This is a genomic window from Streptomyces sp. NPDC007084 (genome assembly GCF_040703595.1).
Lineage (GTDB): Bacteria > Actinomycetota > Actinomycetes > Streptomycetales > Streptomycetaceae > Streptomyces.
Genome location: NZ_JBEYFY010000005.1, coordinates 1 through 57,671, shown reverse-complemented (window position 1 = coordinate 57,671; position 57,671 = coordinate 1). Strand labels below are relative to the sequence as shown.

General features: G+C 72.8%; 40 protein-coding genes (1 of these 40 running past the window's edge). 25 read left to right on the top strand and 15 right to left on the bottom strand.

The features are described from left to right. The 4 genes from AB0912_RS06680 to AB0912_RS06665 form a co-directional block, all read left to right on the top strand. Positions 1-14,977, top strand: the 3' portion of a protein-coding gene (locus AB0912_RS06680; protein ID WP_366697033.1) for a non-ribosomal peptide synthase/polyketide synthase. It extends 7,424 nt beyond the left edge of the window; the window shows 14,977 of its 22,401 coding nt (coding positions 7,425-22,401); its start codon lies off the left edge, out of view; it ends in the stop codon at positions 14,975-14,977. A gap of 163 nt (positions 14,978-15,140) precedes the next feature. Continuing rightward, positions 15,141-15,356, top strand: coding sequence for an MbtH family protein (locus tag AB0912_RS06675; protein ID WP_366696862.1), 216 nt, complete (start codon positions 15,141-15,143; stop codon positions 15,354-15,356). A 7-nt stretch (positions 15,357-15,363) separates the two neighbouring features. After that, a complete protein-coding gene (locus AB0912_RS06670) occupies positions 15,364-16,938 on the top strand; it encodes an amidohydrolase (protein ID WP_366696861.1) in 1,575 nt (524 codons plus the stop codon). Further along, entirely contained in the window at positions 16,935-17,162 is a 228-nt protein-coding gene (locus tag AB0912_RS06665) for a hypothetical protein (protein WP_366696860.1), read from the top strand. Before AB0912_RS06670 ends, AB0912_RS06665 begins: the two co-directional genes overlap by 4 nt. A gap of 154 nt (positions 17,163-17,316) precedes the next feature. On the opposite strand, the gene AB0912_RS06660 is transcribed toward AB0912_RS06665, so the two are convergent. Beyond that, positions 17,317-17,895 carry a hypothetical protein gene (locus AB0912_RS06660; RefSeq protein WP_366696859.1) on the bottom strand — a complete coding sequence of 193 codons (579 nt, stop codon included), beginning with the start codon at positions 17,893-17,895 and terminating at the stop codon, positions 17,317-17,319. 195 nt (positions 17,896-18,090) lie between these two features. On the opposite strand from AB0912_RS06660, the gene AB0912_RS06655 reads away from it, so the two are divergent. Further along, positions 18,091-18,594: an NUDIX domain-containing protein gene (locus AB0912_RS06655; RefSeq protein WP_366696858.1), complete on the top strand. Its 504-nt coding sequence runs from the start codon at positions 18,091-18,093 to the stop codon at positions 18,592-18,594. 200 nt (positions 18,595-18,794) lie between these two features. On the opposite strand, the gene AB0912_RS06650 is transcribed toward AB0912_RS06655, so the two are convergent. Then, complete coding sequence (locus tag AB0912_RS06650) at positions 18,795-19,676, bottom strand: alpha/beta hydrolase (RefSeq protein ID WP_366696857.1); 882 nt, start codon at positions 19,674-19,676, stop codon at positions 18,795-18,797. A 265-nt stretch (positions 19,677-19,941) separates the two neighbouring features. Here AB0912_RS06650 and AB0912_RS06645 point away from each other — a divergent pair, with 265 nt between their 5' ends. From AB0912_RS06645 to AB0912_RS06630, 4 genes are all read left to right on the top strand, one after another. After that, positions 19,942-21,993 carry a BTAD domain-containing putative transcriptional regulator gene (locus AB0912_RS06645; RefSeq protein ID WP_366696856.1) on the top strand — a complete coding sequence of 684 codons (2,052 nt, stop codon included), beginning with the start codon at positions 19,942-19,944 and terminating at the stop codon, positions 21,991-21,993. Between the two features lie 46 nt (positions 21,994-22,039). After that, positions 22,040-22,726 (top strand): M24 family metallopeptidase, encoded by a 687-nt coding sequence (locus AB0912_RS06640; protein WP_366696855.1) that lies wholly within the window; start codon positions 22,040-22,042, stop codon positions 22,724-22,726. 263 nt (positions 22,727-22,989) lie between these two features. Next, positions 22,990-23,193 (top strand): cold-shock protein, encoded by a 204-nt coding sequence (locus AB0912_RS06635; protein WP_037622929.1) that lies wholly within the window; start codon positions 22,990-22,992, stop codon positions 23,191-23,193. A 104-nt stretch (positions 23,194-23,297) separates the two neighbouring features. Continuing rightward, positions 23,298-23,810: a hypothetical protein gene (locus tag AB0912_RS06630; protein ID WP_366696854.1), complete on the top strand. Its 513-nt coding sequence runs from the start codon at positions 23,298-23,300 to the stop codon at positions 23,808-23,810. A gap of 182 nt (positions 23,811-23,992) precedes the next feature. On the opposite strand, the gene AB0912_RS06625 is transcribed toward AB0912_RS06630, so the two are convergent. The 5 genes from AB0912_RS06625 to AB0912_RS06605 all read right to left on the bottom strand — a co-directional run bounded on the left by AB0912_RS06625 (position 23,993) and on the right by AB0912_RS06605 (position 29,782). Then, complete coding sequence (locus AB0912_RS06625) at positions 23,993-25,015, bottom strand: ABC transporter permease (protein WP_366696853.1); 1,023 nt, start codon at positions 25,013-25,015, stop codon at positions 23,993-23,995. Continuing rightward, positions 25,012-25,974, bottom strand: coding sequence for an ABC transporter permease (locus AB0912_RS06620; RefSeq protein WP_366696852.1), 963 nt, complete (start codon positions 25,972-25,974; stop codon positions 25,012-25,014). The genes AB0912_RS06625 and AB0912_RS06620 overlap by 4 nt, the downstream gene beginning before the upstream one ends. Further along, positions 25,967-27,523, bottom strand: a complete 1,557-nt coding sequence (locus tag AB0912_RS06615; protein ID WP_366696851.1) for a sugar ABC transporter ATP-binding protein — start codon at positions 27,521-27,523, stop codon at positions 25,967-25,969. Before AB0912_RS06615 ends, AB0912_RS06620 begins: the two co-directional genes overlap by 8 nt. 1 nt (position 27,524) lies before the next feature. Next, the gene (locus AB0912_RS06610; RefSeq protein ID WP_366696850.1) at positions 27,525-28,625 is read right to left on the bottom strand and encodes an ABC transporter substrate-binding protein; all 1,101 of its coding nucleotides are present in this window, start codon (positions 28,623-28,625) and stop codon (positions 27,525-27,527) included. A 143-nt stretch (positions 28,626-28,768) separates the two neighbouring features. Then, positions 28,769-29,782 (bottom strand): LacI family DNA-binding transcriptional regulator, encoded by a 1,014-nt coding sequence (locus AB0912_RS06605; protein ID WP_366696849.1) that lies wholly within the window; start codon positions 29,780-29,782, stop codon positions 28,769-28,771. Positions 29,783-29,941: 159 nt separating this feature from the next. Between AB0912_RS06605 and AB0912_RS06600 the strand changes: the two genes are divergently transcribed. Both AB0912_RS06600 and AB0912_RS06595 read left to right on the top strand, forming a co-directional pair. Next, complete coding sequence (locus AB0912_RS06600; protein ID WP_366696848.1) at positions 29,942-32,545, top strand: PA14 domain-containing protein; 2,604 nt, start codon at positions 29,942-29,944, stop codon at positions 32,543-32,545. A gap of 195 nt (positions 32,546-32,740) precedes the next feature. After that, complete coding sequence (locus AB0912_RS06595) at positions 32,741-33,934, top strand: MFS transporter (RefSeq protein WP_366696847.1); 1,194 nt, start codon at positions 32,741-32,743, stop codon at positions 33,932-33,934. A 48-nt stretch (positions 33,935-33,982) separates the two neighbouring features. On the opposite strand, the gene AB0912_RS06590 is transcribed toward AB0912_RS06595, so the two are convergent. Next, positions 33,983-34,516, bottom strand: coding sequence for a GNAT family N-acetyltransferase (locus AB0912_RS06590; protein WP_366696846.1), 534 nt, complete (start codon positions 34,514-34,516; stop codon positions 33,983-33,985). Between the two features lie 70 nt (positions 34,517-34,586). Here AB0912_RS06590 and AB0912_RS06585 point away from each other — a divergent pair, with 70 nt between their 5' ends. Both AB0912_RS06585 and AB0912_RS06580 read left to right on the top strand, forming a co-directional pair. Next, positions 34,587-34,805, top strand: a complete 219-nt coding sequence (locus AB0912_RS06585; protein WP_366696845.1) for a hypothetical protein — start codon at positions 34,587-34,589, stop codon at positions 34,803-34,805. Between the two features lie 33 nt (positions 34,806-34,838). After that, positions 34,839-35,099, top strand: a complete 261-nt coding sequence (locus AB0912_RS06580) for a hypothetical protein (protein ID WP_366696844.1) — start codon at positions 34,839-34,841, stop codon at positions 35,097-35,099. A gap of 59 nt (positions 35,100-35,158) precedes the next feature. Here the strand turns inward: AB0912_RS06580 and AB0912_RS06575 are convergent, their stop codons facing one another. Next, positions 35,159-35,383: a hypothetical protein gene (locus AB0912_RS06575; RefSeq protein ID WP_366696843.1), complete on the bottom strand. Its 225-nt coding sequence runs from the start codon at positions 35,381-35,383 to the stop codon at positions 35,159-35,161. Continuing rightward, the gene (locus AB0912_RS06570; RefSeq protein ID WP_366696842.1) at positions 35,380-36,009 is read right to left on the bottom strand and encodes a ParA family protein; all 630 of its coding nucleotides are present in this window, start codon (positions 36,007-36,009) and stop codon (positions 35,380-35,382) included. Before AB0912_RS06570 ends, AB0912_RS06575 begins: the two co-directional genes overlap by 4 nt. Before the next feature lie 306 nt (positions 36,010-36,315). On the opposite strand from AB0912_RS06570, the gene AB0912_RS06565 reads away from it, so the two are divergent. Further along, positions 36,316-37,110, top strand: a complete 795-nt coding sequence (locus tag AB0912_RS06565) for an SDR family oxidoreductase (RefSeq protein WP_366696841.1) — start codon at positions 36,316-36,318, stop codon at positions 37,108-37,110. A gap of 46 nt (positions 37,111-37,156) precedes the next feature. Here the strand turns inward: AB0912_RS06565 and AB0912_RS06560 are convergent, their stop codons facing one another. Beyond that, positions 37,157-37,627 (bottom strand): SRPBCC family protein, encoded by a 471-nt coding sequence (locus AB0912_RS06560; RefSeq protein ID WP_366696840.1) that lies wholly within the window; start codon positions 37,625-37,627, stop codon positions 37,157-37,159. A gap of 86 nt (positions 37,628-37,713) precedes the next feature. Next, positions 37,714-38,481 carry an MBL fold metallo-hydrolase gene (locus AB0912_RS06555; RefSeq protein WP_366696839.1) on the bottom strand — a complete coding sequence of 256 codons (768 nt, stop codon included), beginning with the start codon at positions 38,479-38,481 and terminating at the stop codon, positions 37,714-37,716. Positions 38,482-38,556: 75 nt separating this feature from the next. Between AB0912_RS06555 and AB0912_RS06550 the strand changes: the two genes are divergently transcribed. Next, positions 38,557-39,219 carry a helix-turn-helix domain-containing protein gene (locus AB0912_RS06550; protein WP_366696838.1) on the top strand — a complete coding sequence of 221 codons (663 nt, stop codon included), beginning with the start codon at positions 38,557-38,559 and terminating at the stop codon, positions 39,217-39,219. Between the two features lie 152 nt (positions 39,220-39,371). On the opposite strand, the gene AB0912_RS06545 is transcribed toward AB0912_RS06550, so the two are convergent. After that, entirely contained in the window at positions 39,372-41,738 is a 2,367-nt protein-coding gene (locus tag AB0912_RS06545) for a discoidin domain-containing protein (RefSeq protein WP_366696837.1), read from the bottom strand. Positions 41,739-42,094: 356 nt separating this feature from the next. After that, entirely contained in the window at positions 42,095-43,510 is a 1,416-nt protein-coding gene (locus AB0912_RS06540; RefSeq protein WP_366696836.1) for a DEAD/DEAH box helicase, read from the bottom strand. Between the two features lie 449 nt (positions 43,511-43,959). Between AB0912_RS06540 and AB0912_RS06535 the strand changes: the two genes are divergently transcribed. The 9 genes from AB0912_RS06535 (at position 43,960) to AB0912_RS06495 (ending at position 55,836) form a co-directional block, all read left to right on the top strand. Then, complete coding sequence (locus AB0912_RS06535; protein ID WP_366696835.1) at positions 43,960-45,654, top strand: sigma-70 family RNA polymerase sigma factor; 1,695 nt, start codon at positions 43,960-43,962, stop codon at positions 45,652-45,654. Between the two features lie 363 nt (positions 45,655-46,017). After that, a complete protein-coding gene (locus AB0912_RS06530; protein ID WP_366696834.1) occupies positions 46,018-46,743 on the top strand; it encodes an ATP-binding protein in 726 nt (241 codons plus the stop codon). A gap of 337 nt (positions 46,744-47,080) precedes the next feature. Beyond that, positions 47,081-47,914, top strand: coding sequence for a formylglycine-generating enzyme family protein (locus tag AB0912_RS06525; RefSeq protein WP_366697032.1), 834 nt, complete (start codon positions 47,081-47,083; stop codon positions 47,912-47,914). 198 nt (positions 47,915-48,112) lie between these two features. Then, positions 48,113-49,333, top strand: a complete 1,221-nt coding sequence (locus tag AB0912_RS06520; protein WP_366696833.1) for an ROK family transcriptional regulator — start codon at positions 48,113-48,115, stop codon at positions 49,331-49,333. A 31-nt stretch (positions 49,334-49,364) separates the two neighbouring features. After that, positions 49,365-50,171: an ABC transporter permease gene (locus tag AB0912_RS06515; protein WP_366696832.1), complete on the top strand. Its 807-nt coding sequence runs from the start codon at positions 49,365-49,367 to the stop codon at positions 50,169-50,171. Then, entirely contained in the window at positions 50,168-50,959 is a 792-nt protein-coding gene (locus AB0912_RS06510) for an ABC transporter ATP-binding protein (RefSeq protein WP_366696831.1), read from the top strand. Before AB0912_RS06515 ends, AB0912_RS06510 begins: the two co-directional genes overlap by 4 nt. A 101-nt stretch (positions 50,960-51,060) precedes the next feature. After that, positions 51,061-52,044: an aliphatic sulfonate ABC transporter substrate-binding protein gene (locus AB0912_RS06505; protein WP_366696830.1), complete on the top strand. Its 984-nt coding sequence runs from the start codon at positions 51,061-51,063 to the stop codon at positions 52,042-52,044. Then, a complete protein-coding gene (locus AB0912_RS06500) occupies positions 52,041-53,492 on the top strand; it encodes a sulfatase-like hydrolase/transferase (RefSeq protein WP_366696829.1) in 1,452 nt (483 codons plus the stop codon). Before AB0912_RS06505 ends, AB0912_RS06500 begins: the two co-directional genes overlap by 4 nt. Positions 53,493-53,508: 16 nt before the next feature. After that, a complete protein-coding gene (locus tag AB0912_RS06495) occupies positions 53,509-55,836 on the top strand; it encodes a family 43 glycosylhydrolase (RefSeq protein WP_366696828.1) in 2,328 nt (775 codons plus the stop codon). 96 nt (positions 55,837-55,932) lie between these two features. On the opposite strand, the gene AB0912_RS06490 is transcribed toward AB0912_RS06495, so the two are convergent. Continuing rightward, on the bottom strand, positions 55,933-56,748 hold the full coding sequence (locus tag AB0912_RS06490; protein ID WP_366696827.1) for an alpha/beta fold hydrolase: 816 nt from the start codon (positions 56,746-56,748) through the stop codon (positions 55,933-55,935). A gap of 294 nt (positions 56,749-57,042) precedes the next feature. Here AB0912_RS06490 and msrA point away from each other — a divergent pair, with 294 nt between their 5' ends. After that, a complete protein-coding gene (msrA, locus tag AB0912_RS06485) occupies positions 57,043-57,555 on the top strand; it encodes a peptide-methionine (S)-S-oxide reductase MsrA (protein WP_366696826.1) in 513 nt (170 codons plus the stop codon). Positions 57,556-57,671 lie beyond the last annotated feature (116 nt).

The following is a 57,671-nucleotide window of genomic DNA, read 5'->3' as shown; positions in this document are numbered from 1 at the left end:
CTTCGAGCTGACCCGCCCGCTGCTCTTCCGCATGCTGATCGTCCGGCTCGGCACCGGCCGCGGCGACCGCCTGGTCGTCGGACGGCACCTGCTGCTCTGGGACGGCTGGTCGGCCTGGACCTTCCTCGACCAGCTCTTCGCCCTCTACGCGTCCGGCGGCGACGCGACCGAGCTGCCCGCGCCCGGCTCCTACCGCGACTACCTGACCTGGCTGGAGGCGCAGGACACCGAGGTCGCGACCGGCGCCTGGCGCACCGCGCTCGCCGGACTCGACGAGCCCACCCTCCTCGCCGCGGCCGACCAGGGCCTCGAACCGGACATCCCGGAGCGGCTCGACGCGGTCCTCGCGCCCGAACTCGGCGAACGGCTGCGGGACACCGCCCGCCGGCACGGCCTGACCCTCAACTCGGTGCTGACCGCCGCCTGGGGACTGACCCTCGCCTCCGCAACCGGCCGGACCGACGTCGTCTTCGGCACCACCGTCGCCGGCCGCCCGAGCGAGGTGCCCGACATCGAGCACGTCATCGGCATGTTCCTCAACACCGTCCCGGCCCGCATCGCCTACGACCCCGCCGAGCCGGTCCTCGCCCTGCTGCGCCGCGTCCAGGACGAACGCCTCGCCGTGATGCCCTACGAGTACCTCGGACTCGGCGTCCTCCAGGCCGAGACCGGCCACCGCCGGCTCTTCGACACCCTGTTCGTCCTGCGCAACAGCGACACCGAGGAACGGCTCGCCGAACTCGCCGACCGGCACGGTGCCACCGCCGTCGCCAACGTCGACGCCACGCACTACCCGGTGAACCTCGTCGTCACCCCCGGCCGGCGCATCCAGGTCATGCTGGCCCACCGGCCCGACGTCGTCGCCCGCCCTCGTGCCCAGGCGCTCCTGGACCGCTTCACGCTCCTGCTCGAACGCCTCGGCGAGAACCTGGACGCCCCCGTCGGCCGCCTCGACCCCCTGCTGCCCGCCGAACACGCGGCGCTCGTGCGGGAACGCGCCGCGAGCCGGGTCCCCGACCCCGAGGACACCATCGCCGACCTGCTCACCACCCAGGCCGCCGCCACCCCCGACGCCGTCGCCCTCGTCTCCGGCGACACCACCCTGACCTACGCCGAACTCGACACCCGCATCAACCGCATGGCCCGGCTGCTGCTGGCCCGCGGCGCCGGACCCGAGCAGGTCGTCGCCCTCGGCCTGCCCCGCTCACCGGACATGGTCGTCGCCCTGTTCGCCGTCCTGCGCACCGGCGCCGCGTACCTCCCGCTCGAACTCGACTACCCGGACGACCGGCTCGCGACGATGCTCGACGACGCCCGGCCCGCCCTGCTGCTGTCCACCGCCGCGGTCTCCGCCCGCCTCACCGGCGCCGCGCCCGGCACCCCCCGCGTCCTCCTGGACGACCCCGCCGTGACCGCCGAACTGGCCGCCTTCCCGGCCGACTTCACCCGCCGCGTCTTCAGCCTGGAACACCCGGCGTACGTCATCTACACCTCCGGCTCCACCGGCCGGCCCAAGGGCGTCGTCACGCCGTACCGCGGTCTGACGAACATGCAGCTCAACCACCAGAAGGAGATCTTCGCCCCCGCCATCGCCGCCGCCGGCGGCCGGCGCCTGCGGATCGCCCACACCGTCTCCTTCGCCTTCGACATGTCGTGGGAGGAACTGCTCTGGCTCGTCGAGGGCCACGAGGTGCACATCTGCGACGAGGAACTGCGGCGCGACGCCGAGGCGCTCGTCGCCTACTGCGAGACGCACCGCGTCGACGTCGTGAACGTGACCCCCACCTACGCCCATCTCCTCATGGAGGAAGGCCTGTTGGAGGGGCACCGGCCGCCGCTGGTGCTGCTCGGCGGCGAGGCCGTCTCGGAGACGGTGTGGAACCGGCTGCGCGACACCGACGGCACCTACGGCTACAACCTGTACGGCCCCACCGAGTACACGATCAACACGCTCGGCGGCGGCACCCTCGACAGCGCCACCCCGACGGTCGGCCGCCCCATCCGCGGCACCCGCGCGCACATTCTGGACGCCTGGCTGCGGCCGGTGCCCGAGGGCGTGCCCGGCGAGCTGTACATCGCCGGGATCGGCCTGGCCCGCGGCTACCTGGAGCGGCCCGGACTGACCGCGGAGCGCTTCGTCGCCGACCCGTTCGGCGCGCCCGGAGAGCGCATGTACCGCACCGGCGACCTGGTGCGCCGCAACCCCGACGGCAACCTGGACTTCCTCGGCCGCACCGACGACCAGGTCAAGATCCGCGGCTACCGGGTGGAACTCGGCGAGATCGAGACCGCCCTCGCCCAGCACCCCCGGATCGCCCAGGCCGCCGTCATCGCCCGCGACGACTCCACCGCCCCCGGCACCCAGCGTCTGATCGGCTACCTGGTGCCCGCCGAACGCTCCGGCGAGGAACAGCGGTCCGTCGCCGAGGAACACGTCGGCGAGTGGCAGGACGTCTACTCCGACGAGTACGAGCGCATCAGCACCGCCCTGTTCACCGAAAACTACGCCGGCTGGGACAGCAGCTACGACGGGCGGCCCATCCCCTTCGAGGAGATGAGCGACTGGCGTGAGCGGACCGTCGCCCGCATCCGCGAACTGCGTCCGCGCCGCGTCCTGGAGATCGGCGTCGGCTCCGGCCTGCTGCTGTCCCGGCTGGCCCCCGACGCCGAGGCCTACTGGGCCACCGACTTCGCCGCCCCCGTGATCCGCAAGCTCGGCGAGGACCTGCTGCGCGCCCCGGAACTCGCCGCCAAGGTCGAACTGCGCTGCCGGCCCGCCCACGACACCGAGGGCCTGCCCGAGGACTACTTCGACACCGTCGTCATCAACTCCGTCATCCAGTACTTCCCTGACATCGACTACCTCACCGGGGTGATCGAGGGCGCGATGCGGCTGCTGCGGCCCGGCGGCGCGCTGTTCGTCGGCGACGTGCGCAACCCGCGGCTCGCCCGCACCTTCCACACCGCCATCCAGCTCACCCGGGCGGCCCCCGGCACCGACCCCGAGGCGGTACGCAAGGCCGCCGAGCGCGGGCTGCGGCTGGAGAAGGAACTCCTCGTCGACCCCGACTACTTCACCACCCTCGGACACGGCGTCGACCTGCGCACCAAGCGCGGCCGGCACCACAACGAACTCACCCGGCACCGCTACGACGCCGTCCTCTACCGCGAGGGCGCCGACCCGCTCGACCTCGCGGAAGCACCCGCCGTCGCCTGGGCCTGCGGCGACATCGAGGCGAGGCTTCGGCAGGACAACCCCGAGCGGCTGCGCGTCACCGGCGTGCCGGACGCCCGTACGGCCGGCGAACTCGCCGCCCAACGCGCCCTGGAACAGGGGCGGACCGCCGGCCTCGCCGGTCTCGCGGACTCCGCCGGGGGAGTGGACCCCGAGGAGCTGCACGCCCTCGGAGCCTCGCTCGGCTACCGGGTGCTGACCACCTGGTCGCGCGAACTCGGCCACTACGAGGCCGTGTTCCTCCGCGAGGCGGCGGAGGACCGGACCGGCGGCGGCGCGCGGCCGGTCCGCGTGACCGCCGGGCTGTACCGGTCCGGCGGCGGCGAACCCCCGTACGCCAACTCCCCGACCGCCGCCCGTGACGCGGACGCCCTGATCCGGCGGGTGCGCGAGGACCTGAAGACGCGGCTGCCCGACTACATGGTCCCGGCCGCCTTCGTCACCCTCGACCGGCTGCCCATGAACGACAACGGCAAGCTGGACGTTCGGGCGCTGCCGGACGCGGAGCCCGCCGTCGCCCTCGGCACCGGACGCGGCCCGCGCACCCCGCGCGAAGAGGTGCTCTGCCGGCTCTTCGCCGAGGTGCTCGGGCTGCCCGAGGTAGGCGCCGAGGACGCCTTCTTCGACCTGGGCGGACACTCCCTGCTCGCCACCCGGCTCATCAGCCGGGCCCGCACCGAACTCGGCGCGGAACTCGCCATCCGCGACCTCTTCGAGGCGCCCACGCCCGAACTCCTCGCCGCCCGCGCCGACGGCGGCCGTCCCGCGCGGCCGGCCGTCACCCCGGTGGCCGACCGGCCCGAGCGCATCCCGCTGTCCGCCGCCCAGCGCCGCCTGTGGCTGGTGGAACGGATCACCGGCGGCGGCGTCGCCTACAACTTCCCGCTCGTCTTCCGGCCGCGCGGCACCCTCGACATCACCGCGCTGCGCCGGGCCCTGCACGACGTGGTGGCCCGCCACGAATCCCTGCGCACGGTCTTCGGGGAGTACGACGGTGAGCCCTGTCAGCGCGTCCTCGCCGTCGACGAGGCGCGGTTCCCCTTCACCGTGACCGACTACGCGGAGGCCGAACTGCCCGCGCTGATCGAGGCCGCCCAGCGCGCCCCCTTCGACCTGTCGGCCGAACTGCCCCTGCGGGCAACCGTGTTCCGCCTCTCGGAGGAGGGGAACGGCACCCTTGCCGAGGCCCCTCGGACCCCGCGCCCGGCCGATGACACGAACGGGCCCGACGACGGCTCGTACGACGACGGCTCGTACCACGACGGCTCGTACGACGACTGCGTGGTCGCGCTCGTGCTGCATCACATCGTCACCGACGAGTGGTCCGACCGGCCCTTCCTCGCCGACCTCGACGCCGCCTACGCGGCACGGGTGTCCGGCACCGAGCCGGGCCTGCCGCCACTTCCCGTGCAGTACGCCGACTACACGCTCTGGCAGGCCGACCTGCTCGCCCAGGTCGGCGAGGAGCAGCTCGCCCACTGGACCGAGGCCCTGCGCGGCCTGCCCGACGAGCTGAACCTGCCCCTGGACCGGCCGCGCCCCGCCGAACCCACCGGGCGCGGCGCCACACTGCGCCGCGAGGTGCCCGGCGAGGTCGCCGAGGGCCTGCGGGCCCTGTCCGCGGCGACCGGCACCAGCATGTTCATGCTGTTCCAGGCCGCCACGGCCGCCCTGCTGCACCGGCTGGGCGCGGGCGACGACATCCCGCTCGGCGCGCCCATCGCGGGCCGCACCGACAACGCGCTGGACGACCTCGTCGGCTTCTTCGTCAACACCCTCGTGCTGCGCACCGACCTGTCCGGCGCTGACCTGACGTTCCGTCAACTCCTGGCCCGGGTGAAAGAGTCCGACCTTGCCGCCTTCGAGCACCAGGACCTGCCCTTCGACCGGGTCGTGGAGGCCCTGAACCCGCCCCGCGTCGCCGGCCGCAACCCGCTCTTCCAGGTCATGCTGGGCTACCACCACCGCCCCGACGGCGACCCCGACCTGCTGGGCCTGCCCACCGAGTGGTCCGACATGGACACCGGCACCGCCAAGTTCGACCTCGACTTCACCTTCGTCGACGAGGGCGCCGGCGGCCGGATCACCCTGCTCCTGGAGTACGCCACCGACCTGGCGGACCCGGACACCGCCGGGCTGCTCGCGCAACGGCTCCTCCTGCTGCTCGCCCGCGCGGCCGACGCCCCCGACCTGCCGCTCGCGGCGCTCGACCTGCTGACCGAGGACGAGCGGACGGCCGCCACCGGCGCCTGGAACGACACCGCCCACCCGGTCGAGACACGGGCCGTGCCCGAACTGCTCGCCGCCACGGCCGCCGCGCACCCCGGCCGGACCGCCCTGGTCACCGGCGCCGGAACACTGACCTTCGCCGAACTCGCCGCACAGGCCGACGCCGTCGCCGCCCTGCTCCTCGCGCACGGCGCCGGCGACGGCGGCGTGGTCGCGCTCGCCCTGCCCCGGCACGCCATGGTGCCCGCGATCCTCGGCGTGCTCCGCGCGGGCGCCGCCTATCTGCCCCTGGACCCCGACCACCCGGCCGACCGGCTGGCGTACATGCTCGGCGACGCGGCACCCGTCTGCCTGCTCACCACCACCGCCCTCGCGGACCGCGTGCCCGAGCGGCCCGGCCTCGAACGCCTGCTCCTCGACGGCCCGTTGCCCCCCGCCGGCGCCCTCGCCCCCCGCTCCTACCACCCGCAGTCCGCCGCCTACACGATCTACACCTCGGGCTCCACCGGCACCCCCAAGGGCGTCGTCGGCACCCACCGGGGACTGGGCAACCTCTTCGCCTCCCATCTGCGCGACCTGATCACCCCCGCCGTCCAGGACACCGGCCGGGACGTCCTGCGCGCCGTCCACGCCGCCTCGTTCAGCTTCGACGGCTCCTGGGAACCCCTGCTCTGGCTGCTCGCCGGACACGAACTGCACATCGCCGACGAGGCCACCATGCTCGACCCGGCCGCACTGCTCGCGCTGCTGGACGAGCGGCGCGTCGACTTCGTCGACCTCACCCCGACCTATCTGCGCGAACTGCTCCACCACGGCTTCCTCGCCCCGGGCGGCCGGACCCCCGCCGTCCTCGCGGTCGGCGGCGAGGCCACCCCGGCCGCCCTGTGGCAGCGCCTCGCCGCCCTGCCCGGCACCGCCGCGCACGACCTGTACGGGCCCACCGAGTGCGCCGTCGACGCGTACGGCTGGCACGGCGGTTCGGCCGGCCGCCCCGCCTGGGCCGCGCCGCTCGACAACATCCGCGCCCACGTCCTCGACGGCCGGCTGCGCCCCACGCCCGTGGGCGTGCCCGGCGAGCTGTACCTCGCGGGCGAGGGCCTGGCCCGCGGCTATCTGGGCCGCCCCGCGCTGACGGCGGAGCGCTTCGTCTCCGACCCGTACGGCGCGCCCGGCACCCGTATGTACCGCACCGGCGACCTCGCCCGCCGGCGCGCCGACGGGACCCTGGAGTTCCTCGGCCGCGCCGACGAACAGGTCAAACTGCGCGGCTTCCGGATCGAACTCGGCGAGATCGAGTCCGCCCTCACCGCCCACCCGGCCGTCGCCGCCGCGGCCGTCGTCGTCCGCGAGGACACGCCCGCCACCCCCCGGCTCGTCGCCTACTTCGTCCCGTCCGCCTCCGCCCCCACCGACCCGGCGCCGCTGCGCGCCCATCTCGCGGCCCGGCTGCCCGAACACATGCTGCCCGGCGCCTTCGTCCCCCTCACCGCGCTGCCCCGCACGGTCAACGGCAAGCTGGACCGCGCCGCGCTGCCCGCACCCGACGTCACCGTCACGGCCGGCGGACGGCTGCCGCGCACGCCCCGCGAGGAGGTCCTGTGCGAACAGTTCGCCGCCGTCCTCGGCGTGGACCGCGTCGGCATCGACGACGACTTCTTCGCGCTCGGCGGCCACTCGCTGCTCGCCATGCGCCTGGTCAGCCGCGTCCGCGCCACCCTGGACACCGGCGTGTCGCTGCGGACCGTCTTCGACGCGCCGACCGTCGCCCGTCTCGCCGCCCGGCTGGACGAGACCCGGACGGCCGCCCGCCCGGCGCTCACCGCCGACCGGGTGCGCCCCGAGCGGCTGCCGCTGTCCTCCGCGCAGCGCCGGCTGTGGCTGCTCCACCAGGTCGACGGAGCCACCCCCGCCTACAACATCCCCACCGCCTGGCGGCTCACCGGCCCCCTCGACCGCACCGCCCTCGAAGCGGCGCTGAACGATCTCGTCGCCCGGCACGCCACCCTGCGCACGGTCTTCCCCGCCGACGCCGACGGCCTGCCCCACCAGCACATCCTGGAACCCGGGCAGGCCCGCGTGACCCTCGCCGCCGAGCCCGCCGACCGGCTCGCCGAGGTGGCGGCCCGCCCCTTCGACCTGGCCGGCGACGTGCCCCTGCGCGCCGCCCTCGCCGCGACCGGACCCGACGAGCACACCCTGCTGCTGGTGCTCCACCACATCGCCACCGACGAGTGGTCCGACCGCCCACTGCTCGCCGACCTCGGCACCGCCTACGCGGCCCGCACCGCCGGACACGCCCCCGACTGGGCGCCGCTCCCGGCCACCTACGCCGACTACACCCTCTGGCAGGAGGAACTTCTCGCGGCCGACGGCGACGGCCTGCTCGCCCACTGGACCGAGCGGCTGCGCGGCCTGCCCGAGGAAATTACCCTGCCCACCGACCGGCCGCGCCCCCGCGAGTCCGGCCACTCCGGCGGAACCGTCGGCTTCACCCTCTCCCCGGAACTGGAGCGGGCCCTGCGGGCGCTGGCCCGCGCCGAGGGCGCCAGCATGTTCATGGTCGCCCAGGCCGCCGTCGCCGCCCTGCTCCACCGGCACGGCGCCGGCGACGACATCCCGCTCGGCGCGCCGGTCTCCGGGCGCGCCGACGAGCGACTGGAGGGCCTGGTCGGGTTCTTCGTCAACTCGCTGGTGCTGCGCACCGACCTGTCCGGCGCGCCCGGCTTCACCGAACTGCTGCGCCGGGTACGGGAGACCGACCTCGCGGCCTACGACCACCAGGACCTGCCCTTCGAGAAGCTGGTCGAGGCCCTCAACCCGGAACGCTCGCTGGCCCGTCACCCGCTCTTCCAGGTGATGGTCGTCCACCTCGGCGAGCCGGGCGGCACCCCCCACCTGCCCGGCCTGACCGTCCGCCGCGAACCGCTCGGGCAGGAGAGCGCCAAGTTCGACCTCAGCTTCGACTTCGTCGAACAGGGGGAGGGCGCGGGCATCCAGGGCTGGATCGAGTACAGCGCCGACCTCTTCGACCACGGCACGGCCGAACAACTCGGCCGCAGGCTCGTCCGGTTGCTGGAGCAGGTCGCCGCCCACCCCGGCCGGCCGCTGCGGGACCTCGACATCCTGGACGAGCCCGAACGGCGGCTCGTCGTGGAGCGGTGGAACGACACCGCCCACGAGGTGGCGCCGACAACCCTCCCGGAGCTGTTCCGCGCCCAGGCCGCCCGGACCCCCGAGGCGACCGCCCTGGTCTTCGGCGAACAGCGCCTCAGCTACGCCGAGTTGGACGAGCGCGTCGAGCGCACCGCGCGGCTCCTCGCCGGTCTCGGCGCGGGCCCGGAGCGTACGGTGGCGGTCGCGCTGCCCCGCTCGGCCGAACTCGTCGTCGCCCTCCTCGCGGTGCACCGCACCGGCGCCGCCTATCTGCCCCTCGACGCCGACTACCCGCCCGAGCGCCTCGCGCTCATGGTCGAGGACGCCCGCCCGGTGTACGTCATCGAAGGCGCCCTGCCCGACGGGCCCGAGGGTGAACCGCCGGAGTCCTACGACCCGTTGAGCCCGGCCTACGTCATCTACACCTCAGGCTCCACCGGCCGCCCCAAGGGGGTCGTGGTGCCGCACGAGGGCATCGTCAACCGGCTCCTGTGGATGCAGGACACCTACGCCCTGACCGGCGGCGACCGCGTCCTGCAGAAGACCCCCTCCAGCTTCGACGTCTCGGTGTGGGAGTTCTTCTGGCCGCTCATCACCGGCGCCACCCTCGTCGTCGCCCGCCCCGAAGGACACCGGGACCCCGCCTACCTCGCCGAGCTGATCCGCGAACAGGGCGTCACCACCGCCCACTTCGTCCCCTCCATGCTCCGCGCCTTCCTCGGCGAACCCGCCGCCGCTCAGTGCACCGGCCTGCGCCGCGTCCTGTGCAGCGGCGAGGCTCTGCCCGCCGACCTCGCCGACCGCTTCCACGCCCTGCTCCCCGCCGGCCTGCACAACCTGTACGGGCCGACCGAGGCATCCGTCGACGTCACCGCCGCACCCGTGCTGCCCGGCGCGCGGACCGTCCCGATCGGACGCCCGGTGTGGAACACCCGCCTCTACGTCCTGGACGAGGCCCTGCGCCCCGTACCGCCTGGCGTGGCGGGGGAGTTGTACCTCGCCGGCGTCCAGCTCGCCCGCGGCTACCTGGACCGCCCCGCCCTGACCGCCGAACGCTTCCTCGCCGACCCGTACGGCGCGCCCGGCACCCGCATGTACCGCACCGGCGACCTCGCCCGGTGGAACGCGTCCGGTGAGGTCGAATACCTCGGCCGCACCGACGACCAGGTCAAGATCCGCGGCTTCCGCGTCGAACCCGGCGAGATCGAGACCGTCCTCGCCCGGCACGCGACGGTGGCCCACGCCTCGGTCGTCGTCCGCGGCCAACGGCTCGTCGCCTACGTCGTCCCCGCGCCCGGACGCACACCCGACCCGGCCGCACTGCGCGCCCACGCCGGCGCCGCCCTGCCCGAGCACATGGTCCCGGCCGCCGTCGTCCCGCTCGACGCGCTGCCGCTCACCCCGAACGGCAAGCTCGACCGCTCGGCCCTGCCCGCGCCCGACTTCGCCGCCGCCACCACCGACACCCTCCCGCGCACCCCGCGCGAGGACGCCCTGTGCGGACTGTTCGCCGAGGTCCTCGGCCTCGAACGGGTCGGCGTCGAGGACGACTTCTTCACCCTCGGCGGCGACAGCATCGTCGCCATGCAGCTCGTCGCCCGGGCCCGCGCCGCCGGCCTCGCCCTCAGCCCCCGCGACGTCTTCCGGCACAAGACGGCCGCCGGGCTCGCCGCCGTCGCCACCGACCTGGACGCCGCCGCGGACACCGCCTCCGGCGCCGAACTGCTCACGGACCTCACCGACGACGAGCGGGCCGAACTCTCCGCCCTCGGCGCCGCCGAGGTGCTGCCCCTGTCACCGCTCCAGGCGGGCCTGCTGTTCCACGCCTCCTTCGACTCGGGCGACGAAGGCCCCGACGTCTACACCGTGCAGGTCACCTACGACCTCGACGGCCCCCTCGACCCCGAGCGGCTGCGCCGCGCCGGACAGGCACTCCTCGACCGGCACGCCCACCTGCGCGCCGGGTTCCGCTACCTCTCCTCGGGCCGGCCCGTCGCCGCCGTACCGCGCACCGCCGTACTGCCCTGGCGCCACATCGACCTCTCGGAGCCGGACGACAGCACCCGCGACGAACGCTGGACACGCTGCCTGGCCCAGGAGCGGCGCCGCTTCGACCTCGCCGAGCCGCCGCTGCTGCGCCTCCTGCTGGCCAAGGTCGGACCCGACGCCCACCGCCTGGTCCTCTCCCACCAGCATCTGCTGCTCGACGGCTGGTCGGTGCCGCGGCTCACCGGCGAACTGTCCGAGCTGTACGCGGGCAGGGAACTTTTCGCCCCCGCGCCGTTCCGCGACTACCTGTCCTGGCTCGGCCGGCAGGACGCCGAGGCCTCCGCCGCCGCCTGGGCCCGCGCCCTCGACGGACTGGAGGAGCCCACCCACCTCGTGCCCGCCGACCCCAACCGGACACCGGCGGTCCCCGCGACCCGCACCACCCTGCTCACCCCGGAACTGACCGACGCCCTCACCGCCCTGGCCCGCTCGCGCGGTCTCACCGTCAACACCCTGGTCCAGGGCGCCTGGAGCATCCTGCTGTCCCGGCTCACCGGCCGCACCGACGTGGTCTTCGGCGCCACCGTCTCCGGACGGCCGCCCGAGCTGGCCCAGGTGGAGTCGATGATCGGCCTGTTCATCAACACCGTCCCGGTGCGTGTCCGGATCGACGACCGGGAACCCCTGGACGCCTTCCTCGACCGCCTCCAGGACGAGCAGTCGCAGCTCATCGCCCACCAGCACGTCGGACTCTCCGACATCCAACGCCGCGCGGGACTGGGCGAGTTGTTCGACAGCCTCGTCGTCTTCGAGTCCTACCCCGACGCCTCCGGACCCGGTCTCGGCGCCGACGACGGGCTGACCACCTCGGTGCGCGACCACCAGGACTCGACGCACTACCCGTTCACCTGGGCCGTCGAACCCGCCGAGCGGCTCACCCTCACCGCCGAGTACCGCACCGACCTGTTCACCCCGGCGCTGGTCGAGCGGATGTGCGCCGCCATGACCCGTCTCTTCGAGGCGATGACCGCCGACCCGGGACAGCCGCTCGGCGACGTCGACCTCCTCACCCCCCAGGACCGCCACACCGTCCTGGAGACCTGGAACGACACCGCCCTGCCCATCGCCCCCGGCGCGCCCACGACCGTCCCCGCCCTCTTCGAGGCACAGGCCGCCGAAGCGCCCGACGCGACCGCCGTCGTGGCCGGCTCCGTCACCTGGACCTTCGCGGAGCTGAACGAACGCGCCAACCGGGTCGCCCACCTGCTGGCCGAACACGGCGCGGGACCCGAGGAGACCGTCGCCCTGTCCCTGCCGCGCACGGCGGACTTCCTGCTCGCGATCCTCGCCGTGATGAAGGCCGGCGCCGCCTATCTCCCCGTCGACGCCGACCTGCCCGCCGAGCGCGTCCGCGCCATGCTCGACGACGCCGGGCCTCGCCTGGTCCTCACCACCGAGGCCCTGGCCGCCCACCTCCCGGACGGCGACCTCCCCGTGCTCGCACTGGACGCCCCGGACACCGTCGCCCGTACGGCCGCCCAGCCCTCCGGCAACCCGGCGCCGGGCTCCCACCCCGACCACCCCGCCTACGTCATCTACACCTCCGGCTCCACCGGCCGCCCCAAGGGGGTCGTCGTCTGCCACCGCAGCGTCGTCAACCTCTTCCACAGCCACCGGCGCACCCTGCACGACCTCGCCAAGGAGACCACCGGCCGGCGCCGGCTCCGCGTCGGCCACGCCTGGTCGTTCTCCTTCGACGCCTCCTGGCAGCCGCAGCTCTGGCTCCTCGACGGGCACGCCCTGCACATCCTCGACGACGAGACCCGCCGCGACCCCGAACTGACGGCCGCCGCGATCCGGGACCAGGAGCTGGACTTCATCGAGGTCACCCCCTCCTTCCTCGCCCAGATGGCCGACACCGGCCTCATCAAGGACGGCACCTGCCCGCTCGCCGTCGTCGGCGTCGGCGGCGAGGCCGTCCCGGACGCCCTCTGGAACGAACTGGCCGGCCTGGAGTCCACCACCGCCTTCAACCTCTACGGACCCACCGAGGCCACCGTCGACGCGCTCGCCGCCCGGATCGGCGACAGCGACCGCCCGCTGGTCGGCCGCCCCGTCGGCAACACCCGCGCCTACGTCCTGGACGCGTCGCTGCGGCCCGTACTGCCCGGCGTCACCGGCGAGTTGTACCTCGCCGGGCAGGGCCTCGCCCGCGGCTACCTCGGCCGCCCCGACCTGACCGCGGACCGGTTCGTCGCCGACCCCTACGGGCCGCCCGGCACCCGCATGTACCGCACCGGGGACCTCGCCCGCTGGAGCGAGGACGGCCGGCTCGACTACCTCGGACGCGCCGACGACCAGGTCAAGATCCGCGGCTTCCGTATCGAACTCGCCGAGATCGAGGCCGTCTTGGACCGCCACGAGCAGGTCGGACAGGCCGTGGTCGTGGCCCGCGAGGACCGGCCCAGGGTCCGGCAACTGGCCGCCTACGTCGTCCCCGCCGAGGGCGCCCCCGCCCCCGACCCGGCCGCCCTGCGCGCCCACGTGGCCGCCGCGCTGCCGGAGTACATGGTCCCGGCCGCCGTACTCGTGCTGGACGAACTGCCGCTGCTGTCCAACGGCAAACTCGACCGCAAGGCCCTCCCCGCCCCCGAGTTCACCCTGACCGCCGGCGGACGCGGACCGGAGAACGACGTGGAACGCACCCTGTGCGCCCACTTCGCCGACGTGCTCGGACTCCCCGAGATCGGCGCCGAGGACGACTTCTTCACCCTCGGCGGCGACAGCATCGTCGCCATGCAGCTCGTCAGCCGGGCACGCGCCGCCGGCCTGCGGGTCGCCCCCCGCCAGGTCTTCCAGCACCGCACGGTCGCGGCCCTGGCCGCCGTCGCGGTCGAGCTGGGCCCGGACGCCGGACGCCCGGCGCACGACGACGGCTCGGGCACCGTGCCCCTGACCCCGATCATGCACGCCCTGCGCGAACTGGGCGGCCCGATGGCCCGCTACCACCAGGCGGCGTTCGTCCAGACGCCCGCCGGCCTGGACCTCGGCACGCTGCACACCGTGCTCCGGGCGGTGACCGACCGGCACGACCTGCTGCGCGCCCGCCTCGAACGCACCCCACCCACCGGCGGTCGCGGCGGCGCCGAGGAGTGGTCGCTCCAGGTTCCCGCGCCGGGCAGCCTGGACCCGGCCTCCTGGCTGGTGCGCGCGGACATCGACGGCGCCGACGAGACCGCGCTGCGCGCCACGGTGGGCGAACACGCCCGCGCCGCGCAGGACCGGCTCGACCCGGACGCCGGGGTCATGGTGCGGGGCGTCTGGTTCGACGCCGGACCCGACGCCCCCGGACGGCTGCTCCTGCTCGTCCACCACCTGGTCGTCGACGGCGTGTCCTGGCGCATTTTGCTGCCCGACCTCGCCGCCGCCTGGCAGGACGCCGCCGCGGGCCGCACCCCGGTCCTCGCGCCGGTCGACCTGTCCTTCCGCCGCTGGTCCGAACTGCTCGCCGAACGCGCCACCGACCCGGCCCGCGAGGACGAACTCCCGCTGTGGACCTCGATCCTGGCCGACGCCCCGCCGCTGCCCACGACCCGGTCGCTCGACCCGCGCCTCGACGTCACCGCCACCGCGCGGGACCTCTCCCTCACCCTGCCCGCCGACATCACCGCCCCGCTGCTGAGCCGGGTGCCGAGCGTCCTCGGCGCGACCGTCAACGACGTCCTGCTGACCGCCCTCGCGGTGGCCATCACCGACTGGCGCGCCCGGCACGGCGAGGACGGCGACGGCACCGGCGGAGTCCTCGTGGACCTGGAGGGCCACGGCCGCGAGGAGGAACTGGCAGGCAACGCCGACCTCTCCCGGACCGTCGGCTGGTTCACCAGCGTCGTACCCGTACGGCTCGACCCGGGCCCCCTCGACCTGGCCGACGCCCTCGCGGGCGGACCCTCGCTCGACACGGCGCTGGCCCGCGTCCGAGACCACCTCGCCGCCCTGCCCGCCGCCGGAGTCGGACACGGCCTGCTCCGCCACCTCAACCCGGTCACCGGCCCCCGGCTCGCCCGACTCGGCTCCCCGCAGATCGAGTTCAACTACATGGGACGGTTCGGGGTCCCGGAGGCCACCGACTGGTCGTACGCCCCCGAGGACGACGCGGCCGACCTGGCCGGCGATCCGGACATGCCGCTGTCCCACGCCCTGACCGTCAACGCCCTCACCGAGGACCTGCCCACCGGCCCCGAACTGTCCGCCCACTGGACCTTCGCCCCCGGGGTGCTGCCCGAGGAGTCGGTCCAGGACCTCGCGGAGACCTGGTTCCGTGCGCTACGGGCCCTGGTGACCCGCGCCGGATCGGCGGCCGAGCCCCGCTGACCGGACCCGACCGACCCTCGACCCCCGCTGACCTGACCCGACCGACCCTCGACCCCCACGACCCGCCCCGAACCCCGACCCGGACCCCGACTTCAACCGACCCGACCCGAGCGACCCGAGATCCGCACCGGCACCCGACCCGAGAGACCGTGAGGAACACCTGATGACCAACCCGTTCGAGAACCCCGAGGGCCTCTACCGCGTGCTCGTCAACGACGAGGGCCAGTACAGCCTGTGGCCGGACTTCGTCGACGTCCCGGCCGGCTGGACGGTCGCGCACGGCCCCGGCCCGCGCCAGGAGTGCCTGGACCACATCGAGACCAACTGGACGGACATGCGCCCCAAGAGCCTCGTGGAGAGCATGCGGCGGACCGGCTGACCCGGCGATGCTCTGTACGCGACTGACGAACGCGCGGTTCGTCACCATGGACCCGGCCCGTCCGGTCGCCCACGATCTCGGCATCTGGCGGGGCCGGATCGTGGGCCTGGACGAGGAGGTGACCGCGCTGCCCGCACGCCGGGTGGTCGACCTCCAAGGGGCCACTGTGCTCCCCGGGTTCATCGACAGCCATGTCCATCTCGCCTGGACCGGACTCAAGTCGGGCACACCGAGCATCGCGTCGTGCGCCACCGTGGAGGAGGTGCTCACCACTGTCGCCGGAGCCGCCGCGCAGGTCCCCGACGACGGCTGGGTGCACCTCGCGGGATACGACCAACGGGTCCTCGGCCGCCATCTGACCGCCGTGGAACTGGACAAGGCCGGCGCGGGCCGCAAGGTGTTCCTGATGCACGACTCGGGACACGGCTGCGTGGTCAGCACCGCCGTCCTCGACCTGCTGCCCGCGGGCATCGCGCACGAGGACGGCTTCCTCGCCGAGGGGGCGATGGGCGCCGCCCGGGCGCTGCGGCTGCCCCACGCGCAGGAGGAACTCGCGGGCGCCATCGGACGGGCGGCCCGCCAGTGCCTCGCCGAGGGCGTGACCGCCGTCGCCGAGGCGGGCATCGCGGGTGCGCTGTTCGGACACAGCCCGGTCGAGCTGGGCGCCTATCAACTCGCCCGCGACAAGGGCGTTTTGCCGCTGCGGGTGCAGCTCATGGTGGCCGCCGACCGACTGCACGAAGTCGCCGCCCATCCCTTTGACGGCATCCCGCGCGCCCTCGACCTCGGCCTGCGCACCGGGTTCGGAGACGCGTGGCTGTCCGTGGGAGCGCTCAAGATCTACACCGACGGCGGCATGATGGCCCGCACCGCCGCCCTGAGCAGCCCCTACGAAGGCCTCGACCACGCGGGCCAGTTGCAGGACGATCCCGAACTGCTCGCCGCTGCCATCGTCGACGGGCACCTGGCGGGATGGCAGCTCGCCGTCCACGCCATCGGCGACCGGGCGGCCGACGTCGCTCTCGACGCGCTCGAACACGCCCAGCGTTCACGCCCGCGCCCGGACGCCCGGCACCGCATCGAACACGCGGGCCTCATCCGCCCCGACCAACTGGAGCGGTTCGCGCGGCTCGGGGTGATCGCCGTGGTGCAGCCGAACTTCCTGCGGTCCTTCGGCGACGACTACGCCGCGATCATGGGGGAGGAGCGGGCGCCCTGGCTCTACCGGGGGAGGGGCTTCCTGGAGCACGGCGTCACCCTGGTCGGCAGCTCGGACCGGCCCGTCACCGACGGATCGCCTTTGCGCGCCGTCCAGTTCATGGTCGAGCGGGCCTCCGGCTCGGGGCGCACGATCGGCCCGGACGAGGGCATCACCGTGGACGAGGCGCTGCGCGCGTACACCGTCGCCGGGGCCCACGCCTGCCACTGGGAGGACAGCCTCGGCAGCCTGACCCCGGGCAAGTGGGCCGACCTGGCCGTGCTCGCGGACGATCCGCGAGCGGTCGACGTCTCGCGCATCGGCGCCATCGACGTGGTCGCGACCTACGTCGCCGGCCTGGACACCGAGGAGGCGACACCATGACCGCACAGGCCCACGACACCGACCGGCAAGCGGAGCCGGGGAGGCCACCCGACCCGCTCAGGTGGGTGATCTGGCACACCGCGACGGAGACGATCCTCTTCGACCGGGACCTCAACGGCCCCCTGTGGATCGAGGACGAGGCCGAGCTGCCGGAAATCCTCGGCAGAATGCGGGCCGCGGGTGTGCCGGAGAGCTTCGACTATCCGGGGCGCCCCTGCTCGTGACGCGGGCGCGGCTTCGGGTCACCCCGCGAACACGCGCCCTTCGTAAGGGACTTCACACGGGTTGTGCGGGAAGGCGACGGGGGAGGGTTCCTGGCCGGCTGCTTGGGTGCGGGGCCGCCGTGGCGGTCATCCGGTCCGGGGGGCGTCGTGACGGTCACCCGGTCAGCGGGTCTCCGTCCACCTGGAGGAGACGGTACCCGTGCCCGTACGACGTCCCGTTCCGGCGGGCCGACTTCGGAGTCCGGGCGCGGCGGGCCGCGAGGACGAGCGCGTTCACCTCGGGACGCCGCCGGCGCGCCTCGTCGAGGCGACGGCGCGACACGCCGACGAGCGCCGCCGCGGCGCCGACCGCCGCGCCCGCACGGATGACGGTGAGCAGTGTGCGCAGTTCGACCGGGGTCAGCGGGAGCGGCTTCTCGTCGGCGTGTCCGTGCGACCGGTTCAGGGTGGTGGCCGCGGAGAGGGCGGCGGCGAACGAGGGCTCCAGGAACTGCCAGTTGTGCAGGAGGCGTTCGGTGATCCCGGCCGCCGCCGCGCAGCCGGCCGCGTCCATGCCGAGAGTGGCGGCGCGCACCGCTTCCGCCATCCGGGTCAACGTCTCCTCGCGGAGGTTCGGTTCGCGCCCGAGCGCCACGAGGAGTTCCTGGTCGAGCCGGGCCTGCGCGTCGAGGTGCGTCAGGACGTCATCGGCCCAGGCGGCCAGCCGGGCGTCGGTGTCGATCGCTTCATCCACACCGAAATATTAGGTTAGCCTCACCTAAGTGTACAGCGGATGGTGGCGGGTCGTCCGCCCGGGAACTGACCGCTTCGCGTTCGACGTACCGACCGCTTCGCGCTCGACGTACTGACCGATCCGTGTATCGACGTATCGGCCGACCCCTTGGATCGACAGATCGACATTCTTGTCCCGTTCGGGCACGCTGAGGCGATGCGGACTCCCCGGCAGGCGGCCAGAGTTGTGGTGCTGGACCCCACCGGCGCCGTCTTCATGTTCCAGTACCACGAAGAGGGAACCGGCGCGCACTGGGCGCTGCCCGGCGGCGGACTGGACCCCGGTGAGACACCTCTCCAGGCTGCGCGGCGCGAACTGCGCGAGGAGACCGGGTGGGACGACATCCCGCTCGACGGCACGCTGTTGTGCCTGTGGGAACACGACTTCACCCGGATCGGCGTTCCCGTACGGCAGCGCGAGCACATCTTCCTCACCCGCGGGCCGCGCCGGGACCTGACCGGCGAAGTCGGCTGGTCGCGGGCCCCGGACGGGATTCCCCGGGCCAGATGGTGGCCGCCGGACGAACTGTCGGCGACCACCGAGACGGTGTGGCCCCCGCGGCTGGCGGACCTGCCGGCAGCCGTACGGCGCGACGGCCCGCCCACGGCACCCGTCGACCTGGGTCACGTGCCCACGGACCACCGCCCGGGCGCCGCCTGACCACGCAGCGGCGCGGAACCCGAGCGGCGACCGCGGCGTCCGGCCCGGCGTCCGTAGAACCCCGGCCGGCCACTCCCGAGCCCGGGCGATCACCTCGGAACCCGGGCGATCACCTCCGAACCCGGGCCGGCGACCCGCGACCCCACTCGGTGACCCCCGAACCGGGCACCGTCCCCGACCTGCGCCAGGCCCGAGCCCGGTCAGCGGTTCCCGAGCGCGCGGATCTCGGCGCTGATCAGCTCCGGGTCCTCCTCCGCCATGAAGTGCCCGCACGCCACCGTGCGATGCCGCAGGTCCGGGGCCCAGGCGCTCCACAGCTTCTCGGCCTGGTAGCCCAGCGCCGCGCCCCAGTCCTGCTGGAGCACGGTCACCGGCATGGCCAGGCCGTTCCCGGCGGCCCGGTCGGCGCTGTCGTGGTCGACGTCGATCCCGGCGGAGGCGCGGTAGTCGGCGACGATCGACGGCACCGCCCCGGCGCACGCGTCGAGATAGTGCCGGCGCACATCGGCGGGGAGGGCGCCGGGGTTCTCGGTCCACACGTCGAGGAAGTGCCCGAAGAACACGTCGGGCACCGCCTCGATCATCCGCTCGGGCAGGCCGGGCGCCTGCGCCATCAGATAGAGGTGGAAGCCGACCGCGGCCGACACACCGTGCAGGGCGTCCCACATGTCGAGGGTCGGCAGCACGTCGAGGAAGGCGGCGCGGGCCACCGCCCGGGGATGGTCGAGGGCGGCCCGGAAGGCGACGAGGGCGCCGCGGTCGTGGCCGACCAGATCGAAACGCTCGTGTCCGAGTTCCGCCGCGAGGCGGACGACGTCCCGGGCCATGGTGCGTTTGGCGTACACCTGGGGACCGGTCTCGGCGGGCTTGTCGCTGGCGCCGTACCCCCGAAGGTCGGGGCAGATGACCGTGTGGTCGGCGGCGAAGTCGGCGGCGACGTGCCGCCACATCAGGTGGGTCTGCGGAAAGCCGTGCAGCAGCACGACGGGCGAACCGGAGCCGCCGACGGCGGCGTGCAGGGTGACGCCGTCGTCGACCCGCACGCGGTGTCGCTCGAATCCGGGGATGCTCAGGGGTGTCACAACAGCTCCTGGTACTCGTGGCAGGGTTGGAGGCCCGGGACCGGACGACCAGGCAACCGCGCGCGGACACGCGGCCACGCGGACACGCCGACACGCGGGCACATGGGCACATGGGCCGGCCGTCGGCCGTCGGCGGGGACGGGTCCGCCGGGGTCGGGCCGGTCCGGGATCTCCCGGACGCCGTCCACCCTGCGGGTGCCGGATCAGCGATCGATGAGTGAGTGGCCCGGCGTCCGAGCCGGGGGCTCGCGGAAGGGCCGTTCGGGTGGGTGTGCAGTTCGGACTGCTGGGGCCGGTGGCCGCCTGGGACGACCAGGGCGCCCCGATGCCGGTCGGCGCGCCGCGCCACCGCGAGGTGCTGGCCAGACTCCTCGTGGTCCGCAACCGGGTCGTTCCGGTCGACCGGCTCGTCGCCGACCTCTGGGAGGACGAACCTCCCGTCGGCGCCGTCGGAGCCGTCCGCACCTTCGTCGCCGCGCTCCGCCGCGCCCTGGAACCCGGCCGCCCCACCCGCCGGCCGCCCTCCCTGCTGGTCACCCAGGGCCCCGGCTATCTGCTGCGCGTGAACCGGGACGCCGTGGACGCCGGGCGGTTCGAGGAGACGGCCGACCGGGCGGGGGCCGCCGCCCCGCACCGGGCCGTCGCGCTCTGGAACGAGGCGCTCGGCCTGTGGCGGGGGCCGGCGCTCGCCGACTTCCCCCAGGCCCGCTGGGCCGCACCGGAACGCGCCCGCCTGGAGTCCCTGCGCCTGCGGGCGGTGGAGGGCCGGGCCGACGCGCTGATCGCCACCGGGGCCGCCCGCGAGGCCGTGCCCGATCTGGAGTCCCACGTCACGGCCCACCCCTGGCGCGAGGACGGCTGGGCCCTGCTGGCCACCGCCCTCGACCGCTCCGGACGGCGCGGCGACGCGCTGGCGGTGCTGCGCCGCGCCCGGCAGACCCTCGCCGACGACCTGGGGATGGACCCCGGCCCGGCGCTCGCCCGGGTCGAGGAGCGCATCCTGAAGGGCACGGCAGGCGCCGGGACCGCCGAGGAGTCGGGCGCCGCGGACGGGGTGTGGGGCAGGACGGCCGCCGCGTGGGAGCGGTCCGTCCCGGCCCGGTCGCGGGCGCGGCTGCACGCCACCGCCGGCCTGCTGCGCGAGCTGGCGGTGACCGGCGCGGACGGTCTGGAGGAGGCCCGCGAGCACCGGGGAGCCGTCGTCGCGGCGGCCGGCGCCACCGGCGACGCGGAGCTGGCCGCCCGCGTCATCGGCTCCTACGACGTCCCGGCCGTGTGGACGCGCGCGGACGACCCGGCCGGCGCGGCGGAACTGGTCCGCGCCGCCGCCCGCAGCGCCGCGGCACTCGGCACCGGCGCGGCACCCGGCGCGCGGGCGCGCCTGCTGTCCGTCGTGGCCGTCGAGTCGCGCGGCGACGCCGCCGCCGACGGGCCGCTCCCGCTCGCCGGCGCCGAGCCCGCGGCCGAGCCCGCGGCCGAACCCTGGCGGACCCGCGCCGAACGGGCCGCCGGCGAGGCGGTCGAACTGGCCCGCGCCCTCGGCGACCCGGCCCTCCTGGCGTTCGCCCTGAACGGCGCCTTCATGCAGTCCTTCGGCCACTGCGGTCTCGCCACCCGGCGCGCCGCGCTCGGCACCGAACTCACCGAACTCGCCGCCGCACACGGACTTCCCGGCCACGAGATCCTCGGACGCCTCGTCCGGCTACAGGCGCTCGGCGCCCTGGGCGACCTGCCGGCGGCCGATCACGAGGCAGAGTTGGTCGACCGCCTGGCGGACCGTCATGAACGGCCGCTGGCACGGGTGTTCACCGCCTGGCACCGCTCCCTGCGCACCTGTGAGACCGACGGCTGGGAAGCCGCCCGGCCGCACTACGCCCGTGCGCTCGCCTCGACCGCCGACTGCGGCATGCCCGGCCTCGCCGCCGGCGCACCCACGCTGGTCGCCCTCGTCCCCGTCATGCGCGGCGGCGAACTCCCCGCTCCGGGAAGCTTCGACCACCTCGACCCCGGCCCCTACGAACCGTGGCTGCGGCCCCTGCTCCTGGCGGGCGCGGGCCGGACCGAGCAGGCCCGCCGGGCGCTGTCCGCCGTCCCCCGGCCGCCGCACGACCTGCTCCAGGAGGCTTTGTGGTGCCTGCTCGCCCGCGCGTCCGCCGCCGTCGGACACGCGCCGGTCCTGCGCCGCTCCCGCGACGAACTCGCCCGTGCGGCCACGGAGTTCGCCGGCGCGGGCAGCGGGCTGATCTCCTTCGGCCCGGTCGAACGGCACCTGCGCGCGGCGGACTCCGCGCTACGGGACCTCGACGCACCAGCGTGATCATTCCGGTTGCCGCGCCCGAACCCGACCTCCTACCGTGGACGGCGTGACGGACGAACCGACGCGCGCCGCGCGACTGCTCGACGCCCAGGCCAAGGCGGCCGCCCTGTTCGCGGAGATCGAGGCACGGCACCTGGTCGCCGCCGGCCAGGGCGAGCGCGCGGTGAGCGACCGGATCCGCGACCTGGCCAACGAGATGTTCGGCACCACCCACTACTGGCACAAGCGCATCGTGCGGTCCGGGCCGAACACCCTGCTGCCCTACCGGGAGAACCCGCCGGACCTCGTGATCGGCGCCGACGACATCGTCTTCGCCGACTTCGGGCCGATCTTCGAGGAGTTCGAGGCCGACTTCGGGCGGACCTTCGTCCTCGGCGACGACCCCGTCAAGCACCGTCTGCGCGACGACCTCGCGACCGTCTTCGCGGCGGGCCGCCGCGCCTTCGAGACCGACCCGGACATCACCGGAGAACAGCTCTACGCCGAGGTCGAACGGCTGGCCGCGGACGCGGGCTGGACGCTGGGCGGCTGGCACGCGGGCCACCTGGTCGGCGCCTTCCCGCCCGAACACAACGACTGGCAGGACGTCGACTCCCACATCGTCCCCGCCAACGACAAGCCGCTGCGCCGCACCGACCGGGCGGGACGTCTCCTCCACTGGATCCTGGAGATCCACCTGGTCGACCCGGACCACGGCTTCGGCGGCTTCTACGAACAACTCCTGGACCTCTGACCCCAGGGCGCACCCCCTCGGCCGGCCCCAGGGCGTGGCTCACGCCGAAATGTCCGTAACCGCGGGCAACACTGTTCCACCTGAGGGTCCTTGCTCTCTGGTGAGGGGTGGAGTCTGCGTGTAACGTCTCCGGCAGATGTCGTGGTTCGCAGTCCTCGCCCGCGCTTTGGTGCGGGCGTTTTGCTGTGCAGTGCCCGAGGACCAGGACGACCACCTCCGGGTCCGCGTGGTGCGGATCCGTCATTGAATTGAGAGGCATTGGCATGGCCAGCGGAACCGTCAAGTGGTTCAACGCCGAAAAGGGCTTCGGTTTCATCGCGCAGGACGGGGGCGGCCCCGACGTCTTCGCCCACTACTCCAACATCAACGCCACCGGCTTCCGTGAGCTCCAGGAGGGCCAGGCCGTGACGTTCGACATCACGCAGGGCCAGAAGGGCCCCCAGGCGGAGAACATCACCCCCGCCTGATCCCGGCATGACACCGGCACGGTGTCTCATGGAGCGTTCACGCCCGAGACACCGTGCCCGGCCGGCAACCCGGCACGGACCAGCACGACGGATCGGCGCGGAGAGTGGACGGACCAGTGGTGGGCGAGGAGTCGGGCCCGGTGGGCGGCTGTCTGGCCTGCGATCTGATGACGGGCGACGCCCCCCTGCCCGGCGGGACCGTCCTGCGTACGGACACGTGGGCGGTCGAGCACTGCGTGGGCCCGTTCGGCCTGGGAACGCTCGTCGTCAAGCCGGCACGGCACGTCCTGCACGTCGCCGGGCTGACGGCGGAGGAGTCCGCCGAACTGGGGCCCCTGCTGCGCCGGGTCAGCGCCGCTGTCACCACGGTCATGGACCCGGAACAGGTGTACGTCTGCCTGTGGTCGCACGCGGGCGGAGTCCCGGGCCACATCCACTTCGTCGTCCAGCCGGTCACCCGCGCGGACATGGACCGTCACGACACCTTCGGCCCCGCCCTGCAACTGGCCATGGGCAAGACCGGCGAACTGCCCGATCCCACCGCCGTCGAGCAGGTCTGCGACCGGCTCCGGCACCACCTCGGCCGCCCCGCCGACACCCGTACTTCCACGACGTAGACCCGCACCACCCCACCGCGCCGCCCCGGACCGGGAGCGCGGTTCCCGGGGCACGACGCCCCCGGTTCACCGATCTGGGCGACACGACGGCACGGCACCGGGCGCCCGCGACAACGCCGCCGGCGCCCGCCCTCTCGCCTCCCCCCCCCAGACCCGGTCGTCCGGGCGCGGAAGCACCCTCGTCACAACACCCTGCGCCTGCGCCCCAGCCACGTCTGCGCGATCACCACGACGGCCAGGAACGCCCCGCTGACGACCTGTTGGTAGGCCGAGTCCAGCGAGCCGATCTGGTTGATGACGTTCTGGATCACCTTCAGGAGCAGCACCCCGACCAGCGAGCCGCTGATGAAGCCGAACCCTCCGGTGAGCAGCGTGCCGCCGATCACGACCGCGGAGATCGCCTCCAGCTCCATCCCGGAGCCGAGGATCGTCACCCCCGACACCAGCCAGGCCGCGTTGAGCGCCCCGGCGAGTCCCGCGCACAGTCCGGAGAGCGTGTAGACGGAGATCTTCGTACGGGCCACGGGGGCGCCCATGAGCGCCGCCGCGTCCTCGTTCCCGCCGACCGCGTACACGTACTGCCCGAACCGGGTGCGGCGGAGGACGACCGCGCCGAGCACGAACAGGGCCAGCGTGATGTAGACGGGGACGCCGATGCCGAGGAAGGTGCCCTGCCCGAGCTTGGCGAAGAACGACCCCTTGTCCACCAGATAGGTCTTCGATCCCTCGTCGGTGACCGACAGCAGGATGCCCCGCGCGCCCAGCATGGAGGCGAGTGTCACGATGAAGGGGGCCAGCCGAGAGCGGGCGATCAGCAGGCCGTTGACCAGGCCGATCAGCCCGCAGACCGCCAGCGGCAGCAGGAGCGCGACCACCGTCCCGTACTGCGATCCCCAGGCCGCCAGGACCCCGCCGAGCGCGAACAGCGAGCCCACCGACAGATCGATGCCGCCGGTGATGATGACGAAGGTCATGCCCAGCGCGACCACGGCGAGGAAGGCCGAGGACAGCGCCATGTTCTCCAGGTTGTCCGACGTCAGGAAGGTGTCGAAGCTGAGCGTCGCGGCGATCATCGCCACCACCAGGGTGACCAGCGCGCCGTGCTGCTGGGCGAGCGCGCTGAGCCGCTCGGAGCGGGTGGCGCCGAGCGGCGCCTCCTCGGCCGTGGCCGTGCCGCTCACCGGAGTGTCCACGTCGGTCGTCATCGCTTTCCTCGTTCCCGTGCCGCGTAGACGGCGAGGACGATCACCACGGCCTGGGCGATCTGGGTCCACGACGGCGGCAGATCGTGCTTGATGAGCGTCGTGGTGAGCAACTGGATCAGGACGGCGCCGGCGACCGTGCCCCCGATGCGGACCCGGCCCCCGCTGAGCGGGGTGCCGCCGACGACGACCGCGGTGATCGCGGAGAGTTCCATCAGGTTCCCGAGCGACGTCGGGTCGCTCGCCGTCAGCCGCGCGGTGGCGAGGACGCCCGCGATCGCCGCGAGGACGCCCGAGCAGACGTACACGAGGATCAGGACGCGCCGCACCGGCAGCCCCGCCAGCTTGGCCGCCGGGCGGCTGTCGCCGATGGCGAGGAGCTGACGGCCGAAGGTCGTGCGCCGCACCACGAACGCGACGAGCAGGGCGAGCGCAGCCGCGATCAGCACGAGGTACGGGATGCCCAGGACATCGCCCGAGCCGAGATCCGCCATGGTCGGGTCGCGGACGTCCTTGAGCTGGGGGAGGAGCACCAGTGCGAGCCCGCGCCCCGCGACCATCAGGGCGAGCGTCGCGACGATGGGCTGGACGCCCACGAACGCGATGAGCGACCCGCTGGCGGCCCCGACGACGACACCGCCCACGAGGGCGATCAGGATCGCGAGCCACGGCCCGTACCCGAGATAGAGCGACAGCAGCGAGGTCGACAAGGCCATCACCGAGCCGACCGCCAGGTCGACGCCCTCGCTGCCGATGGCGAGCGCCATGCCGAGCGCCACGATCAGCACCGGGGCGACCTGGACCGCCTGGGTGCGGAAGTTCTCCGTGGACAGGAAGTGCGGGGTGAACACGGTGTTCACCAGGAGCAGCACCACGACGCCCAGATAGACGCCGTACTCCTGGAGCAGCCGCAGCAGGCGGTCGCGGTCCGCCGTCACCCGGCCGAGTGTCAGGTCAGTCATCATGGCCTCCCGGGCCGGTGCCGGCGGCGGTCGCCGAAGCCGGGGTCGCGGCGGGTGCCGCGGCGATGGCGCGCATCAGCCGGTCCTCGGTGACGGCGTCACCGGTCAGCTCCTCCACCACCGCTCCGTCCTTGAGGACGATCACCCGGTCGCTGCCCTCGATCAGTTCCTCCGGATCGGAGGAGATGAGCAGCACGCCGAGTCCGTCGTCGGCCAGTTCGTCGATCAGCTTCTGCACCTCCGCCTTGGCGCCGACGTCGATGCCCCGGGTCGGCTCGTCCAGCAGCAGGACCTTCGGCTGCATGGCCAGCCAGCGCGCCAGCAGCACCTTCTGCTGGTTGCCGCCGGACAGTTCGCCCACCTTCTGGTGCGGGCTCGCCGCCTTGATGCGCAGCCGCTTGATGAAGGTGTCCACGATCCGGTCGATCCGGGCCTCGTCCACCAGACCGAAGCGGGACAGGCCGGGCAGCGCGGCCAGCGCGATGTTCTCCCGCACGGACAGACCCGGCACGATGCCCTCGGCCTTGCGGTCCTCGGGCAGCAGACTGATGCCCGCCCGGATAGCGGCGGGCGTCGATCCGGTACGCACCCGCACCCCCGCCACCACGACCTGCCCGGAGTCGACGGGCAGCGCCCCCGCGATGGCCTTGGCGGTCTCGCTGCGGCCGGAGCCGAGCAGCCCGCCCAGCCCCACCACCTCGCCGGGACGCACCGACACCGACACCTTGTCCAGTTGATGACGGATCGTCAGTTCGCTTGCCTGGAGCACCGGTTCGGCCTCGGTGTCGTGACCGCCGGCGAACTTGGTCAGCCCGTCCTCCCGGACGTCCGAGATCTCCCGGCCCAGCATCAGCGCCACCAGCCGCAGCCGGTCGAGTTCGGCGATCGGACCCGTGTGCACGACCTTGCCGTCGCGCAGCACGGTGACCGCGTCGCAGATCTCGTACAGCTCGTCCAGCCGGTGGCTGACGTAGATCACCGCGATGCCCCGCTCGCGCAGCATCCGGATCACACCGAACAGCGTCCGCACCTCGCGCGGTTCGAGCGAGGAGGTCGGTTCGTCCATGATGACCACCCGGGCGTCGACCGAGACGGCGCGCGCCAGCGCCACCATCTGCTGGGCGCCGACGCCCAGTTCGCGCAGCGGACGCCGGACGTCCACCCGCAGCCCGAGGTCGCGCAGCGCCGTGTCCGCCTCCCGGTGCATACGCCGGAAGTCGATCAGCCCCAGCCGGTTCCGGGGCTCACGCCCGAGGAACAGGTTGCGCGCCACGGTCATCAGCGGGACGAGGTTGACCTCCTGGTAGATCGTGGAGATGCCCGCGTGCTGCGCCTGCAGCGGCGTGGCGAAGCGGACCGGGGCACCGTCGTACGTCACCTCGCCCTCGTCCGGCTGGTAGACGCCGGTGAGGACCTTGATGAGCGTGGACTTGCCCGCGCCGTTCTCCCCGATGAGCGCGTGCACCTCCCCGGCGCGGGCCGTGAAGTCCACCTGGGACAGGGCCCTCACGCCGGGGAAGGTCTTGGACAGACCGGCGACCGACAACATGTCAGAAGGCCTTGCCCAGGTCGGCCTTGGCGTTGTCCTTGGTGTACGCGCTGTCCTGGATCACGATGTCCTCGGAGACCTTCTCGCCCTTGGTGAAGGTGTCCAGCGTCTGGAAGGCGAGCGGACCGAACCGCGGGTTGGACTCGATGACCCCGTCGATCCAGCCGTCCACGATGCCCTGGACCGCGTTGCGGGTGCCGTCGATCGTCACGATCTTCACCGCGCCCGGCTGCTTGCCCGCGCCCTTGAGGGCGTTGACCGCGCCGAGGCCCATCTCGTCGTTCTCGGCGTAGATGCCGGTGATACCGGGCTTGGACTGGATCAGGTTCTCGGTGACCGACTGGCCCTTCTCCCGGGCGAAGTCACCGGTCTGCTTGAAGACGATCTTCAGGTCGGGAGCCTTCTCCTTGATGCGGTCCTCGAAGCCCTTGGTGCGCTCGGTCGTGACGTTGTTGCCCGCCGCGCCGAGCAGGATGGCGATCTCGCCCTTCCCGCCGGTCGACTCGATCATCTGGTCCGCGGCCCGCTTGCCCTGCTCCACGAAGTCGGAGCCGATGAAGCTCACGTAGTCCTTGCAGGCGGTGGCGTTGATCTTGCGGTCGATGGTGATGATCGGGATGTGCTTGGCCGAGGCCGAGCGCAGCACCGGCTCCCAGCCGTCCGAGTTGAGCGGCGCGATGACCAGCAGGTCGGCGCCCTTGGCGATGAGGTCCTGGACGTCGCTGATCTGCTTGGAGAACTGCGACTGGGCGTTGGCCGTCAGCAGCTTGACGCCCTGCTTCTTCGCCTCGGCCTTGATGGAGGCGGTCTCGGCGATCCGGAAGGGGTTGGCCTCCTTCTCGGACTGCGAGAAGCCGACCGTGGCCGACTTCAGGTCGATCTTCTTCGCGCCGTAGGCGTCGATGGCACAGGTCGGCCCCGAACCCGTCGACGGAGAGGCGACGACCTGTCCCTGGCCGTCCTGGCTCGCGGAACTCTTGTCCGAGTCGGACTTGTCGTCCTCCGACTTCGCGCATCCGGAGACGAGCGCGAGGCTCGTGATGAGGCCGGTGGCGAGAAGGGTCCTGGCGGTGGTGCGGTGGCGTGGTGCGAGCGGCTTCATGGAGTCCCCAAACGGCGCGGCCCCGGCGCTCGATGCGCTCCCGGGGATGATCGGCTCTTGCGGTCAACTCTGCGTACTTGGCGTTCCGGGGAGGTTTTTACATCGTTGGAAGAGGGCTGTAAAGCCCTCCTTCCGAAATCCCCTCAGCGCCGCCCCAGCGTGCTCTCGCGTTCCACCAGCCGGAAATCCGCGGTCAGTTCACGCCCGCCGGGCTCCGTGCGGCCCGAGAGACTGCGCAGCAGCGAGGCCACCGCCATCCGCGCGATAGCCTGCTTGTCCGGCGAGACCGTCGTCAGCGTGACGGCCCCGAACCGGCCCTCCTCGATGTCGTCGAACCCGACCACCGCCACGTCCCACGGCACCCGCAGTCCGCGCTCGTGCAGCACCCGCATCGCACCGATCGCGACCAGGTCGTTGTACGCGAACACCGCGTCCGGGCGCACCCCCGAGTCCAGCAGATGGGCCATGCCCCGGGCGCCCTCCTCCCGGTCCCAGCCGCCGACCGGCACCACCAGGTCGTCCGGCGCCGGAATCCCGGCCTCCGTCAGCTCCTCGCGCCAGCCCGCGAGGCGCAGATGGGCCGGCCGGTTGGCGGAGTCGGTGCGGGCGCCGAGGTAGGCGATCCGCGAGCGCCCCCGGCTCAGCAGATGGCGTACCGCACTCCGCGCCGCGGCCACGTTGTCGATGGCGATGTGGTCGTAGGGCACCTCGTACTCGCGCTCGCCGAGGAGCACGAGCGGCACGTCGTCCGTCCGCGACTGGAGATCCTCGGCCTCCAGCTCCAGCGGGCTGAGGATCAGTCCGTCGATGACGTTGGCCCGGAAGCCCTGACTGACCAGCACCTCCTGCTCACGGACCCCGCGGGTGTGGTCGAGGAGCACGGTGAACTCGTGCTCGGCCGCCGCGTCGATGACCGCCCCGGCCAGCTCCGCGAAGTACGGGTTGCCCAGTTCGGGAATGGCGAGGGCGATGATGCCCGTGCGGCCTTTGCGCAGGTGGCGGGCCGTGAGGTTCGGCCGGTAGCCCAGCTCGTCGATGGCCTCCTGGACCCGGGCGCGCATCGCCGGGGTGACGTGCGGATAGTTGTTCACGACGTTCGAAACCGTCTTGATCGAGACGCCGGCCCGTTCGGCGACGTCCTTCAGGCTGACCCGCAAGGGATCTCCTCTTCATCGATGTGCGCCGCAGCCACCTGGGTGTTTGTCATGACCCTGGACAGCGGCCGGGACCCGTGCTGTGATGCCAACTCCCGTTCCTTCCAACGTTGTACAGACTGAAGCAACGAGCCGCCACCCTTCCTCAGCCAAGGAGGATCCGTGCGCATCAGCAGACTCCGAACCCGACTGGCACTCCTGGTCGTCGCGCTGCTCGGCCTGGCCGGACTGACCGCCGTCCCCGCCGCGACAGCCGCCGACGACCCCGTGGAGGTCCACGGCCTCAAGGGCGAGTACTACACCCAGTCCGCCCCCGGCGCCTTCGACTTCGACCAGCTCAAGGCCACCGGCCTCGACACCAACCTCGACTTCGACAACCTGGAGCCCCGACTCGCCTTCGCCACCGGCCGGTCGGACGACGTCAACGTCCGCTGGACCGGCAAGATCGTGCCGGAGAAGACCGGCGCCCACACCTTCTCGGCCATCGGCGACAACGGCTTCCGGGTGTGGATCGACGGACACCTCACCATCGACCACTGGGTCGACGACTGGGACAAGGAACAGACCTCCCAGCCGGTCGACCTGACCGCCGGACAGGCCTACGACATCAAGGTCGAGTACTTCGAGCACTTCGGCGGCTCCAACCTCCACCTGCGCTGGACCCCGCCGGGCGGCACCAAGACGGCCGTACCGCAGTCCGCCTTCCGGCTCCCCGACGGCTACGCCTACGACGGTGCCATCGCGACCACGGTCGAGAAGGGCGGACGCACCCTGCGCCTGGACTTCGCCCAGGCCCTGGCAGCGCCCCCGGCCGGCCTCACCGACCACATCGAGGCCGTCATCGGCGGCGCCAAGTGGCCGCTGGGCACGGCGAAACTCGACCCCGCCGACCCCAAGACCCTGATCGTCGGCCTCAAGGAACCCGTCGTCGGCAACAAGACCGGCACCGCCCGCGGCACCGCCGACCTGCGCTACGACGGAAAGGGCGGCCTCTCCGGCAAGGACGGCAACGTTGTCAGCGCCTTCTGGAGCAGCGGCCCGAACCACTCCACCTACCAGTTGCGCACCAAGTGGGCGGACGAGGTCGGACCGGCCAACGCCCTTCCCGAGTACCCCCGCCCGCAGCTCACCCGGGACGACTGGCGCAACCTGAACGGCTCCTGGCAGTTCGCCGCCGCGGGCGCCGGCGAGAAGCCGCCGGTGGGCAGGAACCTCGCCGAGAAGATCCTCGTGCCCTACCCGGTGGAGTCCCAGCTCTCCGGCATCGAGCGCCACGAGGACCGCATGTGGTACCGCCGCACCTTCACCGTCCCGGCCGGCTGGAAGATCGGCTCCGGCAAGCGCCTCCAGCTCAACTTCGGCGCCGTCGACTGGCGGGCCGAGGTCTACGTGAACGGCACCAAGGTCGCCGAACACCAGGGCGGCTACGACAAGTTCAGCGCCGACGTCACCGCCGCGCTCAAGCCCGGCCGCACCCAGGAACTCATCGTCGGCGTCTACGACCCCACCGACGCGCAGAACGGGGAGAACCCGCCGGTCGGCAAGCAGCGCCTCGACCCCAGCGGCATCTGGTACACCCCGTCCTCCGGCATCTGGCAGACGGTGTGGATGGAACCGGTGGCCGCCGACCACGTCGACTCGCTCAAGCTCACCCCCGACGTCCCGAACAGCCGGCTGACCGTCGAGCCGCAGGGCGTCAGGAGCGGACTGCCGGTCACGGCCACCGCGTACGCCGGACACCGCAAAGTTGCCACCGCGACCGGCCGCACCGGACAGCCCCTCACCCTGAAGATCACCGACCCGCACCTGTGGTCGCCGGACGACCCGTTCCTCTACGACCTGAAGGTCTCCGTCGGAGCCGACCGCGTCGGCAGCTACTTCGGAATGCGGTCGATCGCCGTGCAGAAGGTGAACGGCACCCCGCGCACGGTCCTCAACGGCAAGCCCGTCTTCATGATGGCCACCCTCGACCAGGGATTCTGGCCCGACGGCCTGCACACCGCGCCGACCGACGACGCGCTGGCCTACGACCTGAAGGCGCACAAGCAGATGGGCTTCAACGCCGTCCGCAAGCACATCAAGGTGGAACCCGACCGCTGGTTCTACTGGGCGGACCGGCTCGGCCTCATGGTCTGGCAGGACATGCCCGCCATGACCGCCGGAGTGAACCCCGACGCCGCCTCCCGCGCCGAGTACGAGCGCGAGATGAAGCAGATGATCGACGAGCACATCAGCAGCCCGTCCGTCGTCATGTGGGTGACCTTCAACGAGGGCTGGGGCCAGTACGACGAGGCCCGCATCGCCGACCAGGCCAAGTCCTGGGACCCGACCCGCCTCGTCAACTCGATGTCCGGCATCAACCTCGGCGTCGACGGAGGCACCGGCGACATCATCGACGAGCACGGCTACCCGAGCCCCGCGCTCCCGCCGAACCCCGACGGGAAACGGGCCCTGGTCAGCGGCGAGTACGGCGGCCTCGGCCTCGCGGTCCCCGGCCACGCCTGGTCCGTCCAGCAGTCCTACGTCGACGTCGACCCCGCGACGTACACGGACGACTACCTCGCCCGGCTGGCCGAGGTGCGCCAACTGGCCTGCAAGGGCGGCAACGGCGCCGTCTACACCCAGATATCCGATGTCGAGGGCGAGTTGAACGGACTCGTCACCTACGACCGCAAGGTGGTCAAGCCCGATGTGCGGCGTCTGAAGGCCGCCCACACCGCGCTGATCCACGACGCGTCACAGCCGACACCCGCCGGCTGCTCCTGACGGACGGGGCGCACACACCTCCCCGCGGTACGTGTGCGCCCCGCCCCGACCCGCCGCGGGGTCGCACCCGCGAAGGGGCCGCCTCCGGTACGGGGGGAGGCGGCCCCTTTCCCGGATCACGACCCGCCGTTCACTCGGCCCCGCCCGGCACGTCGGGCGGGGCCGCCGACGGTCGGCACGGCTACTGTCGGCGCCATGGAAGGTGATGATCGCCAGGGCTGGCGCGCGTGTGTGCTCAGCGGTGTCGTGTTCGCCGTGTGCATGGCCGGCACCACCCTGCCCACCCCGCTGTACGGCCTCTACCAGGACAAGTTCGGCTTCTCCGAGCTGACGGTCACCGTGGTGTACGCGGTGTATGCCTTCGGGGTCATCGGCGTACTGCTCCTCGCGGGCAACGCCTCGGACCAGGTCGGCCGCCGCCCCGTCCTGCTCTGCGGCCTCGGTTTCGCCGCGCTGAGCGCCGTCTGCTTCCTGTGCGCCACCGGCCTCGGCTGGCTCTACGCCGGACGGCTGCTGTCGGGCCTGTCCGCCGGCCTGTTCACCGGAGCCGCCACGGCGTACGTGATGGAACTGGCCCCGCGCGGCGGCTCGGCCCGGGCCACCTTCGTGGCGACCGCCGCCAACATGGGCGGCCTGGGCTGCGGCCCGCTGCTCGCCGGGCTGCTGGCCCAGTTCGCGCCCTGGCCGCTGTACCTCCCGTTCGTCGTCCACCTCGCCCTGGCGGCCTGCTCGGTCGCCGTCGTGCTGTGGCTGCGGGAGACCGTGGGGGAGCCGGGCCCGCTGCGCGGCGTACGACCGCACCGGCCCCGGCTGCCCCGGCAGGTGCGGGCCGTGTTCGGGCCGCCCGCCGTCGCCGCGTTCGTGGGGTTCGCGCTCTTCGGCGTGTTCACCTCGGTCAGCCCCGCGTTCCTCGCCGAGTCCCTCCACGTCACCGACCACGCCGTGACCGGACTGGTCGTCGCGCTCGCCTTCTTCGCCTCGACCGCCGGGCAGCTCGCCGTCGGCCGGGTCGGCCCGACCCGGGCACTCCCGCTGGGCTGCGCCGCCCTCCTCGTCGGCCTGGCCCTCCTGGCGGCCGCCCTGCGCTGGGACCTGCTGGCCCTCGTCGTCCTGAGCGCACTGGTCGGCGGGACCGGACAGGGACTCGCCTTCCGCGGCGCCCTGTCCACCGTGGCCGGCGCGTCCCCCGCCGACCACCGCGCGGCCGTCATCTCCGCCCTGTTCGTGGTCGCCTACACGGGCATCTCGCTGCCGGTGATCGGCGTGGGACTCCTGGTGGGCCCCATCGGCCTGGAGGGAGCGGGCCTGGTGTTCATCGCCTGCATGGCGGTCCTGGTCTCCGCCGCGGGCGTCTACCTGCTCCGCCGCCCGGCCGCGCCGAACGACTGACGCTCGCCTGCCGCCCAGCCCCGCGTGCCGCCGTACGGGGTGGGCGCGTCAGGCCTGGAACTCGGTGAGGTCGATGGCGTGCACGGTCAGCGGGAAGCCGTACTGCGGGTGCTCCACCTCGCGCTCCGGCTTCATGCCGAGCTTGCGGATCACGTTCTCCGAGGCCTCGTTGCCCAGGCGGTTGACGCTGACGACACGGTCGAGGTTACGGTCCTGGAGCGCGAACTCCAGTGTGGCGTGGGCGGCTTCGGAGGCGTAGCCCTGACCCCAGAACGGGGTGCCGAACCGCCAGCTGACCGCCACCTCGGAGGCCAGCTCCGGCAGAAAGCCGGGCACGGACAGTCCCGCGAAGCCGGCCAGCTCACCGGAGGCCAGCAGTTCGACCGCGAACAGGCCGAAGCCCTCGTCGTCCCACTCGTCCTCCCACCGCTCGATCTCCTCGGCCGTCTCGTCGAGGCTCAGCACCGAGCCGTCGTCGATCCAGCGCATGACCTGCGGGTCCGCGTTGATCTCCGCCATCGGGGCGAGGTCGTCGTCGGTCCAGCGGCGGAGCAGCAGGCGGGGGGTGCGGATCTCGGTCATGGGCCCATCTTGCCCGACGCGCGGACCACCCGAGCGCCACGGCCTCCCGGACCGGGGCCGGTGAACGCCCATGTCACCGGCCGCTTCCTGCCATCCTGGACCCCCGCACCCGCCGAGAGGACGTCATGCCGAAGGACCCCTCAAGGCGCTGGTGCTGGGCGGCGGGGCGGTGGCCTTGTACGCGCTGGGGCGCCACCTCGCCGGGATCGTCCTCGGCGTCGTCGTGGTCGCGAACACGGCGATCGCGGAAACCGTCCGCCGCACTCCGCCCGGCCGCGTGCGCCCGTAGTTTCGGACCCCCGAGCGGGGGCAACCGCCCGTCATGGAGACCAACGAGGGTACGCAGGAAGCGGTCGAGACCCAGGGGGACGAGCATCACGTCCTCCTCAGCGCCGACACCAACGGCGACGGCAAGACCGATGTCTGGATGACCGACACCACGGGCGACGGCAAGGCCGACCTGTACCAGTTCGACACCACCGGCGACGGCGAGATCGACGTCACGATGGTCGAGCGCGCCGACGAGCCGGGCGTGGACCGGGTCGTGGTCGAGGGCGACGGCGGCCACCCGCTGGAGAGCTGAGCGCCGGCAGCCGCCTTCGGGATGGCCCTGCGACGGCCCGGGCACCCGGGGCGGACCGGTCAGGGCGTGCCGGTGAGGGGCCGCAGCACCGCCGCGCCCGCCCGCAGCAGGGCGGACACCGGCGGCCCGGCCCAGCGCGTCACCTCGCGGGAGACCGCGGGGTCGAGTTCGATCGTCACGCGGACGTACCGCAGGTCGAGGCGGGTGACCGGGCCGGGGCGCGGTGCGGCGGCGTCCGGTTCCCGGCGCAGGGCCGCGCGGTAGGTGTCCTTGCGCTGGTTCACTTCGTTTCCTGACGCTTGACGAGTTCGTCCGCGAGGTCCATGTACGCCGAGCCCTTCACTTCGACCGGGCTGCCGAACGACTGGGCGTACAGGTCGAGACGGGGGATGTGGGTGGCCAGTACGTCGAAGCCGCGCTCGGTGAGCGCCTCGCGGGCGTCGGCGTCCGGCCCCGTCCGGGTGGCGTCGGGACGGTTCGTACGGTTCAGCAGCACGGCGGAGCGGGCCGGCTGAGCGCGCAGCGACTGCACATCGCCCATCTCGCCGCCGATCGGCGCCATCCGGTCCAGCTCGATGGGGGAGGGCGTGACGGGGACGATCCACTCGCTCGCGTACCGCATGACGCCGCGGGCGATGTGGGCGTGGTCCTCCATCTGCGGGGCGTCGAAGACCACGGCACGCCGGTCGCCGAGGAAGTCGTTCACCCGCCGGTGTACGTCCCCCACGGGCAGCGAGAACACCGGGAACGGGAAACCGCCCGCCAGTTCGCTCCAGCGCAGCGCCGAGGACGCGGGGTCGCTGTCCACCAGCAGAGGTGAGTACCCCGACTCGTGCAGCGCGTGCGCCAGCCACACCGCGCTCGTCGTCTTGCCCACTCCGGGTTTCAGGTTCACAAAGGCATAGCTCATCGACACAGGACGCGACGCTAGTGAGCGCGGGGGAGCACCACCGCCGAGGCGGGGCGCATCGCCGTGCCGTTCACCCTGGGGCGCCCTCGAATCATCCCGATGGATCAACGCCGTGTCCGGTGGGAACGGCCGACACCCCGCGGGGTGAGACGGGTCCGCCGTATCTCGTGATCGACCGCGGTGGTGTGCGGGGCGCCGTGCGGGTACCCGGGGAGTCCGTGATGATCGAAAGGGGCGGCGGTTACCGCCCCGGCTCGTCACGAGGAGCATCCCGGCCCAGCACGCAGTCGACGGAGTGGTGATCTGATGGAGCTGAATCTCGACGGACGAACGGCGCTCGTCACCGGCTCGACGCAGGGGATCGGCGCGGCGATCACGCGGGGACTCGCCCGCGCCGGTGCCCGCGTCGGGATCAACGGGCGCGACCCCGGACGGGTGGAGGAGGCGCTCGCCCAGGCGCGCGAGGACGTCCCGGAGGCGGACCTCGTCGCCGTCGCCGCCGACCTCGGCACGCAGCAGGGGGCGGACAGGGCCCGGGAGGTCCTTCCCGAGGTGGACATCCTCGTCAACAACCTCGGTGTCTTCGGCGCCCAGCCGGCGCTGGAGATCAGTGACGACGAGTGGCGGCGCTACTTCGAGATCAACGTCCTCGCCGCCGTCCGGCTCACCCGCATGTACCTGCCGGGCATGATGTCCCGGGGCTTCGGCCGCGTCCAGTACATCGCCAGCGACTCGGCCGTGGCCATCCCGGCCGAGATGATCCACTACGGCATGTCCAAGACGGCCCTGCTCGCCGTGAGCCGCGGATTCGCCAAGGAGGCCGCGGGCACCGGCGTCACGGTCAACTCCGTCATCGCCGGACCGACCCACACCGGCGGCGTCGAGGACTTCGTCTACGAACTGGTGGACCGCGACCTGCCCTGGGACGAGGCACAACGCGCCTTCATGCGCGAACACCGGCCGCACTCCCTGCTGCAACGCCTCATCGAACCCGAGGAGATCGCGAACCTCGTGGTCTACCTCAGCTCGAACCAGGCATCCGCGACGACGGGGGGCGCGGTACGCGTGGACGGCGGTTACGTGGACTCGATCCTGCCGTAGGGGGCCGGGGGGCTCGCCATGGCACGTCGGTGGTGGCGGACGCGGCTCAGGAGTACGCGGACTCGACCAGCCGTGCCAGGTTGGCCAGCGCCATGCGGGTTCCGGTCTCGTTGTCCCCGGGCGGGACCGCGTCCGGGACCCCCTCGTGCACCATGACGACCTCGGTACCGCTGCCGCCGGCCGTTTCCGTCAGATACGTGGAGATGACCATCTCGCCGGCGAGAGCGGGATCGGCCGTCTCGAACTCGATCACCTCCACCACCCGCTCGTCGGGGACCAGTTCCCTGAAGTGGCCGTGGTAGGTGTCGGTGCGGCCCTCCGACTTGCCGGTGGCGTTCGGCGCGTCGTACGTGAGGGACACCCGGAACGCCCCGCCCTCGCGGGCGTCGAAGGCATGCACCTCGGCCCGCATGCCGTCCGGCGTCCGCCACCGCGCGACCGCGTCCGCGTCCAGAAGCGCCCGGTAGACAGCGGCCCGGGAGGCGTTCACGCGGCCGGTCACTCGCGTCGTATACACGCGACCCAGGCTACTCAGGGCACCCCGGGAGAGCGGCGTTTGGCAACGCGGGCCCGCCGGGGAAGTCGCAGGGACCGGCGGGCCGGTCAGCGGATTCCGGTGTGCCGTGCCTGAGCGGTGACCCCGTGCAGGTCGCCGGTGACCGGGTCGCCGTGCCCCGGCAGCAACACCGTCGCACCCAGACCATCGATACGGTCCAGCGCGGCCAGGGCGGCCCGGCTGTCGTGCGTGAACCCGCGGCAGACCAGTGCGGGACCGGTGTGACCGGTCAGCCCGTCATGGGTGACCAGGGCGTCTCCCGTGAACAGCAGGCCCCGCTCGGGGAAGAAGTACCCGACGCTGCCCGGCGTGTGCCCAGGCAGCGCCACGGCCAGCGGAGCGCCCGGCACCTCCTCCAGCCGCCGGTCCGGGCCGAAGACCCGCGTGTCGGGAACGGCGGGAGCGGTGAAGGCGCCCGTGCGGGCCAGGTGCAGCGGCGTGGCCAGCGCCCCCGGCCTGCGCAGGAGGTAGGGAAGCGCGGAGCGCTCGGGCCTGGCGTGGCGCAGGGCGCTGCGCGGTCCGTCGCGCAGGATGGCCGCGTCTGCCTCGTGCACCCAGACGTCCGCACCGGCCCGCTGGACGGTCCGCGCGAGACCGGTGTGGTCGGGATGCCCGTGGGTCAGGAGCACGGCGCGGATCTCGGCGAGGGAGCGCCCGGTCGCGGCCAGGTGGTCGCGCAGTCCCGCCCGATGGGCCGGCAGACCGGCGTCGATCAGTACGAGGCCGGCGGGGTCCTCGACCAGGTAGAAGTTGACGACGTGGTCGCCGAGGCGGTGGACACCCGGTGCGACCTGCCGGGCAGTGGGACGGGGCATGCGGGCCTCCGGTGGCGGGGAGCGGAACACTTTCGATACAGTCGACTGTAACCGAATGGGGAGGGGGTGCGCCGGATGGTGAGCGACCCACCGCGCCGGGCCTACGACGGTGGCCGGCGGCGCGCCGCCGCCCGCCGCAATCGTGCCCAAGTGCTGGACGCCTGCCGGGAGTTGCTGTTCCAGGAGGGCTATCAGGCGACGACCGTCCGTGCCGTCGCGGACCGCGCGGGCGTCTCGGCCGAAACCGTGTACAAGGCGTTCGGCGGAAAGGCCGGCCTGGTCAAGGCCCTCTGGGACATCACCCTGGCCGGCGACGACGACCCCGTGGCCATGGCCGAGCGCTCCCAGCTCCGGGAGGTGTGGGCGACGGGCGATCCGCGCGCCAAGCTCCGGCTCTACGCGGCCTTCGTCCGCGGGGTGCACGAACGGCTCGCCGCGCTGTCCGCCCTGCTCGTACAGGCCGGCCCCGCCGTGGGCGAGGTGCTGGAGACCGCCGAGCGCGAACGTCTGACCGGCGTCACCGCTTTCGTCACCCACCTCGCCGACTCCGGCGCCCTGCGGCCCGACGCCGACCGGGCCCACCTCGCGGACTCCGTCTGGACCCTGACCGGACCGGGCCCGTACACCCAGCTGACGTCCGGGCGCGGCTGGCCCGCGGACACCTACGAGACCTGGCTCACCGGGCTGCTGGCCGCGACTCTTCTGGGCACTCCGGGGGCCTCGTCCGGCCACGGCTAGCGGTGGCCGCCGAACCGGGAGCCGGACGCCGTGGATGTGGAGGTGGCCACGGGCCTGGACGGCATGGGCCTGGACGGTATGGGCCTGGCGGCCGCGCTCCGGGTCAGGTTTCGGAGCGGGGCCGCCAGGGATCGAGGGGCGGAACTCTGGTGTCAGCCGGTGTAGGCCTCCAGTTCGGACAGCTGGCCCGCCGGCCAGCCGGTGTTCCCGGTGATGGTCACCCGGAGATAGCGGGTCGGTGTGCCGGTGAGGTTGATGGTCACGGTGTTGCCGCTCGACGGGTTGAACGTGTAGCCCGCCGACGACTTCAGGGTGCTGAACGTCGAGTTGTCGGTACTGCCGAGGACGCTCAGCGTCTGGGTGCGCGTGGCCCAGGCGGTCGCCGGGGGCAGCTTGAGCACGACGCGCTTGACCGCCTTGGCGGCACCGAGGTCGACGGTGACGGACTGCGGGAAGGCGTTGTTGGCGCTCTCCCAGTACGTGTCGGCGTTGCCGTCCACCGCCTTGGACGCGGGGTAGACGTCCGTGTGGCTCGTCTCGGTGACCGGCCGGTTCTTGGCGAGGTTCACGGTCGGCGGGTCCGTCGGGGGAGTGGTCGGCGGGTCGGTCGGAGGTGTGGTGGGCGGGTCGGTCGGCGGCGTGGTGCCTCCGCCGGGCACGCCCCCGTTGGTCCACTGCGGGGCGGGCCAGTTGCCGGTGCAGGCCGGCGGGTCCGCGTACCAGCCGCTGTTGCCGGCGCCGCGGGTGATCACGAAGCCGGAACCGACGCAGTTGTGGATCGGGTTGGACTGGGCGATGTGCGTGGCCGTCACGTTGGTGAAGGAGGCCGTGCCGGTCGCCTGGATCTGGAGCGCGTAGGTGCCCGCCCCGTCGATCCGGACGTTCTCGAAGTGCAGCCCCTTCGTCGCGCCCTCGATGTTCATGATGGCGGCGTACGAACTGTCGAGGATCTCACTGTCCGTGATGTTGATCGTCGCGTCCAGGGCCTCGTTGAGCCCGCTGAACCAGACCGCGCCGACACCGAACTGCCAGTTGTAGTCGTTGTTCCCGGTCCGGATCAGCGTGTTGCGGGCGGCGGTGGTGGTGCCCGAAACGGCCGTTCCCTGGCCGGAGTTGACCCCGGGATAGCGGTTGGCGATGTGCAGGCCACCGCCGTTGGTGATGGTGTCCGCCATCACGTTGTCGGAGATGGTGATGTCCTTGCCGCCGTACGTGACGATGTTGTTGGCGAGGATCGGCAGGATCACCGTGTTGAAGGTGAACTTGTTCTTGACGTTCGGGACGCTCTCCGCCCACATCGCCAGGCCGTCGTCACCCGTGTTCCGTACGAACGTGTTGGTGACCGTGGAGTTGGTGACGCCCATGTGGAAGTTCACGCCGTCCGCGGTCTGGTCCAGGATGCGGCTGTTCTTGATGGTGAAGTTGTCCATCGGGCCGTCCATCCAGGCCCCGCACTTGGTGTGCTGCATCCACACGTTGTCGACCGTGGAGTTGGACAGCGCGCCGCCGATGGCGTTCACCTGGTCGTCGTCCACGCGCTCGCGGATGTCGCCGATGATGGCGAAGTCCTTGAGGGTGACGTTCTTGCTGCCGCCCTGGTTCGCGTACTTCCCGTACACGCCCACGGCCTTCGACCGGTTCACCGGGTCACGGCCGGTCAGGACGCTGTACCAGGGGCCCGCGCCGGCCAGCGTCACCTGGTCGACCACGATGTGGTCGCGCACCTGGAAGGTGCCCTGCGGGATGTAGACCGTCTTGCCCTGCGCCTTGCCCGCGTCGACGGCCGCCTGGATCTTGGCCGTCGAGTCGGCCGCCCCGGTCGGGTCGGCCCCGAAGTCGCCGACCACGTCCAGGGCGCCGGACGGCTTGCCGATGGGCGCGGCCACCTGCTCGAAGTCGGCGAGGTCGATGGTGAACGTCGGTGAGGCGCTCGTCGACGACACCTGAAGGCGCACCTTGGTCCCGGCCGGCAGCGTCGAGCCGAACAGGGTGCGGGTCTCGTCGTAGAAGTGGTGGGGGTTGGTGTCCCCCGGGTTGTTGTTGAACGGGTAACCGCCGTAGTACCAGCCGTACTTGGAGGTCACCGGCACGGACTTGAGCTGCGTGCCGTTGATCTTCAGGTCGAGGCTGGCGTCGCGGCCGGTGCCGGCGGAGTTGTCGGGCAGCGAGTAGCGGAACGACATCGCGTTGGCCGGGGCGGTCAGGGTGAACTCGACGTACTCGCCCGTCGCGTCCAGTGTCACCGCCTGCCGTCCGGACGCCTCCGAGGGGAGGTGGCCGTAGAGGCGGTCCGGTCCGATGAGGGTGCCGTTGGTGGCGGCGTACTCGGCCTCCTGTTCCTTGAAGGGGACGGTGGCGCCGCGGCCGGATATGCCGACCGGGGACGGCGCGGGCACCCCGGCCGCCATGGCGTCGGGTGCGAGGGCGATGGCCACGACCGTGCCGGCCGCGGCGAGCGCCAGCGAGACGGTCGCGGCCAGGCCGCGGCGCAGGGGTCTGCCTTTCGGGGATGAAGTCACAGGCGTGCGTCCTCAGGGCTCGTGGGGTGAGCGGACGCAAGAAGGCTAGGAGCGGAGGCAAAGGAAGTCTATGAACGTGCGCAAGATTGATACAGAGAACCGCAAATAATCGACCGATGGCAAAACCCGAGGCCCGCCCTCAGCGTCCCTCGCCGACAGCGCGAGCGGTGCTCACACCGCTCGCACCTTCTCCTCCGAGCGCGCAGGGGCACAGGCGGGGGCGCACAAGGCATGCGGGAGCGTCGGTCCGGCGACCGCGCGGCGCGCCGTCTCGTCGCGGGACCGCCGTAGAACCGTCGTGTGGCCGACGTGGGACCGTCGTGGGGCCGTCGTGGAACCTGCCGTGGACCCCGGGGTCAGCGGCTCTTGCGCACCCGGGCCGCCGCGCGGGCCTCCGCCGCCTTCCGGGCGTCCGCCGCCTTGCGGGACTCCTTGGCCGGCCGGCCCGGGGTGGTGCCGATGCCCCGGAAGGGGGCGTTGCCGGTCTTCCTGGTCTCGGTCGGCGGGCGCTTGGCCCCGGTGATAGAGGTCAGTGCCGCCTCACCCGACCGCACCTGGGTGACCGTCGGCCGGATCCCGGCCTCGGACATCATCCGGTTCACCTCGCGCCGCTGGTTCGGGGTGACCAGGGTGACCACACGCCCGGACTCGCCGGCCCGCGCGGTGCGCCCGCCCCGGTGGAGGTAGTCCTTGGCGTCGGCCGGCGGATCCACGTTGACGACGAGGTCGAGGTCGTCGATGTGAATGCCGCGCGCGGCGACGTTGGTGGCCACCAGCACGGTGACCTCACCGTTCTTGAACTGGCCGAGCGTGTGCGTGCGCTGCGGCTGCGACTTCCCGCTGTGCAGGGCCGAGGCCCGGATGCCGCTGGCCCGCAGATGGCGGGTGAACTGGTCCACGCCGGCCTTGGTGTCCAGGAACATCAGCACCCGGCCGTCCCGCGCGGCGATCTCGGTCGCCGTCGCGTACTTGTCGGCACCGTGGATGTTCAGCACATGGTGTTCCATCGTGGTGACCGAGGCCGCCGCCTTGTCGACCGACGCGAGCACCGGGTCGTGCAGGTGGTCGCGGACGAGCTGGTCGACGTTACGGTCCAGGGTGGCCGAGAACAGCAGCCGCTGGCCGTCGGGGCGCACCTGGTCCAGGATCTCCGAGACCTGCGGCAGAAACCCCAGGTCGCACATCTGGTCGGCCTCGTCGAGGACCGTGATCCGCACCTGGTTCAGATGGCAGTCCCGGCGCGAGACCAGGTCCGTCAGGCGCCCCGGCGTCGCGATGAGCACCTCCACGCCGGTGCGCAGCAGCGCCTGCTGCCGGTTGATCGACAGGCCGCCGACCACGGTCGCGAGCCGCAGGTCCAGCGTCCGGGCGTACGGCGTGAGGGCGTCGCTCACCTGCTGGGCGAGTTCCCGCGTCGGCACCAGCACCAGGGCCAGCGGACGCTTGGACTCCGCCCGCCGTCCCGCCGTCCGGGCGAGCAGGGCCAGCCCGAACGCCAGCGTCTTGCCGGAGCCGGTGCGCGCCCGGCCGAGGACGTCGCGTCCGGCGAGCGCGTTCGGCAGCGTCGCCGCCTGGACCGGGAAGGGTTCCGTCACACCGAGGCCGGTCAGCGTCGCCAGCAGTTCGGCGGGCAGCCCCAGCTCCCCGAAGGACGTGACCGGCGGCAGCCCGGGGGAGACCGTCCGCGGGGTCGCGACCTCACCGCGCGGGGCGGTCGCCGGCCGCCGCTCGCCGTTGCGGGGCCGTCCAGAAGCCGGGGGCTTCGCGTTCATAGGGAACCTTCCTCAGTCCGACGCCCGAAACGCGCCGGGGTCCGTACCCCTTGGTACGGACCCCGGCGGCGACGAAGCGTGCCCCCATTTTACCAGCGGGCGCCCGGCCGCCTCCCGGTCCACCGCCTCCACCCTCCGCTCCCGCTCCTGCTCCCTCGCCCTCCGGTCCTTTCGTTGCCCTCCACTCCGGCGGTCTGTCGCGGTCCTCCGTCCGGCCGCCCACAGGGCGCGGTGCCCCGGCCGCTCGTGGTGCAATCCGGGCAAGAACGCCATACCCACCCGCCCTTTCGCGACAGGGCGCCCGGATGTGACCCCTTCCATTGCGGGCGGCGGGCCGGGGCGGCGAGTGTCTGCCGGAACGAGTCTCCGAAGAACTGTTATCCGGGGCTCTGGGGGCGGTCTCCCATGTGACGGCAGCATCGTTCGGAGTCGAGGACAGGGAAGTTTTCATGAGGGGACAGCACGGAGTGGACCCGGCACTGGTCACCGCCGCCCGGGCGGGCGACTCGCGGGCTCAGGACGCCCTGGTGGGCGCGTACCTCCCGCTGGTCTACAACGTCGTGGGGCGCGCGCTGAACGGCTCGGTCGACGTAGACGACGTCGTGCAGAACACCATGCTCCGCGCCCTGGACGGCCTCGACGGACTGCGCACTCCGGAGAACTTCCGCTCCTGGCTCGTGGCGATCGCGATGAACCAGGTCAGGGCGCACTGGCAGGACCGGCAGCTCGCCCCGGGCGGTGTCGAGGAGGCCGAGCACCTCGCGGACCCGGGCGCCGACTTCGTGGACCTGACCATGTGGCAGCTCCAGCTCTCCGGCCAGCGCCGGGAGACCGCGCTCGCCACCCGCTGGCTGGAGCCGGACGACCGCGCCGTGCTCTCCCTGTGGTGGCTGGAGTGCGCGGGCGAGCTGACCCGGACCGAGGTCGCCGACGCCCTGGAACTTTCCCCGCAGCACACGGCGGTCCAGGTGCAGCGCATGAAGGCCCAGCTCGAAACGGCGCGGGTGGTCGTACGGGCCCTCGACGCCCAGCCGTCCTGCGCCGAGCTGCACGGTGTGATCGCCTCCTGGGACGGCCGGCCGTCGGCGCTGTGGCGCAAGCGAATAGCCCGGCACGCGCGCGGCTGCGTCCGCTGCGCCGGGCTCTGGAACGGCTTGATGCCCGCCGAGGGACTGCTCGCCGGCCTGGCGCTGATCGCGGTGTCCCCGGGGCTGCTCGCGGCCCTGCGGACCGGCCCCGACGGCATGGTGGCCGCCGGATCGGCCACCCGGCCGGAGGACGGCGGGAGCCACGGGGGTGGAGACCACGGAGGCGGGGGCCACGGGAGCCGCGGCGGCGCGCATGCCGGGACGGCCGGGCGCCGGGCCCCGCGCGGCGGTTCGGCCTCCCGTCTCGAAGCCCGCAGGCGCCGCCGCGCCCGGCGGCGCGCCCTCGGGGGCGCCGTCATCGCGGTGTGCGTGGCCGGCGGAGGGCTCTGGTACTTCGCGATCGACTCCGGTACCCCGGACGACCGGTCGACCACCGCCCGTACGGCGGACGACCCCGTCATGGACCTCTCGGCCCCCGGCGCCGACGCCACCTCGGCCTCGCCCTCCGCCTCGGCGTCCCCGTCACCCTCGCCGTCCGCGTCGAAGACCGCCAAGAAGCCCAAGCCGTCCAAGAAGACCTCCCGCCCCCCGCGGCCGAGCGCGCCCGCCCCCGCCACCTCGGCGCCGCCGGCCCCGGCCGCCTCCGCCGTCCCCAGGGCCCAGCCCGCCCCGGCGGGGACCGTGGACCAGGTGGTCGCCCTGGTGAACCAGGAACGGGCGGCCGCCGGCTGCGGCCCGGTCACCGAGGACCCGGAGCTGGAGGAGGCGGCGCTGAACCACTCCGCGGACATGGCCGCGCGGGACTTCTTCGACCACAGCAACCCCGACGGCGAGGACCCCGGCGAGCGCATCACCGCGGCGGGTTACCGCTGGTCCACGTACGGCGAGAACATCGCCCGGGGCCAGCAGACCCCGGCGGCGGTGATGGACTCCTGGATGAACAGCCCCGGTCACCGCGCGAACATCCTGAACTGCTCGTTCAAGAACATCGGCGTCGGCGTGCACAAGGGCTCGGGCGGCCCGTGGTGGACCCAGGACTTCGGCGCCAAGCTGTGACGCCCCGGGGGGGGCTTCCCCGGGGCGAGCCCTGTCCTACCGGGCGCCCCGTAGGGGTGCGTCCTGCGGGGCGTTCATGATCCGAACCGGGTGAATACGTCGTTCTTCCTGGTCAGGGGCGTGGGGGAGCGGGAATCCAAGAGAATCCGGCGCGGGGCCTGACAGATTCCCTATGTCTGGTTAAATACTGTTGATGCGAATATTCACTCTGGCGGGCGCTTCCTGTATATCTGTAAACAGCGCCCACCGCGTGAACGCGCCCTCGGTCTTCTCCCGCACCACCCTCCTCCCGCCCCGCGCCGGCGGCGGACCTCCGCGGCCCGGGTGCCGCGAACGCCAGCAGTTCAGAAGGGACTGATTTTTATGGCCCCCTGGGCCATAGGCCCCGCGACGGTCTCCCGTCGCGGACGCTTCGGCCGGTTCTCCCGTCTCCGATCCCGATCCCAGGAGACGACCGGCGACGGCGGAGCGATCCCCGCCCAGGAGCCGGACCGGTCCGCGCAGGCGCGACCGGCCACCTGGCTCACCCGCAACCAGGCTCTCTGGTCCCGCACCCTGCAACCCCTGCGACCGCTCGACGCCCCCCGCGGCTGCGCCACCGTCTGGGACGCCTCCTGGCCCCTGCCGCGTGAGCTGACCTCGGCGGGCCGGGCCCGCCGACTGGTGACCGCGCAACTGGGCGACTGGAACCTCGAAGACCTCACCGACACCGCCGAACTGCTGGTCAGCGAGCTGGTCACCAACGCGCTGCGGCACACCCGCGGCCCCCTGCGGCTGAACCTGTGCGGACGCGGCCCGCATCTGCGGTGCGAGGTCGAGGACACCGACCCCACCGGCCCGGTGCGCCGCGTCGTCGACGCCGACGCCGAAGGCGGCCGGGGCACGGAACTGCTCGATCTCCTCGCCGAGTCCTGGGGGAGCACCCGCACGGCCACCGGCAAGACCATGTGGTTCGAGATGCCGATGACGCCCCCGGACGTGGACGTGGAGCCGGACCTTGACCTTGACCTGGACCTGGGCGCGGCGGTGGACGCGGGAGAAGATCCCCTGGCGGAGTGGGACGCGACCGGTGCCGTAGCCTCCAAGTGATGATCACTTCTTGGCGGGAGGCCCGGTGAACGAGGCGGATTCCAGAGGATGTTGCACGCCGGCGGCCGACCGGCGCGACACCGGCCAGGCCCTGCCGCTCACCGTGGGCAGCCGCCGGGACGCCGACGCCGAGCAATCCGACGGGCGCCGCCGGGACGCCGACACCGAGCAATCCGACGGGCGCCGCCGGAGCGACGACGCCGGGCACCCCACGGGCCCGCGACACCCCGCCCTCACCCATTCCACCCCTCGCGCCGAGGACGCCCTCACCCATTCCACCCCTCGCCCCGAGGACCCGGACCCCACGCCCCCCGGGCACGACCGTGCGGCGAGCGTCCTGCTCGACGGCGGCATCTTCCTGATGGGCACGCGCGACACGGACGGCTTCCCCGAGGACGGCGAAGGCCCGGTACGCGAAGTCACCGTCTCACCGTTCCGCATCGACGCCCACGCGGTGACCAACGCCCGCTTCGCCCGGTTCGTCGAGGCCACCGGACACGTCACCGAGGCCGAACGGTTCGGCTGGTCCTACGTGTTCGCCGGGTTCCTGCCCGCAGCACTCCGGCGCGGCGCGGCCCGCCCGCCCCAGACGCCCTGGTGGTGCGGCGTCCAGGACGCCGCGTGGCACAGCCCCGAGGGGCCGGGCAGCTCCGTCGCCGACCGCCCGGACCACCCCGTCGTCCACGTCTCCTGGAACGACGCGGCGGCGTACTGCCGTTGGGCCGGCGGGCGACTGCCCACCGAGGCGGAGTGGGAGTACGCGGCGCGCGGCGGACTCGAACAGCGCCGCTACCCCTGGGGCGACGAACTCACCCCCGACGGCCGGCACCGCTGCAACATCTGGCAGGGCAGCTTCCCCACCAAGAACACGGCCGAGGACGGCTACCGGGGGACCGCGCCCGTGGACGCCTTCGAGCCCAACGGGTACGGCCTCCACAACACCTCCGGGAACGTCTGGGAGTGGTGCGCCGACCGGTGGGGCACGCGGCACTCCCCGCGTCCGCGCACCAACCCCAAAGGCCCCTCCAAGGGCACCTCCCGCGTCATGCGCGGCGGCTCCTACCTGTGCCACCACTCCTACTGCAACCGCTATCGCGTGGCCGCCCGCACCGCGAACACCCCCGACAGCAGCACCGGCAACCTCGGCTTCCGCTGTGTGTGGGACGCCTGACGAACCGGCCGGAACCCCGGTGCCGGGCGGCCGACCGGCACCGGAACATTGCAGCCTCGTGAAGGCTCACCGGACCGGCCAGCAGTCCCCGCACCCAGGCTGACCTGCGAAGTTGCCCCCTCGGACCGGCCCGGGGCAGTGGCCAATCTTTTTTCCGGGCTGTTGACGTAAAAGTGCGCCGCTTCCATCCTGTGCCTCATGCCACACGACCACGACGGCCCGCTGGCACGGCTGCGCCGGGGCCACGAGGAACTCGTCCTGCGCCTGCTGCGCACGCACGGGCCGCTCAGCAGGGGCGAACTCGGGCGGCTGAGCGGTCTGTCCCGCACCACGCTCTACGACATCGTCACCGTGCTCGTGGACGCCGGCGCCATCGTGGCCACCCCGCCCGCCGCAGCCGAACGCCGTCGCGGGCGGCCGGTGGACGCGCTGAGCCTGCACCCGGGCGCGGGGCAGGCGATCGGCATCGACTTCGCCCGGCGTGCCGTGCACGTCGCCGCCGTCAACCTCGCGCACGAGGTCATCGGCTCCGCGAGCGCCCCGCACGCCGCTGACCTCGGCCGGGAGGAACGCGTCGCCCTCGCGGAACGGCTGGTCGGCGAACTGGCCGGCGGCCGGCTGCGGCTCGGGGCGCTGAGCGGCATCGGCGTGGGCGTTGTGGGCCCGGTCGGCGAACGGCGCGCACAGCGGGCCGGGACGGGTGAACTGGTCGCGCAAGAAGGCGAGTTCACGGCCCGGGCGGAGGCCGCCGGCAGTCACGCCGACCTGGCGGTGCTGCTGCGCAAACGCTTCGGTGTCCCCGTCCTCCTCGACAACAACACCCGGCTCGCCGCGCTGGCCGAAGCCACCTGGGGCGCCGCCGCCGGCGTCCAGGACGTGCTGTACGTACGGCTGTCGCACGGCGTGGGCGGCGGACTCGTCGTCGGCGGCGCCCTGCACCGGGGCGCCCACGGGCTGTCCGGCGAACTCGGACACATCACCGCCGACCCCGACGGCGGACCCTGCTCCTGCGGTAAACGCGGCTGCCTGGAGACGGTCGCCTCCATCGGCGCCGTGCTCGACGCCCACCCCACCGCCGCCGACCTGCCCTCCTTCCTCGCCGCCCTCCCCGACGATCCCGACGCGCGCCGGGTGCTCGACGCGGCGGGCACCCGGGTGGGCACCGTCCTGGCCGCCGTGTGCAACGCGCTCGGGCCGGAGGTCACGGTGCTCGGCGGCGAACTGGCCGCCGCGGGACCCGCGCTCCTCGGACCCGTCGAACGCGCCCTGTCCGCCCACCTCATGCCGGTGTCCCGGCCGCTCCTCGACCTGCGGGCCGCCGTGCTCGGCGAGGTCGCGGGCGCGCTCGGCGCCATCGCGCTCGTCCTGCACGAGTCGCCCCTGCTGACCCGCTACCCCGCACCGGAATCCGTGGAGTGAACGTGACCGCCCCCCTCTCGCCGAGGCCGACATGGCCGTGATCACCGCCCCCGACAAGACGCCCCCGGCCGCCGCGCCGCGCCGGGAGCGCCGCACCGTACGGCCACTGCTGCTGAACCTCGCGGCGCTCGTCTTCGGCGTCGCCGTGTGGGGCCTGGCCACCACGGCCCACCTGGTCGACATCCCCGGGCCGCTCTCGGTCGCCTCCCGCGCCGCCGAGATGCTGCGCGACGGCACCCTGGCGGACGACGCGCTGGCCAGCCTGCGGCGGGTGTTCCTCGGCTTCGCGCTCGGCACCCTGCTCGCCGTGCCGGTGGGCTTCCTGATGGGCTGGTACCCGGTCGCCCGCGCCCTGCTCGAACCGTATGTGCAGTTCTTCCGGACCGTGCCGCCGCTGGCGATCATCCCGCTGGCCATCGTGCTCATGGGGATCGGCGAGACCCCGAAGGTGTTCGTCATCTTCCTGGCCGCCTTCCTCTCCAGCGTGGTCGCCGCGTTCCAGGGCGTGGTCGGCGTGGACGCCACGCTGATCAACGCCGCCCGGGTGCTGGGCGCCCGCGACCGCGTGATCTTCCTCAAGGTGGTGGTCCCGGCCGCGTCACCCTTCCTGCTCGTCGGGATGCGCATCGGGCTCGGCGCGTCCTGGGCGACGGTCGTCGCCGCCGAACTCATCGCCGCGGACAAGGGCCTCGGCTACGAGATGATGCACGCGCAGACCTACTACGACCTGCCGACGATCTTCGTCGGACTGATCACCATCGGGCTGATCGGACTGGTGATGGACCGGCTGCTGCTCTGGGCGGAACGCCATCTGACGGCCTGGCAGGAGCGACGATGACCGACGCGACCACCCTCACCAAGACCAAGATCTCCTTCCGTGAGGTGGGGAAGAACTTCCCTCTCGCGTCAGGGGAGTTCACCGCGCTCGACCGGGTGTCCCTGGACGTGGCCGACCGGGAGTTCGTCACCGTCGTCGGCCCCTCGGGCTGCGGCAAGTCCACCCTGCTGAACATGGCCGCCGGTCTGTCCGCGCCGAGCACCGGGCACGTCCTGGTGGACGGGGAGCCGGTGCGCGGCCCCGGACCGGAACGCGGGGTCATCTTCCAGCAGTACGCCCTCTTCCCCTGGCTCACGGTCCGCGGCAACGTCGAGTTCGGTCTCAAGCTCACCTCGCTCTCCGCCGCCGAGCGCCGCCGCAAGGCCGACCACGCGATCGAACTGGTCGGACTCACCGACTTCGCCGACGCCCTGCCCAAGACCCTCTCCGGGGGCATGAAGCAGCGCTGCGCGATCGCCCGGGCCTACGCGGTCGATCCCGAAGTCCTGCTGATGGACGAGCCGTTCGGAGCGCTGGACGCGCTGACCCGCGTCCAGCTCCAGGACCAGCTCCTGCGCACCTGGACCCGCGAGCGCAGGACCGTCCTGTTCATCACCCACGACGTCGACGAAGCCGTCTACCTGGCCGGACGCGTCGTCGTGATGGCCGCGCGGCCGGGCCGCGTCCACCGGATCATCGACGTGGACCTGCCCTATCCGCGCACCGAGGACGTGCGGCTGTCACCCGAGTTCGCCCGCCTCCGCAACGAGGTCTGGCACGCCGTGTACCACCAGAACCCGGCGGTCTGATTACCCGTCACCAACCGTGCCCTTAGGCCCTGTTAGCCCTACGGCGCTCCCAGCCCCCGCAGTCCCGCACAGCACACCCCGCCCCGAAAGGCCCGCCTGTCATGAGCATGTCCCGACGCACCTTCCTGGCGTCACTCTCCGCCACCGCCCTCGCGCTCTCCGTGTCCGCCTGCTCCTCCGACGACAGCGACAGCGGCGACGGCGTGACCAAGGTGCGGTTCGGCTACATAGCCGACTACAACGGCGCCAGCCTCCTCGCCATCGCCGACGAACGCGGCCTGTGGAAGAAGCACGGCCTCTCCGCCTCGTACAAGACGTTCGTCAACGGACCCATCCAGATCCAGGCGCTCGGCAGCGGCGACCTCGACTACGGCTACATCGGCCCCGGCGCGATCTGGCTCCCCGCCTCGGGCAAGGCCCGCATCATCGCCGTCAACACCCTCACCTACGCCGACCGCGTGATCGCCAAGCCCGGCATCAGGTCCATGGCGGACCTCAAGGGCAAGAAGGTCGGCGTGCCGGAAGGCACCTCCGGGGAGATGATCCTCAACCTCGCGCTGCAGAAGGCCGGGATGACCATGGACGACATCAAGAAGGTCGCCATGGACGCGCCCACCATCGTCTCCGCCTTCTCCTCCGGGCAGATCGACGGCGCCGGCATCAACTACCCGCTGATCGACACCATCAAGCAGAAGGTCCCCGGCCTGGTCGAGGTGGCGAGCACCGAGGACATCGGCGGATCGTTCCCCACCGCCTTCGTCACCGGACCCAAGGCGGACGCGGCCACCGACGCCAAGGTCGTCAAGGTGCTCCAGGAGGCCAACGACTGGCGGGCGGCCCACCCCGAGGAGGCGGTCGCCCTCACCGCGAAGCTGCTCAAGGTCCCCCAGGACAAGGTCACGGCGGACGCGAGCCACGTCAAGGCGCTCACCACCGCCGAACTCGCCGCCAAGACCAAGGACGGCACCGTCGCCACCTGGCTCGACGGCATGACGGACTTCTTCGTCCGCACCGGCCAGCTCAAGAAGGCCCCCGCGGCGGACACCTACTACGCGGGCGCCGCCTACACCAAGGCCGCCTCGTGAACCTGCTGTTCCTGATGACCGACCAGCACCGGGTGGACACGCTGGGCTGCTACGGCAACCCGCACGTGTCCACCCCCCACCTGGACCGGCTCGCCGCCACCGGAACCCGCTTCGACCGCTTCTACACCCCGACCGCCATCTGCACCCCCGCCCGCGCCAGCCTGCTCACCGGCCAGGCCCCCTTCCGGCACCGGCTCCTCGCCAACTACGAACGCAACGTCGGCTATCTGGAGGACCTCCGCGAGGACGCCTTCACGTTCCCCGGCGCGCTCGCCGAACGCGACTACCAGCTCGGCCTCGTCGGCAAGTGGCACGTCGGCACCCGCCGCAACGCCGCCTCCTACGGCTTCGAGGGCCCCGACCTGCCCGGCTGGCACAACCCCGTCGACCACCCCGACTACCAGGCGTACCTGGCGGAACGGGGGCTGCCGCCGTACCGCATCACCGACCCCGTCCGCGGCACCACCCCCAACGGCAACCCGGGAAACCTGCTCGCGGCCCGCCTCCAGCAGCCGGCCGAGGCCACCTTCGAGCACTACCTCGCCACCCGGGCCATCGAGCAACTCGACAAGTTCGCCGCCGACGGCCGCCCCTTCTACCTCGCCGCCCACTTCTTCGGACCCCACCTGCCCTACCTGCTCCCCGACGCCTACTACGACATGTACGACCCCGAACTCGTCGAGCTGCCCGCGTCGATCGCCGAGACCTTCGAGGGCAAACCCCCCGTCCAGCGCAACTACAGCGCCCACTGGACCTTCGACACCATGCCGCTGGAGGTCACCCGCAAACTCATCGCCGTCTACTGGGGATACGTCACCCTGGTCGACGAGCAGATCGGCCGCATCCTCACCCGGCTGGACGAACTCGGCCTCGCCGACGACACCTCCGTCTTCTTCACCGCCGACCACGGCGAGTTCACCGGCGCCCACCGGCTGCACGACAAGGGCCCCGCGATGTACGAGGACATCTACCGCATCCCCGGCATCCTCCGCGTCCCCGGCCAACAGCCCCAGGTACGCGACGAGTTCGTCAGCCTCACCGACTGCACGGCCACCATCCTCGACCTGGCCGGCTGCGACACCGCCCCCGCAACCGACAGCCGCAGCCTGCTGCCCCTCGTCCGCGGCGAACACCCCGACTGGCCCGCGGAGCTGCTGGCCGAGTTCCACGGCCACCACTTCCCCTACCCGCAGCGGATGCTCCGCGAGGACCGCTACAAGCTCGTCGTCAACCCCGAGTCCGTCAACGAGCTGTACGACCTCGAAGCCGACCCGCACGAACTCGCCAACCGCTACCCGCACCCCGAACTCGCCCCCGTACGACGGCGGATGCTGCGCCGGCTCTACGACCTGCTGCGCGAACGCGGCGACAACTTCTACCACTGGATGACGCCCATGTTCGACATCGGTGCCTCCGACTACGACCCGACGCTGAGTTCCTTCGAGTAGAGAGGTCCCGCCGACCGTGAACCGAAGAACGAACCGCACCGCGGCCGTCGCCGCCGCCCTCGCCGGCCTCCTCCTCGCGGTGCTCCCGCCCGCCGGCACCGCCACCGCCGCCGGCACGGCGACCGCCACCTACACCAACCCCGTGACCGCCGGCACCGTCGACACCTTCCCCGACCCGTCCATGATCCGCGGCAAGGACGGCTACTGGTACGCCTACGGAACCGAGAACCCCGTCTTCCAGAGCAAGGGCCAGACGGCCGAACGGATCCTGCCCGTCCTGAAGTCCGCCGACCTCACCCACTGGACGTACGCGGGCGAGGTCTTCACCCCGCAGAACCAGCCCGCCTGGCACGGCGGCTCCCGCCTCTGGGCACCCGACATCCGCTACACCGACGGCCACTACAACCTCTTCTACTCGGTGCCGGACAAGGACACCGTCGGCGTGGCCACCGCGCCCACCCCCACCGGACCCTGGACCGACGGCGGCGCGGTGCTGCCCGCCGACAGCGGCTGCGCCACCGGCGACATCGACGAGGCCCAGTTCACCGACGTCGGCGGCCGGCCCTACCTGTACTGGGGCAGCTACGACACCATCTGCGTCGCCCGGCTGAACGGCGACCGCACCCGCGTCGAGGGCCCGGTCACCCAGGTCGCGCAGGGACGCCGGGTCGAAGGCGGCTTCGTCGTCCGGCGCGAGGGCTACTACTACCTCTTCTACTCGGACGCCGGCTGCTGCGACGGCGCCTACAGCGGCTACCAGGTGAAGGTGGGCCGCGCCACCAGCCCGACCGGCCCCTTCACCGACGACCGGGGCGTCGACCTGATGTCCCCGGTCAGCAACGGCGGCATCGTCGTCGGCGGCAGCGACCGCTGGATCGGCCCCGGCCACAACGCCCTGCAGACCGATCTGTCCGGCCAGGACTGGCTCGTCTACCACGCCATCCCCGCGGACAACCCCGACCTCGCCCCCGTACCCGGCATCGACCGCACCCTCAGCCGGCGCCCCATGGCGATCGACCGGCTCGACTGGATCGACGGCTGGCCCGTCCTGCGGGCCGGCGCCGGCCCCTCCTCGACCCCGCAGCAGGCCCCGGTGACGACCTGGACGGCCGGTTCCACCTTCAACGACGGCTCGCTCGGCGCGTGGCAGGCGCAGGGCTCCGGCACCGCGGGCTGGAGCACGGCCACCGACCAGGACTCCGGCACCTTCGTCAGCCACGCGTCGAGTACCGGCCCCGGCTATCTGGTCACCTCCGCCCAGGCCCCCGCGCAGGCCCGCGCCGAGGCCGACCTCAGGGTGACGAGCGCGGGCGGCGCGGCGGGCCTGGTCCTCGCCTACCAGGACACCGGCAACCACGTCGTGGCCTGGCTCGACCGCGACCGCAACGCCCTGGTCACCGATGTCCGCGTGAACGGCGCCAGTGCCGGGGAGCAGGTCACGGCGCTGCCGTCCGGCTTCCAGTGGACCGCGTGGCGCAACGTCGCCGCCGAACTGCGCGGCACCCGGCTCACCGTCGAGGTCAGCGCCGACCGGCTGCACGACGCCGTCGCCACCCAGACCCGTACCCTCCCCGCCGCGGCGGCCCGGGCCGGCAAGGTCGGCGTGGCCGCCCAGGGCCCCGGAGCGGCGGCCGACAACGTCGGCGCGGCGCCCCTGTACACACCGGTCACCCACCGCGTCGCCGACCCCGCGCCCGGAACGCCGCTGCCCGCCTACAGCGACGAGTTCGACACGGCGGCGCTGTCCCCGGCCTGGTCGTGGGTGCGGGGTCCGGCCGCAGGGGTCTCGACCGGCGACGGCGCCCTGTCCTGGCCCACCCAGAACGCCGAGCTGAACCTCGGCACCAATACGGCCGCCGTCCTCACCCGGGACGCGCCGGCCGGCGACTTCCTCGTGGAGACCCGGCTGCGCCTGGCGAACGGGCCCGGCAACCAGCAGGCGGGACTCGTCCTCTACGGCAACGACGACCGGTACTTCAAGCTCGTCCACGCCGTGCTGCCGCTGAGCCACACCGCGGGCAAGGTCACCCACGTCACCGAGTTCGCCAAGGAGGGCGCCCGGCCCACCACCACATCGCCGACCGCGCTCGCCTACGGTCCGATGTTCGGGGGTCCCGCCACCGACACGCTCTGGATGCGCCTCGCGTATCACGCCGACACCGCGGGTGACGAACACGAGGTGCGGGCCGCCACCAGCACCGACGGGGTGCACTGGACGTGGACGGGCGTGTGGTCGCTGCCCCGGGAACAGGCCCTGCGGATCGGGCTCGTCTCCCTCAACACGGCCGGCGCCACGGCCCGTTTCGACTACGTGCGCGCCTACGCCTACTCCGCCACCCCCTGACCCGGACGTCCGGCCCGGGGCGGCCCGCCCTCACGAGGGACGCGGGCCGCTGCGGCGTCCCGCACCGCTCACGCCGGGCCTCTCACCCCGCCCCGCTCACCCCGCGCCGGTCACCTCGGTCGCGAGGAAGTCCAGCAAGGCGGCGTTGAACCGGTCCGGCTGCTCGACGCCCGGGAGGTGGCCGGCGCCGTCGATTACGGTCAGGACCGCGTGCGGTACGAGCGCGCGCATCGCCTCCGCCTCCGCGACCGGGGTGAACTCGTCGTCGGCGCCGACGACGATCAGGACGGGGGAGCGGACGGCGGCCAGCGTGTCGCGGTAGTCCGGCCGCTCGGCCCGCCCGCGCAGCGCCGCCGCCGCGCCCCGGGGATCGGTGGAGCGCATCATGCCGAGGACGTGCGCGGCCACCTCGGGCAGGGCGGTGACGTTGTACGAGGCGAGCATCTTGCCGATGACCTCGTCCGCGTAGCCGTCCATCCCCTCGGCCAGGAGCCGGTCGGCCATACGGTTGCGGACCGCCTTCCCCTCGTCGGTCTCGGCCGGCGCCGAGGTGTCCGACAGCACGAGAGCGCGTACCCGGCCGGGGTGGCGGCGCTGCGTCTCCAGGGCGATCTGGCCGCCCATCGACACGCCGCCGACCACCGCCCGGTCGATGCCGAGGTGGCCGAGGAGGGCTATGAGGTCGTCGGCGAAGTCGCCGAGGCGCACGGTGCCCTCCTGGACCCCGCTGTCGCCGTAACCGCGCAGGTCGGGGGTGACGACCCGGTGACCGGCCGCGACGAGCGCGGCCGTCTGGGGCGCCCACAGGGTCCGGTTGAAGGGGTGCCCGTGGATCAGCAGCACGGGCAGTCCGGCCGCCGGGCCGGAGTCGTCGTAGTGGATCGTCACGCCGCGCACAACCAGTGAACTCATGCCGAAACCCTAGCCCCAAGATCGTCGGGCCGTCTCAAAGTCCCCCGGGAGAAGCGGTGTTGGGCCGCCGGGCCGCCCGATGCCGTCGCACAGGGCGCCCGGAGCGTGGCGCGGCCCCCGGGGACCGCGGGACCGGGGTGCCCGCGCGCCTCCGACCGGGAATTTCGCGCGCGTCCGGAGCCTTGTGCAGAGCGGTGGCCGTGTCGGCGCGGCGGTGGGGGAGACGAACCGCCGGGGTGCGCGCGACGGCAGCTGTGCGAGCCTTTTGCAAGAGTCGGAAGAAGGGTGTGTGCGATGAGCCGGAACGAGGAGAAGGCGCTGCTGGCGGGCGGCTGCTTCTGGGGTGTGCAGGAACTGATCAGGACCTTCCCGGGTGTCCTGGACACCCGGGTGGGATACACCGGAGGCGACGTCCCGAACGCGACGTACCGCAACCACGGCACGCACGCCGAGGCGATCGAGATCACCTTCGACCCCACGAAGACCGACTACCGGACGATCCTGGAGTACTTCTTTCAGATCCACGACCCGTCCACGAAGAACCGGCAGGGCAACGACATCGGTCTCAGCTACCGGTCCGCGATCTTCTACTTCGACGACGAGCAGAAGCGCGTCGCCGAGGACACCATCGCCGACGTCGACGCCTCCGGACTGTGGCCGGGCAAGGTCGTCACCGAGGTCGTGCCGGCCGGTCCCTTCTGGGAGGCGGAGCCGGAGCACCAGGACTACCTCCAGCGGTACCCCGACGGGTACACCTGCCACTTCGTCCGCCCGAACTGGCGGCTCCCGAAGCGAGCCGAGGCCTGAGCCGGCGAGAAGCCCCCGCGCCGCCCGGGGCGGGGGGGTGTGGCCGGGGCGCGTAGGGCGCGCGGGGGACCGGCGGGGTGGGGGGTCCGGGGCCGACGGCCGCGGGCAGGGGGTCA

Excerpts from the sequence above, each read along its gene's own strand:
- AB0912_RS06565 (WP_366696841.1), top strand. The coding sequence starts at position 36,316 with ATGGAGCTGAATCTCGACGGACGAACGGCGCTCGTCACCGGCTCGACG.
- AB0912_RS06530 (WP_366696834.1), top strand. The coding sequence starts at position 46,018 with ATGGCCCCCTGGGCCATAGGCCCCGCGACGGTCTCCCGTCGCGGACGC.
- AB0912_RS06580 (WP_366696844.1), top strand. The coding sequence starts at position 34,839 with ATGGAGACCAACGAGGGTACGCAGGAAGCGGTCGAGACCCAGGGGGAC.
- AB0912_RS06515 (WP_366696832.1), top strand. The coding sequence starts at position 49,365 with ATGGCCGTGATCACCGCCCCCGACAAGACGCCCCCGGCCGCCGCGCCG.
- AB0912_RS06505 (WP_366696830.1), top strand. The coding sequence starts at position 51,061 with ATGAGCATGTCCCGACGCACCTTCCTGGCGTCACTCTCCGCCACCGCC.
- msrA (WP_366696826.1), top strand. The coding sequence starts at position 57,043 with ATGAGCCGGAACGAGGAGAAGGCGCTGCTGGCGGGCGGCTGCTTCTGG.
- AB0912_RS06570 (WP_366696842.1), bottom strand. The coding sequence starts at position 36,009 with ATGAGCTATGCCTTTGTGAACCTGAAACCCGGAGTGGGCAAGACGACG.
- AB0912_RS06675 (WP_366696862.1), top strand. The coding sequence starts at position 15,141 with ATGACCAACCCGTTCGAGAACCCCGAGGGCCTCTACCGCGTGCTCGTC.
- AB0912_RS06620 (WP_366696852.1), bottom strand. The coding sequence starts at position 25,974 with ATGACTGACCTGACACTCGGCCGGGTGACGGCGGACCGCGACCGCCTG.
- AB0912_RS06670 (WP_366696861.1), top strand. The coding sequence starts at position 15,364 with ATGCTCTGTACGCGACTGACGAACGCGCGGTTCGTCACCATGGACCCG.
- AB0912_RS06510 (WP_366696831.1), top strand. The coding sequence starts at position 50,168 with ATGACCGACGCGACCACCCTCACCAAGACCAAGATCTCCTTCCGTGAG.
- AB0912_RS06635 (WP_037622929.1), top strand. The coding sequence starts at position 22,990 with ATGGCCAGCGGAACCGTCAAGTGGTTCAACGCCGAAAAGGGCTTCGGT.
- AB0912_RS06615 (WP_366696851.1), bottom strand. The coding sequence starts at position 27,523 with ATGTTGTCGGTCGCCGGTCTGTCCAAGACCTTCCCCGGCGTGAGGGCC.
- AB0912_RS06550 (WP_366696838.1), top strand. The coding sequence starts at position 38,557 with ATGGTGAGCGACCCACCGCGCCGGGCCTACGACGGTGGCCGGCGGCGC.
- AB0912_RS06595 (WP_366696847.1), top strand. The coding sequence starts at position 32,741 with ATGGAAGGTGATGATCGCCAGGGCTGGCGCGCGTGTGTGCTCAGCGGT.
- AB0912_RS06585 (WP_366696845.1), top strand. The coding sequence starts at position 34,587 with ATGTCACCGGCCGCTTCCTGCCATCCTGGACCCCCGCACCCGCCGAGA.
- AB0912_RS06665 (WP_366696860.1), top strand. The coding sequence starts at position 16,935 with ATGACCGCACAGGCCCACGACACCGACCGGCAAGCGGAGCCGGGGAGG.
- AB0912_RS06655 (WP_366696858.1), top strand. The coding sequence starts at position 18,091 with ATGCGGACTCCCCGGCAGGCGGCCAGAGTTGTGGTGCTGGACCCCACC.
- AB0912_RS06610 (WP_366696850.1), bottom strand. The coding sequence starts at position 28,625 with ATGAAGCCGCTCGCACCACGCCACCGCACCACCGCCAGGACCCTTCTC.
- AB0912_RS06625 (WP_366696853.1), bottom strand. The coding sequence starts at position 25,015 with ATGACGACCGACGTGGACACTCCGGTGAGCGGCACGGCCACGGCCGAG.
- AB0912_RS06590 (WP_366696846.1), bottom strand. The coding sequence starts at position 34,516 with ATGACCGAGATCCGCACCCCCCGCCTGCTGCTCCGCCGCTGGACCGAC.
- AB0912_RS06535 (WP_366696835.1), top strand. The coding sequence starts at position 43,960 with ATGAGGGGACAGCACGGAGTGGACCCGGCACTGGTCACCGCCGCCCGG.
- AB0912_RS06555 (WP_366696839.1), bottom strand. The coding sequence starts at position 38,481 with ATGCCCCGTCCCACTGCCCGGCAGGTCGCACCGGGTGTCCACCGCCTC.
- AB0912_RS06540 (WP_366696836.1), bottom strand. The coding sequence starts at position 43,510 with ATGAACGCGAAGCCCCCGGCTTCTGGACGGCCCCGCAACGGCGAGCGG.
- AB0912_RS06520 (WP_366696833.1), top strand. The coding sequence starts at position 48,113 with ATGCCACACGACCACGACGGCCCGCTGGCACGGCTGCGCCGGGGCCAC.
- AB0912_RS06490 (WP_366696827.1), bottom strand. The coding sequence starts at position 56,748 with ATGAGTTCACTGGTTGTGCGCGGCGTGACGATCCACTACGACGACTCC.